Raw genomic sequence first — 56,256 nt, 5'->3', positions numbered from 1 at the left:
CAGTCAATGCGGCCCTCCTTGCTGCACAGATGCTGGGAGCTTTTGACCAAAACATTGCAGGCAGGATAGAGGACTTGAGGCTGCACACAAAACAGGAAGTAATGGAGAGCAGTGATGAACTTGTCTAAACAAACCATTTTGCCTGGACAGACGATAGGAATCATCGGAGGCGGACAGCTGGGGAGAATGATGGCATTGGCGGCAAAGGCTCAGGGATTCAGGATTGCCGTTCTTGATCCGGCACCGGATTCTCCCTGCGGCCAGGTGGCGGACCGGCAGATAGTCGGCGGCTACGATAACCTGCTGTGTATAAAGGAGCTTGCTGAGGCGAGCGATGTGATCACTTATGAATTTGAAAATATCAATGCTGAGGCGCTTGACTGGCTGACCAGCCATGCCTATGTTCCACAGGGGTCTGAACTGCTCCGCATAACGCAGGACCGCCTGACGGAGAAAGAAGCGATCGAACGGGCAGGGGCAAAGGTTGCGCCTTACGCCCGCATCGAAAAGACGGCCGATATTTATGATAATATAGAGAAGCTTGATTTTCCTGCGGTACTAAAGACGGCACGCGGTGGCTATGATGGCAAAGGGCAATATGTGATCCGGTCAAAAGACGATATTCCTGAGGCTGCAGAGCTGCTTGAAAAAGGAATCTGTGTCCTGGAAAAGTGGATCTCTTTTCAAAAGGAAATCTCTGTGATCATTGCTAGAAACCCTGATGGGGAGACAGCTGTTTTTCCAGTAGGAGAGAATATTCATAAGGATAATATCCTGCATGAAACCATTGTACCGGCCGATATCAGCGAGAGTGCTGCACGCAAGGCTGAGGACTTGGCCAAAAAAATCGGCAAAGCGCTTGGGCTGGTTGGTACGCTTGCAGTGGAGATGTTTCTCTCTGACGGCGATGAGATTTACATAAATGAATTGGCCCCAAGGCCGCATAACTCAGGCCATTATACAATCGAGGCCTGTGAAACGTCGCAGTTTGAGCAGCATATCAGGGCAGTGTGCAATTGGCCGCTTGGAAGCACAAGGCTATTAAATCCGGCAGTTATGGTCAACATATTAGGAGAGCACCAGTCAGATGTGATCAGGGCGATACCGGGCCTGAAGGATTGGAAGATCCATCTGTATGGGAAGGATGAACCTAAGCATAAGCGGAAAATGGGGCATGCAACCCTTTTACGGCCGACAGCGGCAGAATCGCTTGCCGAGATAGACCGCAGCGGAATATGGAGCAAAGCAAAAGAAGGTATGGAGGTTTTACGATGATTGGACGTTATACAAGACCTGAAATGGGAGCGATATGGACAGAGGAAAATCGCTTTAAGGCCTGGCTGGAAGTAGAGATCCTTGCTTGTGAAGCATGGGCGGAGCTCGGGGATATCCCAAAAGAAGATGTGCAGAAAATCCGTGAGAATGCTTCATTCGATATCGAACGCATCAATGAAATTGAGCAGGAGACGCGCCATGACGTAGTGGCATTCACCCGTGCGGTTTCAGAAACGCTCGGTGAAGAGCGGAAATGGGTGCATTATGGCCTTACTTCCACTGATGTAGTGGACACAGCTCTTTCCTACCTGATCAAGCAGGCTAACAGCATCCTTCTTCAGGACCTGGAGAACTTCGTTGAAATTTTAAAGAATAAAGCAAAAGAACATAAATACACAGTCATGATGGGACGCACGCACGGTGTTCATGCAGAGCCGACAACTTTCGGGCTGAAGCTGGCTTTATGGTATGAGGAAATGAAGCGGAACCTGGAGCGCTTTAAGCAGGCCGCTTCCGGCGTTGAATTCGGGAAGATGTCCGGTGCTGTAGGAACTTACGCCAATATTAACCCCTTTGTGGAAAGCTATGTATGCGAAAAACTTGGCCTCCAGCCGGCTCCGATTTCGACACAGACACTTCAGCGTGACCGCCATGCCCACTATATGGCCGCCATCTCGCTGATTGCGACTTCCATCGAGAAGTTTGCTGTTGAAATCCGCGGACTGCAAAAGAGTGAAACACGTGAAGTGGAGGAGTTCTTTGCGAAAGGGCAGAAAGGGTCTTCTGCCATGCCGCATAAGCGTAATCCAATCGGATCTGAGAATATGACAGGCCTTGCACGCGTAATCCGCGGCCATATGCTGACTGCCTATGAAAATGTGCCGTTATGGCATGAGCGTGATATTTCACACTCTTCGGCAGAGCGGATTATTCTTCCGGATGCAACGATTGCCCTGAATTATATGCTGAACCGATTTGGGAATATCGTTAAGAATCTCACTGTGTTCCCGGAGAACATGAAGAGAAATATGGACCGAACCCTTGGCCTCATCTATTCTCAGCGCGTGCTGCTTGCTCTAATTGATAAAGGCATGGCCCGCGAAGAGGCATATGACGTTGTCCAGCCGAGGGCGATGGAGGCATGGGAGAAGCAGGTAGCGTTCAAATCGCTGGTGGAAGCTGATGAAACGATTTCTTCCAGGCTGTCTGCTGAGGAAATTGAAGACTGCTTTGATTACAACTATCACATCAAGCATGTGGACACTATTTTTGACCGTCTAGGCTTATAAAATCCGGGGGCTTCGGTCCCCTTTTATCAGGAAGATTCCCAATATTCTTACCAAGGAGGCTCTGCCATGGAAAAGAGAGCGCAACTATATGAAGGCAAGGCGAAAAAGGTATATCTGACCGATGATGAAAATATTGTCTGGCTTGAATATAAAGATTCTGCAACTGCATTCAACGGGGAGAAAAAAGCAGAGATTGCCGGTAAAGGCCGTTTGAATAACGAGATTACAAGTCTGCTGTTTTCAGAGCTTCATAAAAAGGGCATCAGTTCTCATTTTATTGAGAAGGTTTCAGCAACTGAGCAGCTTGTACAAAAAGTCGAGATTATTCCTATTGAAGTGGTTGTAAGGAATGTGGCTGCTGGAAGCATGGCAAAAAGGCTCGGAATGGAAGAAGGGGCTCTTCTGAAAAAAACGCTTGTGGAGTTTTATTTGAAGGATGACAGTCTGGGCGATCCGATCATGACTGATGATCATGTGTTTGAGCTTGAGCTTGCTTCTCCTGAAGAAGCTGCCCTGCTGAAGAGAAAAGCGCTTGAGGTTAATGCATTTTTATCAAGCTTCTTTAAGGAAATGGGCATTCGTCTCATTGACTTTAAGCTTGAGTTCGGAAAAAATGCTGCCGGCGATATTCTGCTGGCAGATGAAATCTCTCCTGATACTTGCCGCCTTTGGGATATGGAGACAAATGCGAAGCTTGATAAGGATGTATTCCGCCGTGATCTGGGAAGCTTAACAGATGCCTATGAAAATATTTTAACGAGATTGGGAGGACGCCAGCATGTATAAAGTAAAGGTGTATATCACATTAAGAGAAAGTGTATTGGATCCACAGGGGACAGTTGTAAAAGGGTCGCTCCATTCTTTGGACTTCAATGAAGTTCAGGACGTCCGGATTGGGAAATATATGGAGCTGACGATCGATAAGACTGATCGTGACATCGATGCGGCTGTAAAAGAAATGTGTGAGCGCCTGCTGGCCAATATAGTGATTGAGGATTACCGCTACGAGATCGAGGAGTGTGTTGCACTGTGAGGTTTGCAGTCATCGTTTTTCCAGGCTCCAATTGTGATATTGATATGTTCCATGCGATCCAGGATGAGCTCGGGGAGCAGGCAGAATACGTATGGCATGATACAGAAAGCCTTGATGACTATGATGCGATCCTTCTGCCTGGAGGTTTCTCTTATGGAGATTATCTCCGTTCCGGCGCGATCGCCCGCTTCAGCAAGGTGATGAAGGCCGTGATCAAAGCAGCAGAGGAAGGAAAACCGGTCCTTGGTGTCTGCAATGGATTCCAGATACTCCTTGAAACCGGCCTGCTGCCAGGAGCGATGCGCAGGAATGAAAGCCTGAAATTTATGTGCCGGCCCGTTCAGCTGCAGGTAGCGAATAATCAAACGATCTTCTCTTCCGCCTATCAACAGGGCGAAGAAATCACTATCCCAATCGCACATGGAGAAGGCAATTATTACTGCGATGAAGCCACACTAAAATCACTTAAAGATAATAATAGGATCGTATTCACATACAGCGGCGAGAATCCGAATGGAAGCCTTGGGAACATCGCCGGAATCATCAATGAAAAAGGTAATGTCCTTGGCATGATGCCGCACCCTGAAAGGGCCGTCGACCAGCTATTGGGCGGTGCCGATGGACTGAAGCTTTTCCAATCAATCGTCAAACAATGGAGGGAATCTTATGCCGTTAATGCTTGAGCCAAGCCCGCAGCAGATTGTAACAGAGAAAGTCTACAAAGAGATGGGATTGACGGATCAGGAATTTGCAATGGTTGAGGACATCCTTGGCAGATTGCCGAATTACACAGAGCTCGGATTGTTTTCCGTCATGTGGTCAGAGCATTGCAGTTACAAAAATTCCAAGCCGGTCCTGAAAAAATTCCCGGTCAAAGGCGAGCGCGTCCTGCAGGGCCCTGGGGAAGGAGCTGGCATCGTTGACATCGGAGACGGCCAGGCAGTTGTATTTAAAATTGAAAGCCATAACCACCCATCTGCAATCGAGCCTTACCAGGGAGCGGCAACGGGTGTGGGCGGCATTATCCGGGATGTATTTTCAATGGGAGCAAGACCGATCGCTCTCCTTAACTCTCTTCGCTTTGGAGAGCTGGATTCTCCTCGCGTTCGGTACCTTTTTAAAGAAGTAGTGGCAGGCATTGCCGGCTACGGAAACTGCATCGGCATTCCGACTGTCGGGGGCGAAGTGCAGTTTGATGCTTCCTATGAAGGCAACCCTCTTGTCAATGCCATGTGCGTCGGGCTGATCGATCATAAAGATATAAAAAAAGGCCAGGCGCATGGAGTCGGAAATACGGTTATGTATGTTGGTGCAAAGACAGGCCGCGATGGTATCCACGGCGCGACCTTTGCTTCAGAGGAACTGACAGAGCAGTCTGAAGAAAAGCGCCCTGCCGTCCAGGTCGGCGATCCGTTCATGGAGAAGCTGCTGCTTGAGGCATGCCTTGAGCTGGTTAAGAACGACGCGCTTGTAGGCATCCAGGACATGGGGGCAGCCGGGCTGACAAGCTCTTCTGCCGAAATGGCCAGCAAAGCAGGCTCCGGCATCGAGATGAATCTTGATCTTGTCCCGCAGAGGGAAACGGGCATGACTGCCTATGAAATGATGCTGTCTGAATCACAGGAGCGTATGCTGATTGTCGTCCAAAAAGGGCGTGAGCAGGAAATCGTTGATCTTTTTTCAAAATATGAACTTGAAGCCGTGGCGATCGGCCGGGTGACAGATGATAAAATGCTGCGCCTCCTACATAAAGGGGAAGTGGTGGCAGACGTTCCGGCTGATGCACTTGCCGAGGAAGCGCCTGTATACCACAAGCCTTCACGCGAGCCTGAGTATTTCCGTGAATTCCAGGCTATGGAGACGGAAATTCCGGCAGCAGGGAATGCAGGGGAAACTCTGATGCGCCTGCTGCAGCAGCCTACCATTGCAAGCAAGGAATGGGTCTATGACCAATATGACTATATGGTTCGCACGAGCACAGTTGTTTCTCCAGGTTCTGATGCGGCGGTCGTAAGAATCCGCGGAACGCGCAAGGCGCTTGCCATGACAACCGACTGCAATTCGCGTTATCTGTATTTGGATCCTGAAACAGGCGGAAAGATTGCCGTGGCTGAAGCAGCAAGGAATATTATTGCATCCGGTGCCGAACCGCTTGCCATTACAGACTGCCTGAACTTCGGCAATCCGGAAAAGCCTGAGATCTTCTGGCAGCTGGAAAAAGCAGCAGACGGCATGAGCAGTGCCTGCCTTGCCCTGAATACGCCGGTTATCGGCGGAAACGTGTCACTATATAACGAAACCAACGGTACAGCCGTCTATCCAACACCAGTAGTCGGGATGGTCGGACTTGTAGAAGATGTTGACCATATTACAACCCAGAGCTTCAAGCAGGCTGGCGATCTAATTTATCTTCTCGGAGAAACAAAGGCCGAGTTTGGCGGCAGCGAGCTGCAAAAGCTTGTTCACGGCGAGATATTCGGAAAAGCACCGGAGCTTGACCTGGAAAAAGAAGCACGGAATCAGGAGCAGGTGCTAAAAGCCATCCGTGCGGGGCTTGTCTCTTCCGCTCATGACCTGGCAGAAGGCGGACTTGCAGTTGCAGCTGCTGAGAGCGTGATAGGCTCTGAGGGACTTGGCGCTTTGATCCGCATTTCAGGAGACGAGACCAGCGCACTATTCAGTGAATCACAGTCCCGCTTCCTCCTCACTGTTAAAAAGGAAGATCAGCAGGCATTTGAAAGCATGACTGATGCGATTCTGGTCGGCGAGGTGACAGACGAGCCTGTACTTGAAGTCCACTCTGACAGCGGTCTGGTTATGAAAGAACAAACTGAAGTTCTGAAATCAGCCTGGAAAGGAGCAATCCCATGCTTGCTGAAATAAGAGGCCTGAACGAAGAATGCGGAATCTTTGGTGTCTGGGGGCATGAAAATGCCGCCCAGATCACCTATTACGGCCTTCACAGCCTGCAGCACCGCGGCCAGGAAGGTACAGGGATGGTCGTGACAGACGGGAAAAAGCTGAAGGGTCTGAAAGGTGAAGGACTTGTTGCGGAAATATTCACCGAGGATGCCATGGAGGCAATGGACGGAAAGTCGGCCATCGGTCATGTCCGCTATGCAACAGCAGGCGGCGGCGGATATGAAAATGTCCAGCCTCTTCTGTTTAACTCACAAAACGGCGGCCTGGCACTTGCTCATAATGGCAATCTGGTAAATGCCACTGCATTGAAAAATCAGCTTGAAGGACAGGGAAGCATCTTCCAGACCAGCTCAGATACAGAGGTGCTGGCCCATCTGATCAAGCGCGGCGGTTTTTCAGCCTTAAAGGACCGGGTTAAAACGGCCCTTTCCATGGTAAAGGGCGCATATGCATTTCTGATCATGACAGAAACCGAATTGATGGTGGCGCTTGACCCGAATGGCATGCGGCCGCTATCGCTCGCCAAGCTTGGCGATGCCTATGTGGTAGCTTCCGAGACCTGTGCATTTGATGTGGTCGGGGCAGAATTCATCAGGGATGTTCTTCCTGGCGAGCTCTTGATCATTGATGATGAAGGCTTCCGTTCCGAGATGTTTGCGGTTGCCTCAACGACAGCCATGTGCACGATGGAATATGTTTATTTTTCAAGGCCTGACAGCAATATCAACGGCATCAATGTCCATACGGCCCGCAAAAACCTTGGGAAGAAGCTGGCTGAAGAGTTTCCTTTTGAAGCAGATGTGGTGACAGGCGTGCCTGATTCAAGCATTTCAGCTGCCATCGGCTATGCAGAAGCATCCGGGATTCCTTATGAAATGGGGCTGATCAAGAATAGATATGTCGGCAGGACATTCATCCAGCCGTCCCAATCATTGAGGGAGCAGGGCGTCAAGATGAAGCTCTCCCCTGTGCGCGGCGTTGTCGAGGGCAAAAGGGTCATCATGGTCGATGATTCCATTGTCCGCGGCACAACAAGCAGAAGGATCGTCACCATGCTCCGCGAAGCAGGCGCGACTGAGGTTCATGTCGTGATCAGTTCACCGCCGATCAAGAACCCTTGCTTCTACGGGATCGATACATCGACACGGGAGGAATTGATTGCCTCCGAGCATTCTGTTGAAGAGATTCGGGAAATCATCGGGGCAGACACCCTTTCCTTTTTAAGCGCGGAAGGGATGATCGAAGCAATCGGCAGGACAGATTCGGGAGCATTGAAAGGCCAGTGCCTGGCATGCTTTACCGGGAACTATCCGACTGAAATCTATCCTTCTACCATTCATCCTTACGAAAAAGTCTAAGAAGCGGCATTCAGCAATGCTGCTTTTCTTTTCAAATAATCATGATAGAGGGGGAACTGTAATGGCTAATGCCTATAAGCAGGCTGGCGTCGATATAGAAGCAGGATATGAGGCGGTATCCAGGATGAAAAAGCATGTGCAGAGGACGCAGAGGGCTGGCGTAATGGGAGGCCTGGGCGGATTCGGCGGCATGTTTGATCTGTCAGTCCTGAACCTGAAGGAGCCGGTGCTGGTTTCAGGGACAGACGGGGTCGGCACAAAGCTTATGCTCGCGTTCATGATGGACCGGCATGATACAATCGGAGTGGATGCTGTTGCCATGTGCGTGAATGATATTGTCGTACAGGGCGCTGAACCGCTGTATTTCCTTGATTATATCGCATGCGGAAAAGCGGATCCGGCAAGGATTGAAGCAATCGTCAAAGGCATTGCAGACGGCTGCGAGCAGGCCGGCTGTGCGCTTGTTGGCGGAGAAACAGCCGAAATGCCCGGCATGTACAAAGAGGAAGAATATGATCTGGCCGGTTTTGCAGCAGGGGCATGTGAGAAGTCAGCGCTGATTGACGGGAGCACGATCAAGGAAGGCGATGTACTTGTCGGCCTTGCATCGAACGGGATCCACAGCAATGGGTATTCTCTTGTCAGAAAGATCCTGCTGGAGGATGCCGGCCTGATGCTGGACAGTTATCAGGAGGAACTTGGCTGCACATTGGGCGAGGAGCTTCTGAAGCCGACGCGGATTTATGTGAAGCCGGTGCTTGATGCGATGAAAAAATTCGACATCAAGGGATTGGCCCATATCACAGGCGGCGGATTCATTGAAAATCTTCCAAGAATGCTTCCAGAGGGGCTTGGAGCTGAAATTGATGAAAGCGGAAGGGAAATCCCGCCGGTATTCGCTCTTATGGAAAAGCTGGGCAATCTGGATCGCATGGAAATGTATAATATTTTTAATATGGGCACGGGAATGGCCGCGGCTGTCAGCCCGGAGCAGGCTGACATGCTCATCAGCCACCTGAATGCTTCAGGAGAAAAAGCCTACAGACTCGGGACGGTTAATAGGAAAGAAGGAATTCAAATTACCGTGTAAAACGGATTTCGGAGGTTCCCATGAAAAAGATAGCAGTATTTGCTTCCGGAAGCGGAACCAACTTTCAGGCTATAATAGATGCTGTAAAAAGCGGCGGACTGGATGCGGATATCCGGCTTTTGGTTTCTGACAGGCCGGGAGCTTATTGCCTGGAGAGGGCAGAAGCAAGTGGAGTGCCGAGCTTTTCCTTCCGTGCAAAAGAGTTTGAAAGCAAGCAGGCATATGAAGAGGAAATTCTCGTCAGGCTCAGGGAGTGCGGAGCTGAATTCATCATTCTGGCAGGATATATGAGGCTGATCGGTGAGGTTCTCCTTGCCGAATATGAGGGAAGGATTGTCAATATCCATCCTTCGCTTCTGCCCTCCTTTCCGGGAAAAGATGCCATCGGACAGGCACTCGCAGCCAGGGTGCCGATGAGCGGTGTAACGGTTCATTATGTGGATGCCGGAATGGACACAGGGCCGATCATTGCCCAGCAGTCTGTGAAGCTTGATGAAGCCGAGACGAGGGAGAGCCTGCAGGAAAAAATTCACCGGATCGAACACAGATTGTATCCTGCTACTTTGAAAAAGATATTTGCAGAAGATGCAGCAAGGATCAGCAGCAGTAAATAAGGACAGTCAACAGGAGGAATTCAAATTGAAAAAGCGAGCGTTAATCAGTGTGTCAGACAAAAACGGAATTGTCGATTTTGCCAAGGAGCTCGCCAGTCTTGGCTATGAGATCATATCAACGGGCGGCACAAAGAAAGCACTCCAGGAAAGCGGCGTTGATGTAATCGGGGTAAGCGACGTCACCGGATTCCCGGAAATTCTTGAAGGCCGCGTTAAGACTTTGAATCCGATGATTCATGGGGGCCTTTTGGCAAAATTCGATCAGCCCGGGCATCATGCCCAGATGGAGGAGCATGGAATTGATCCGATCAGCATCGTCTGTGTTAATCTGTATCCTTTCCAGCAGACTATCGCCAAGAGCGATGCATCAGTCGAAGATGCGATTGAAAACATTGATATCGGCGGACCTGCCATGCTGCGCGCATCTGCAAAAAATCACCAATATGTCACAGTGGTCATCGATCCCTCAGACTATGGAACCGTCCTTTCGGAACTCAATGAAAACGGTGAAACCCAGCCCGCAACACGCCGCAGGCTTGCAGCGAAGGTCTTCCGCCATACAGCTTCCTATGACAGTCTGATTGCTGAATATATGACTAAGCTTGCAGGTGAAGAGAATCCGGAAAAAATGACTGTTACATACGAATTGAAACAAACGCTGCGCTATGGCGAGAATCCTCATCAGAAGGCTGCTTTTTACCGGAAGCCCCTCGGCTCTGAATTTTCAATTGCCAATGCAGAGCAGCTTCATGGGAAAGAGCTTTCCTACAACAATATCAATGATGCAGAAGCTGCACTGCAGATCGTCAGGGAATTCAAGGATCCGGCTGCTGTTGCTGTGAAGCATATGAATCCTTGCGGCGTCGGAACGGGCAAAGATACTTATGATGCATTTACAAAAGCATTTGAAGCAGATCCTGTTTCCATCTTTGGGGGTATCATTGCGCTGAACCGGGAAGTGGATGCTGAAACTGCAAAGAAGCTCCATGAAATTTTCCTTGAAATTGTCATTGCTCCGTCCTATTCGGAAGAGGCGCTAGAAATATTGACAGGCAAAAAGAATATCCGCCTCCTGACCATTCCCTTTGACGTGGAAAAGAAGGAAGAGGCAAGACTGACCAGCATAGAAGGAGGACTTCTCGTTCAGGAATATGACCGCTATTCCCTGGAGGATGCCACCGTTACTGTTGCAACCAGGAGAGAGCCGACAGAGGAAGAATGGGCGGCGTTAAAGCTTGGCTGGAAGGTTGTTAAGCATGTGAAGTCCAATGCGATTGTCGTGAATAACAAAGAGATGACTTTAGGCGTCGGAGCTGGACAGATGAATCGTGTCGGAGCGGCCAAAATCGCTCTGGAGCAAGCAGGTCACCGTGCAGAAGGAGCAGTGCTCGCTTCTGATGCGTTTTTCCCTATGGATGATACTGTTGAAGCGGCAGCCAAGGCAGGCATCACTGCCATCATCCAGCCTGGCGGCTCTATCAAGGATCAGGATTCTGTGAAAAAGGCAGACGAATATGGGATTGCGATGGTATTAACAGGAGTAAGGCATTTCAAACATTAATCAGGGAGCTGATGGATGGTGAACGTATTAGTCATCGGGCGCGGCGGCAGGGAGCACAGCATCTGCCGGAAAATGAGCGAAAGCCCGTCTGTGGATCAAGTGTATGCAGCACCAGGGAATCACGGAATGGCAGATTGTGCCATTCAGGTTCCGATAGATGAAATGAATTTTCCGGAGATAGCAGCCTTTGCAAAGGAAAATGAAATCGGACTGACAGTCATCGGCCCGGAGGCACCGCTTCAGGCAGGGCTGGCAGACTTCCTTGGCAGTCTGGGAATGAAGGTATTCGGCCCGAAAAAAGAGGCAGCTGTCATTGAAGGAAGCAAGTCCTTCGCCAAAGAGCTGATGGAGAAATACGATATCCCTACTGCAGAATATCGGGCATTCACTGATTATGAAAAAGCAAGGAGCTATCTTAATGAAAAAGGGGCTCCCATCGTGATTAAAGCAGATGGGCTTGCGGCAGGCAAAGGAGTCACGGTCGCCATGACCCTCGATGAAGCCCAGCAGGCGCTGGAAGAAATGATGGTAGGTGCCCGGTTCGGGGAAGCCTCTGCGAAGGTAGTCATTGAAGAATTCCTTGAAGGGGAGGAATTCTCCCTGATGGCTTTTGTCAACGGAAGCACGGTGGTGCCGCTTGAAATTGCCCAGGACCATAAGCGGGCATATGATGGTGACCTTGGGCCGAACACAGGCGGGATGGGTGCCTATTCACCAGTCCCTCACATTGGCGATGCTGTGGTGGAGGAGGCCGTACGGACAATCCTTGAGCCGGCGGCAAAGGCGATGGAGCTCGAAGGCCGAAGCTTCTGCGGCGTGCTGTATGCAGGCCTGATCAATACAGGGCAGGGCCCGAAGGTCATCGAATTCAACGCGCGCTTCGGTGATCCGGAAACCCAGGCAGTGCTTCCCAGGATGAAGTCGGACCTGGCTGAAGCCATGCTGGCTGTGATTGATGGCGGGAAGCCGGAAATAGATTGGGATTCCCAATTTGTGCTTGGTGTCGTCGCTGCTTCCAAAGGCTATCCGGAGTCTTACGGAAAGGGAGACGTGCTGAAAGGGCTCAGTGAGCTGGATTCTTCCTTGTTTGTCTTCCATGCCGGCACAAAACAGAATGAAGACGGTGAGTTTGTGACTGATGGAGGACGGGTGCTTCTCGCCGGCGCCAGGGCCGAAAGCCTTTCAGAGGCGCAGGAAAAAGTCTATGCCGGGCTTGAAAAGCTTCAGTGCGACGGTGTTTTCTACCGCAGGGATATAGGCGGCAGGGCTATCGCGCGCCTTTCTTCCCGGACTTCCTTATAAAAGCGTAAAGAATTGCGACGATGCTGCCGATCAGGATGATCAGCACAAACGACATATCGGTAACATACTCAAGAAACATTCATATCATCTCCTTAAGATTCAAAAGCGGCAGGCACCTTTATACAGGTGTCCGCCGCTTTCTTTTTTCTCATTTAAGCGTGTTATTCTGCATCAGGGTCTTTTCAAGCATGGCCAGATCCTGATCGTTCAGGTCCTGTTTGCTCCCGCCAGCCTGGTGTTCATGATGCTTCTGTTCAGAATGATCTTTCCGGCTGCCGCTTTCATTCATCATATCCTGTCCGCGGTCAAGCATGGCTGTCAACGGACAATAGCGGACAATCCCTTCTGCTACCTTCATGGCCCCAAGCATAGCCATTACCAAATAAGAATCACGCCAAGGCATTTTTACCAGCTTCGCGGTGCTCCAGGAAAGGACGGTAAGACCGATGGTGATGCGGATAAGAGCATTCAAGATGCCGATGTTCTGCTTGATCTTCATGACTTTTGCACTCCTTCACAAAATTTTCAATTTCTTTACAATTCTTTAATGCGTTAAACAGTGAAATATGTTAGTATAGATAGAACAGCTCTGAAAGGGCTTTCTTTTTTAGAATCTGATCTTTTAAGATCTTTTTAAAATATAACTAAGCCGTCTCAGCGGCATCGTAAACGGAGGGGACATTGTTGCTCGAACAGCGGTATCGGTGGAAAAACAAACAAATTAGGGAACAGGTCTCCGTTCTGGATGGAAAGCTTGCCCCGACTATGCTTTTGAAAAATGCCACATACTTAAACCAAGTACTGAATAAATGGATTACCGCCAATATCTGGATCTGTGACGACCGGATTGTCTATGTCGGAGAGAAGCTTCCCGCACGGACAGACGGCTGTGAAATCAGGGACTGTCATGGCGAATGGCTTGTTCCAGGCTATATTGAGCCCCATGCCCATCCATTTCAACTTTATAATCCCCATTCTCTGGCGGCCTATGCATCACAACTCGGCACAACGACACTCATCAATGATAATATGTCGCTTGTTTTGCAGATGGATAAAAAGAAAGCGTTTTCTTTTTTGAGGGAGATGCGCAATATTCCTTCTACGATGTATTGGTGGTGCCGGTTTGATGCTCAGACAGAGATTCAAAATGAAGAACAGGCCTTCTCCCATGGAAACATCAAATCCTGGCTTGAACATGACGCCGTCCTGCAGGGCGGGGAACTCACAGGGTGGCCGCGGCTTTTGGACGGCGATGATATGATGCTTCACTGGATACAGGAAGCTAAACGGATGCGCAAGCAGATTGAAGGGCATTTCCCGGGTGCATCGGAAAAAACACTGGCGAAGATGATGCTCTTTGGCGCAGACTGCGACCATGAAGCGATGACAGGAAAAGAGGCTTATGACCGGCTCATGCATGGATATACGGTATCCCTTCGCCATTCCTCCATCAGGCCGGACCTGCCTAAGCTGCTGGAAGAAATTCATGAGCTGGGAATCGATATGTATGACCGGTTTATTTTTACGACGGATGGTTCGTCCGCTTCCTTTTACGAGCAAGGCATGATTGATCATATGATCAGGATTGCCATCGAAAAAGGGGTGCCTGTAATAGACGCTTATAATATGGGGACGATCAATCCCGCCCGCCATTATAACATCGACTATCTTCATGGCAATATCACGACAGGCAGAATTGCCAACATCAACTTCCTTGAAGATGAAAGAAACCCCACACCGGTTTCTGTCCTGGCGAAAGGCAAATGGGTCAAAAAGGACGGCAAAGAAGTGGAAGGTGCTTACGGCTGGAATACCTGGGAGGAACATGGCTTTGAAAAGCTGGACATTGACTGGAGCCTGACGGGTGATGATATGCAATTCTCCATGCCGTTTGGGATCAAAATGGAAAACGCAGTGATTACAAAACCGTATTCCATCTCCATTGATGTTTCCTATGAAGAGCTGTCAGAAGACCATGATGAATGCTTCTTCATGCTTGTTGACAGGAAGGGCAAATGGCGGATCAACACCATGCTGAAGGGCTTTGCCAGCAGGATTGGGGGCATGGCGAGCTCGTTCTCCAATACCGGGGATATCATCCTGATCGGGAAGAACAAACAGGATATGCTGACAGCCTTTGAACGGATCAAAATGCTCGGCGGAGGGATTGCGATTGCCGGAAATGGAACGATTGAATGCGAGGTCGAGCTCCCGCTGAATGGAGGGATGTCCGCAAAGGCCGTTCCAGACTTGATAGAGGATGAAAAGAAGCTGCTGAGGCTGCTCGAAGAAAAAGGGTACAGATTCGAGGACCCGATCTATTCGCTCCTCTTTTTCTCATCGACCCATCTTCCGTACATCCGGATCACTCAGCATGGAATGTATGATGTCATGAATAAAACGGTACTCTTTCCAACGATAATGCGTTAAAATATAAAAGAATAGACTATAAAGATAGATAGGGATCAACAGGGGTGAAAAAGATAAAGAAGTGGATGATGCTTTCAGCAGCAGTGCTGATGCTTATTTCAGGGTGCAGCAAGTCAAATGATGAGGCAGAGCCTGGAAAAGGGAATAATCAGGCTCCGGTTGAACAACCTTCCAAGGAAGACGAAGGACAGGAAACAGTGGCAGAATCGCCGTATGCCTTTCCGCTGACAGGGATTGGCACAGAGAAGGAAGCCGCTGGCCGTGCCGTCGCAGTGATGATCAATAACCATCCGGCTGCAAGACCGCAATCCGGACTTCCGGAAGCTGATATTGTTTATGAGCTTTTAGCGGAAGGGGATGTGACCAGGTTCCTGGCCATATACCAAAGTGAACAGCCGGAGAAGATCGGTCCGGTCAGGAGTGCCCGTGATTATTACATCGAGCTTGCCAAAGCATATGATGGGCTTTATGTCTGCCACGGAAACAGCCCGGACGCGAAGGAGCTTATGGACAACGGCTATATCGACCATCTGAATGGTCTTTATTATGACGGGACCCTTTTTCAAAGGGCCGGTTTCCGCAAGGCGCCGCATAACTCGTATACCTCTTATGAAAATATTCTGAAGGGGGCAGCGGAAAAGGACTATGAAATGGAAGAAGCCCCCGGTCCCCTCAGCTTCATGACAGCTGAAGAAGCAGGGCAGCTCACAGGCGAAGAAGCAGAGAGTGCAAAAGTTTCGTACCTTTCAAACGAAACATTCTCGAGCACCTATGAATACGACAGGAATCTAGATAAATACAAAAGATATTCCAATGGCGAACTGACCGCTGATTATGACAGCGGCGCCCCCGTCCTGATTGACAATATATTCATCATAGAAGCCTCCCACAAAATTGTTGACAGTGCAGGCAGGCGTGAGATTAACTTAACATCTGGGGGAAGAGGCTATCTTCTTCAGAAAGGCCTCCTCAGGGAAGTTGAGTGGAAAAATGAAAAAGGAAGGCTGCTACCTTATATTGATGGAAAGGAAGCACCGCTGGTCCGCGGAAAGACATGGATCAATGTTGTTCCATCAGACCCTGGCCTCGGCCAGGCAGTCAGCTTGAATGAATCTAATTAAACCTTAAAAAATATGGTTTAAATAAAGGAGACCCCATATGCAAATTGAAAAACTTAGAGGCAAAGAACTGGATCAATTGTTCAAATCGGTCCTGTCCCTAAAAGACCTGGAAGAATGCTATCGATTCTTCGACGATCTTTGCACGGTAAATGAAATCCAATCTCTTGCCCAGCGCCTTGAGGTTGCCCGGATGCTGCGCGAAGGAAAGACCTATCATAAGATCGAAACAGAAACAGGAGCAAGCACGGCAACGATTTCCCGTGTAAAACGCTGCCTGAATTATGGCAATGACGCCTATGAAATGGCCCTTGAGCGCATCAAGGACGAAGAAGCACAGGCCGCTGCAGAATAATTGATGAAAAGCCGCAGGATGAAGATCCCGCGGCTTTTTCTTTAGGAAAAGCCAGCATTCCGGTCTGAGCTTTTTGTTTTCGCTGCCGCCCCGCATCCTGCAGGCATGACTTGCCTTCTTCCATCAATATGCAGGAAAAGTCCTCCCTGCTTTCCTTTTTGATTCCAGTGTCTAATGCTATAATGTTGTAATGGAATGATAGAATGGAGGCAAGTATGCATGTATGATGTTCGCGAGTGGCGCCACGCCTTTAAACTCGATCCCAATAAAGAAATTTCTGACCGCGACCTGGAGCGGATCTGCGAATCAGGGACGGATGCTGTAATAGTCGGAGGAACAGACGGCATTACACTTGAAAAGGTGCTGGACCTCATGGCAAGAATACGCCGCTATACGGTGCCCTGCGTGCTCGAAGTTTCGACGATTGAGTCTGTTACTCCGGGCTTTGATTTGTATTTTATCCCGTCTGTCCTGAACAGCGGGGACAGCAAATGGATCACCGGGCTTCATCATCAGGCGGTCAAGGAATACGGCGAGATCATGAGCTGGGAGGAAATCCTTGTCCAGGGCTATTGCATCCTGAACAGCGAATGCAAGGCGGCAAAGCTGACAGGGGCGAAGACGGATCTGGATGCAGAGGATGTTGTTGCATACGCCATGATGGCAGAGAAGATGTTCCATCTCCCAATCTTTTATCTCGAATACAGCGGGACATATGGCGATTCCGGGCTTGCGGCTGAAGTGAAGCGCACACTGGAGGAAACAACCTTTTTCTACGGCGGAGGAATCTCGTCTGAAGCACAGGCAAGGGAAATGGCTGAAGCAGCGGACGTCATTGTTGTCGGCAATATAATATATGAAAATCTAGATGAAGCTCTAAAGACAGTTTTGCCTAAATAAAGTTGCTTGCAGAGGGACTTAAGGATACACTAACTATAAAGAACATATGTTTGTTTGGCGGTGAATAAAAAGATGCAATATTTAACGGATAAACTATTAAACGGATTGAATGCCCAGCAGCAGAATGCTGTAAAGGCAACGGACGGGCCGCTGCTTATCATGGCCGGTGCGGGAAGCGGAAAGACGAGGGTGCTGACCCACAGGATTGGATACCTGATGGTTGAAAAAGGGGTAAACCCTTATAACATCCTTGCCATCACCTTCACTAACAAGGCGGCAAGGGAAATGCGCGAGAGGATCCAGAACATGATGGGGGGAGCAGCCGATGATATTTGGATTTCAACGTTCCACTCAATGTGTGTGCGGATTCTCAGGAGAGATATAGACAGAATCGGCTTTAACCGTAATTTCACGATCCTTGATACAACAGACCAGCAGTCTGTCATCAAGGCGATCCTCAAGGAAAAGAATCTGGATCCCAAAAAATACGACCCGCGTGCGATTCTGGGCAGCATCAGCTCGGCGAAGAACGAACTGATCGACCCGGAGGCATATGCAAAGGCGGCCGGCGGCTACTTCGAGCAGATCGCAAGCGACGTATACACAGAATATCAAAGACGCCTCCGCAAAAATCAGGCGCTGGACTTTGATGACCTGATCATGACAACGATCCAGCTATTCCAGCGGGTGCCTGAGGTGCTGGAATATTATCAGCGCAAATTCCAATATATCCATGTTGATGAGTATCAGGATACAAACAGAGCACAATATATGCTTGTAAAGCTGATGGCAGACAGATTCAAGAATCTTTGCGTGGTCGGGGACTCCGACCAGTCAATCTATCGCTGGCGCGGAGCTGACATTGCCAATATCCTGTCATTTGAAAAAGATTACCAAAATGCCCGCACGATCCTCCTGGAGCAGAATTACCGTTCAACAAAGCGGATCCTGCTGGCTGCCAATGAGGTGATTGCCAAGAACCTCAACAGGAAGGCCAAGAATCTCTGGACAGAAAATGCAGAAGGCAATAAACTGTTCCATTACCGCGCCGACAGCGAGCAGGGTGAAGGGCAGTTTGTCGCTGGGAAAATCAAAGAAATGGTCGACAGCGGCAAACGGAAGTATTCCGAGATCGCCATCCTTTACCGGACCAATGCCCAGTCACGTGTAATGGAGGAAGTGCTGCTTAAATCAAACATCGAGTACTCCATTGTCGGCGGCATCAAGTTCTATGACAGAAAAGAAATCAAGGATATCCTTGCCTATCTGAGGCTGATTGCCAATCCTGATGATGACATCAGCCTGCAGCGCGTGATCAATGTGCCAAAACGCGGCATAGGCTCAGGGTCCGTGGACAAAATCGCCAATTTTGCGCAGATGCATGATATGACGATGTACCAGGCACTCGATGCCCTTGACCTGATTGGCCTGAGCCCGAAAATCACGAAGGCGGCAACCGAGTTCCGCGATCTGATCAGAAGCTACGAACAGATGCAGGAATATTTGTCTGTAACTGAGCTTGTAGAGGAAGTGCTGGAGAAGTCCGGCTACAGGGACATGCTGAAGGCAGAGAAGTCAATTGAAGCCCAAAGCCGCCTGGAGAACATCGACGAGTTCCTGTCTGTAACGAAAAACTTCGAGGACGGCAGCGAAGATAAAACACTCGTCGCTTTCCTGACAGACCTGGCCCTTGTTGCAGACATTGACAAGCTTGAAGACGATGGCACAAAGACCGATAGTGTCGTCCTTATGACGCTTCACTCCGCAAAGGGGCTGGAATTCCCCGTTGTATTCCTGATCGGGCTTGAGGAAGGCGTCTTCCCTCACAGCCGCTCCCTCATGGAAGAGGCGGAAATGGAAGAAGAACGCCGCCTCGCCTATGTGGGAATCACCCGTGCAGAGGAAGAATTATATATAACCAATGCTCAGATGAGGACATTATTCGGACGGACGAATATGAATCCTCCATCACGCTTCATCCAGGAAATCCCGGCAGACCTTATCGAAGGGATCGAGCCGAAGAAGGCATCACCTTCTCCATTTGGCAGCCCGGCAGCAGGAGGACGGCAACCATCATCCTCAGCACCGCGGCAGGCTATGCGCAAGGCTGTGGTCAAGCCGGCTGTTGCCTCGACCGGCGGGGATGCCCTTGGCTGGCAGGTCGGAGACAAAGCCGTCCATGGAAAATGGGGCACCGGAACAGTTGTCAGCGTAAAAGGCCAGGGAGAAGGAACAGAGCTCGATATCGCCTTCCCGAGCCCGACCGGCATCAAACGCCTGCTGGCAAAATTCGCTCCGATTACAAAAGGATGATACAGTACAGAAATATAGGATAAAAAGCATAATTGCTGCGGAGCTGCCTGGCCTAATTGGAGGCGGGCAGCGGCCGAGTTTTTCTAAAGGTAAGAAAGTTTATTTTTTATCTTCGATTACTGTCTAGCTCCAGCGCCTACCCCCTCGAGGTCACAAGCCAATCCTCCCAAAAAGGCAAAGAACGCCTTTTAGGGAGGATCGTCTTGAGGCCCCCAGGATGGGGGTCATGCAGACGTTGCCACAGGACGTGGCGTTCTTAGTCTGCGTTCCTTTAGGGAGCAAGGCGCTTGCGCTTTTCTAATGAAAGGGCTGGAAAATATGGACCTTCAAAATGCCGAAGCAAGAGTAAAAGAACTGCATAATCTGCTGAATCAATATGGCTATGAATATTATGTCCTTGATAAGCCGTCAGTGCCGGATTCTGAGTATGACCGGCTTCTGAAAGAGCTGATGGAGCTTGAAAATGAACATCCTCAGCTGAAAACCGCTGATTCCCCTACCCAGCGGGTCGGCGGCGAAATACTCGATATGTTCGAAAAGGTCGAGCACCAAACACCTATGCTGAGCCTTGGCAATGCCTTCAACGAAGAAGATCTGCGCAGCTTTGACCGCCGGGTGCGGCAGACTGCAGGAGAAAATCTTTCTTATGTGTGCGAGCTGAAAATTGATGGCCTGGCCGTCGCCCTGAAATATGAGGATGGGCTGTTCATCCAGGGTGCGACAAGGGGGGACGGGACGATCGGAGAGGATATCACCGTAAACCTGCGGACAATCCGCTCCATTCCCCTCCGCCTTTCAGAGCCTGTATCCATCGAGGTGCGCGGGGAAGCATTCATGCCTGGCCGTTCCTTTGAAGCATTGAATAAAGGGAAAGAAGAGCGGGGCGAGGAGCCGTTTGCAAATCCGCGCAATGCGGCTGCAGGCTCCCTTCGCCAGCTCGATCCCCGCATCGCCGCTTCCCGAAATCTTGATATCTTTTTATACGGGATATCAAACACTGGCGATACAGGTGTAGAATCCCACAGTGCCGGACTGGATTATCTGGAAACACTCGGATTCAAGACGAACAAAGAGCGCAGAAAATGCGCCAGCATAGAAGAAGTTATTGAATATGTCAGCAGCTGGACCGAGAAGCGGCCTAACCTTGATTACGATATAGACGGAATCGTCATCAAGGTTGACTCGCTTGCACTTCAGGAAGAGCTGGGTGCAACAGCGAAAAGCCCGCGCTGGGCGATTGCTTATAAATTCCCTGCTGAAGAAGTGGTCACCACTTTAAGGGATATTGAGCTGAGCGTCGGACGTACCGGCGTTGTCACTCCTACAGCCCTGCTTGAACCGGTCCGTGTCGCCGGGACAACTGTCCAGCGTGCATCACTTCATAACGAAGACCTGATCCGTGAAAAAGACATCAAGATCGGTGACAAGGTCGTCGTCAAGAAAGCCGGAGATATCATCCCGGAGGTTGTCAATGTGCTGGCTGAGCAGAGGACAGGAGAAGAGCGAGAATTTATAATGCCGACACATTGTCCGGAGTGCGGAAGCGAGCTGGTCCGCCTTGAGGGTGAAGTGGCCCTGCGCTGCATCAATCCGAAATGCCCGGCCCAGATCCGTGAGGGGCTGATCCATTTTGTCTCCCGGAATGCGATGAATATTGACGGACTTGGCGAAAAAGTGGTCAGCCAGCTGTTTGCAAAAGAGCTGATCAAGGATGTCGCTGACCTTTATAAGCTCACTCATGAAGCTTTGATCGGAATGGAGCGCATGGGCGAAAAATCAGTCAATAATCTGGTGCAGGCCATTGAGGCATCAAAGCAGAACTCCCTTGAAAAGCTGCTGTTTGGATTAGGAATCAGGCATGTAGGCGCCAAGGCAGCCAAAACGCTTGCCCAGCATTTTAGCAGCATGGATAACCTGATGGCCGCCTCTGAAGATGATCTGACGGCGATCAATGAAATCGGCGGTAAAATGGCTGGCGCAATTGTCGCATTCTTTGAGCAGGAAGAAGCGAAGGAGCTTATCCGCGAATTAAAAGAATCAGGCGTCAACATGGAATACAAAGGGCCGAAGCCGGTTGCGGCAGAGGACTCCGACTCGTTCTTTGCAGGAAAGACAATCGTGCTGACAGGCAAGCTTTCCATATTGAGCCGAAATGAAGCAAAAGAAAAGATCGAAGCACTGGGCGGAAATGTTTCCGGAAGCGTCAGCAAGAAAACGGACCTCCTGATTGCAGGCGAGGATGCCGGCTCCAAGCTGGCGAAAGCCCAGGACCTGGGAATTGATATTTGGAATGAGGAGCAGCTGGTTGAAGAATTAAATAATTAAGAGGTGTAAAAGCAGTGAGAAGAACATCAATAATCGCCTTGTCCCTTGTCCTTTTGCTGACAGGCTGCGCCCCAAACTTCCAGAAGCAGGAGGAAGTGGTGCAGGAGCAGGATGACTCAAAGGAGAATGCGATTATTCCAAACTATAAGATTTCTGATCAGTATTATCGGGTATTGTCGCCATTTAAGCCTAGTGAAGCGCGCGGCCTAGTAGTCAACAATATTAATACAAGATATGACCTGAATGAATTCGAGACGGGCCTTATGAGGGTGGCCCAAAATTCATTTGATACCGATAAATACTTTTTCCAGGAAGGCCAATTTCTAAAAAGAGACATGGTCAGCAAATGGCTGAGCCGCAAATATACGGCCGCACAGCTGAAGGAAAAGAATCTCGAGGAAAAAGACAATCTTGGCCTGAATCCAGTGGATGACGAGAAAGGCGACATCAAATCGAGGGAAGAAAGAAATCCGATTTACCTGGCCCATATCCTTGAGCATAACTACCACCTGGTAAATGAAGATGGCAAAGCCTATCTCGGAGGAGTCGTCATCGGTCTCGCATTGAACTCTGTTCACTACTACAGAACAGTGGAGTATGGAGACGTTTTTGAGAAAAAAATCGATCATGCCACCCTTGAAAAAGAAGGAAAGCAGATTGCCGATCAGGTATTAAGCAGACTCCGCAGCATGGACGAGCTTAAAAATGTACCGATCACCATCGCCCTTTTCGAGCAGGAAAGCAATAAATCAGTCGTGCCTGGCACTTTCTTTGCCTATGCCCAGGCGGACAAAGGAAGCAGCAAGCTAGGCGGCTGGGAAAACGTAGATGAAGAATATGTGCTATTCCCATCCCCTGGAGCCACCGAAGATCACAGGGAAGACGTCACCTCATTCCTTAACTTCAAGCAGGACGTCGAAAAATACTTCCCGAACTTCAACGGGGTCATCGGGAAAGCCTTCTATGCTCAGGATCAGCTCCAGGAGCTGAACATTGAAATCCCGATTCAATTCTACGGGAAAGCAGAAGGCATAGGCTTTACCCAATATGTGACCGGACTCGTAATGAAGCATTTCCCTGACTATATATCCGTCCAGGTCAGCGTCACCTCCGTCAACGGCCCGGAAGCACTCATCGTCCGGAAAGCCGGAGACCAGGAACCATTTGTGCATATTTATCAGCAGTAGAAGAGACAAGCAGCCGGTTGGGGGGCTGCTTGTTTTTTTTGTGGGGCGGGAGCGGGAGTTGGCAGATAAACGCGTGGATTTGGTAGAAAAGTTAGCTCAATCGGTTAAATGATTGCGCGGTTCGGTAGAAAAAGGCGCCAGTCGGTAGAAAAAGCTGCGGAATGGTGAAAAAGCCCCTCAAAATGAGCTATCAGAGAGCCTTTCAGAGGGCGTGGATTCAGCCCGATAAGAGGACCGTCAGGAGTGATTTGGTAGAAAAATTCGTAAATTAATTAAAAAACAAGCTGAATTAATGAAATTATTCTGCGAATCGGTAGAAAAAAGACCCGATTCGGTAGATTAAGCCTTAAAATGATGAAAAAGCTCTCTTCGACCTCACTTCAAAACGAGCTGATAAGCCAATAGAGAGCTTGGCAAGTCCGCGCTGGCTCATTTATGTAAAAATCGCCTGAAAAATAGGCAATTATAGAAAAAAGCTCATTTAATTTACAAAAAAAGCCCCCGTAATACAAACTGCCCCGCCAGCCGCCCAACCACTCCCGAGAATGACTCATATGCTGCTCCTCCTGGTCGCCTGCCCCCCCCTCTCCAAAAGCTCAAACAAATTTCCCAATAAAAACAGGATTTCCACCCCCAAACCAAGTATATAAATACTAGAAAATAAGAAAGGAGCTTCCTATGATTCTAAAAAAAATAGAAATGCCTTTAAAACTGCAAAAGCTGCAGGCCCTTCACCGGCGACTGCCGCAAAGCCACCCCAAATACCAGCTTATCCAGGAAAAATTGGCGAAGGGGCTTGCCGGTTACAGAGGAGAGCTTTCGGTAGAGTACCAGCTCGGTTTTCTTCCGGAAGATAAGTATTTAATTTTCCATGATATCCGTCTGCAGGAAAAGGAGCATTTTTTCCAAATGGATTTCCTCCTCTTATCCAAAGAGTTCATCGTCACTATTGAAGTTAAGAATATGGCTGGAACCTTGTATTTTGATCCCGTGTTTCAGCAGCTGATCCGGACGCAAAACGAGAAGGAGGAAGCATTTCCTGACCCGCTTATCCAGATTCAGCGACATAAATCCCTCATGGCCAGCTGGCTCAGGAAGCAGAACTATCCCCCCATTCCTATTGAATCCCTCATAGTCATAAGCAGCCCATACACTCTATTGAAGACAAGCCCCAAAAACGAATCGATCTCCAAAATCATTCTTCATAGCGAAGCACTTTCGGCTAAAATAAAGAAGCTTGAATTAAACCAGAGAGAGAGCTGCCTGGATGATAAACAATGGAAGAAGCTAAGCCGCCTGATCCTCAAGAAACATACCCCTCTAAATGCAGATATCCTTGAACAATATGATATTAGGAAAGCTGAGCTTATTACAGGTGTATTTTGTCCATCCTGCCAAGCTCTTCCGATGGGAAGGTCACATGGAACATGGTTATGTCCCCAATGCCATTTCAAAGCTGCGGATTGCCATTTGCCTGCTTTGGATGATTATCGCTTATTAATAGGGCCGGCAATTACAAACGGAGAGGCCAGGCATTTTTTGCAGGTTTCATCCCTGCAGCTGGCAGGGCGGCTGCTCCATCATGTACAGCCAGAAGGAAAAACAAAGGGAAGGATTTATATATTAAAATAACAACCTGCAGAACTTTTGGAAAAATAAACATTTCTCAGAATGTTGGAGATAAATAGAAAGTCATGTTAAAATGGAACCTGGATGTAAACGTTTTAGTACATAGGAGGCGTTATAAATGGTACAACCTTACAAGCATGAACCTTTTACTAATTTTTCTGTTGAAGAAGAGCGCGAGGGCTACCTGCAGGGATTAAAGACTGTTGAGGGCTATCTTGGCCAGGATTATGATCTGCTGATTGGCGGAGAGCGCGTGTCGACTGAAGATAAAATAGTTTCCTATAATCCTTCTAATAAAGAAGAAGTGATCGGCCGTGTATCAAAGGCGACGCAGGAGCATGCCGAGCAGGCAATGCAGGCCGCTGTTGAAGCTTTTAAGACTTGGAGAAAAGTGAAGCCTGAGACGCGTGCTGATGTGCTTTTCAAGGCAGCAGCGATTATCCGCCGCCGCAAGCATGAGTTCTCTGCTTTGCTGACAAAGGAAGCGGGCAAGCCTTGGAATGAGGCTGATGCAGATACAGCGGAAGCAATTGACTTCCTTGAGTACTATGCACGTCAAGCTCTGAAAGTGAAAGACGGCATGCCAGTGAACAGCCGTCCGAATGAATATAACCGCTATGATTATATTCCATTGGGCGTGGGCATCGTTATTTCACCTTGGAACTTCCCGCTTGCCATCATGGCTGGTACGACTGTGGCTGCGATTGTTGCCGGAAACACTGTACTGCTGAAGCCGGCTTCAACTACTCCTGTGGTTGCAGCGAAATTCGTTGAAGTCATGGAACAGGCAGGCCTTCCGAAGGGCGTCCTGAACTTTGTACCTGGAAGCGGTGCAGAAGTGGGCGACTATCTGGTTGACCATAAGGACACTCGCTTTATTTCATTCACAGGATCACGTGATGTTGGTCTGCGCATCAATGAACGTGCATCTAAGTTGAATGATGGCCAGATCTGGCTGAAGCGCGTGATTGCGGAAATGGGCGGAAAAGATACAATTGTTGTTGACAAAGAGGCAGATCTTGAGCTTGCTGCACAGTCAATCGTTGCTTCCGCATTCGGTTTCTCCGGTCAGAAATGCTCAGCCTGCTCACGCGCAGTGGTGGTAGAGGATGTGTACGATCAAGTGCTTAACCGCGTGGTTGAGCTGACAAATGATCTGACACAGGGCAACCCGGAAGACAAGAGCAATTTCATGGGTCCTGTTATCGACCAGAATGCATTTGACAAGATTATGAGCTATGTTGAAATCGGCAAAGAAGAAGGCAAGCTGATGACAGGCGGAGAAGGGGACAGCTCTAAAGGCTACTTCATCAAACCGACTGTGTTCGCTGACCTTGCTCCTGATGCACGTTTGATGCAGGAAGAAATCTTTGGTCCGGTTGTAGGCTTTACAAAGGCTAAAGACTTTGACCATGCATTGGAAATTGCCAATAATACAGAGTACGGCTTAACAGGTGCGGTCATCACTACGAACCGTGAAAACATCCAGAAAGCGCGCGAAGATTTCCATGTCGGGAATCTGTATTTCAACCGCGGCTGTACAGGAGCAATCGTTGGATACCAGCCATTCGGCGGTTTCAACATGTCTGGTACAGATTCAAAAGCTGGAGGACCTGATTATATCCTTCTGCATATGCAGGCGAAGACAACTTCTGAAATGTACTAATCCGGACTGCCGGACATGCCCGCATCCCAATATGGGATGCGGGCTTTTTGTGCTTGTTAAGGAATTTATAAATTGTAATTCTTGTGGATGATTAGTATTTCTTGATCAACGTCCAGCTCCAGCGACTACCCCCTCGAGGTCACAAGACGAACCTCTCAAGAAGGCAAAGAACGCCTTTCCGGGAGGTTCGACTTGAGGCCCCAGGATGCGGGTCATGCAGACGTTGCAGCAGGACGTGGCGTTCTTAGTCTGCGTTCCTAAGGGTGATCAAGGCGCATGCGCTCTTCTAGTAGGATAGTCATGTTTTTATCTTAATATTTATACTATTAAATTAATTGTGTATAATTTTATTAGTTTTACCCTCTTAAAGCCGCTTGGTAGGAGGGTGGAACAGGAATTAATCAATCGTTTGATGAAGAGGCTTTTACTAAAAAAATGGAGGTGACGGGAGATGGGCTTGAGCGGGATGACGATTTTCTGGCTGTTTGTGCCGATGCCGGCATTGATTTTGCTTTCTATCGTTACGTATTTTACGGAGAGGAGAATGGAAAGATGATGTCTACGGCTACATTGGTTACTTTTATTGTCTATTTGGCCGGGATGCTGGCAATTGGCCTGTTTTTTTACCGGATGACCAGCAATCTGTCTGATTATGTTTTAGGCGGGAGGAGCCTGGGGCCGGGTGTAGCAGCGCTAAGCGCCGGGGCCTCTGACATGAGCGGCTGGCTTCTCCTGGGATTGCCGGGCGCGGCCTATGTTTCAGGATTTTCTGCTGTCTGGATCTGCATCGGCCTATCTGCAGGCGCTTATTTGAACTGGCAGTTTGTTGCAAGAAGGCTGAGGGCCTATACAGAGGTTTCACGAAATTCCATTACGATTCCTGATTATCTTGAGAATCGCTTCAGGGACCATTCAAAAGTGCTGAGGGTGATTTCTGCATTTGTTATTTTATTATTTTTTACCTTTTATGCTTCATCAGGAATGGTGGCAGGAGGCAAGCTGTTTGAAAATTCCTTTGGTCTGCAGTATGAAGCAGCCTTGTGGATCGGAGCCATTGTCATCATTTCCTATACTTTCCTTGGCGGCTTTCTCGCAGTAAGCTGGACTGACTTTGTGCAGGGAATCCTGATGTTCATTGCTCTTCTCATTGTCCCGATAGCGGCCATCAGCGAAGTCGGCGGATGGAGTGAGGCTGTTGATAAGGTGGGAAGCATTAAGCCGGACGGCCTGGATGTTTTTGCCGGCACTACTGCAATCGGGATCATATCTTCAATGGCCTGGGGCCTCGGTTACTTTGGGCAGCCGCATATCATCACCCGTTTTATGGCATTGAGATCAACCAGGGATGTTCCGATGGCAAGGCTGATCGGGATGGTATGGATGATTGCAGGGCTGTTTGGTGCTATATTTACTGGTTTTGCAGGCATTGCTTATTTTGCGGATACGCCGTTAAAGGATTCGGAAACCGTCTTTATGGATTTTAGCTCTCTGCTTTTCAATCCTTGGATCTCTGGCATTCTTCTTGCTGCGATCCTTTCAGCGATTATGAGTACAATTGATTCCCAGCTGCTTGTGTCCTCAAGTGCTGTGGCCGAAGATTTCTATAAGGCAGTCTTCAGGAAGGGAGCCGGAGAAAAGGAGCTTGTATGGGTCGGCAGGATCTCGGTCATTGTGATTGCCCTGATTGCCATCATTCTTGCCATGAACCCGGAAAGCTCTGTCCTTGATCTTGTGAGCTATGCGTGGGGCGGATTTGGCGCGGCATTCGGTCCAGTGATTATCCTGTCGCTTTTCTGGAAGCGAATGACAAGGAATGGGGCACTCGCAGGGCTTATTTCCGGAGCTGCCACTGTTGTCATTTGGGAAAAATTGAAGGGCGGCATCTTTGATTTATATGAAATTGTTCCTGGCTTTCTGGTATGTACTGCAGCCATTATTATTTTCAGTCTGGCATCTTCTTCACCGGATAAGGAAATTGAAGAAGAGTTTGAAAAGGCAAAGGCATCCTCTTTTGATTGAAAAAATTCATCTATTGAATGGCAGGCTATTATGGCCTGCTTTTTTATATTCCAGAGAAAATGATGACTTAATTTTATAAATTTAGATGAATAGATACTCGTGTATAACCGTTTTCTTAATTATATATGCAGATTTAGTGAATAAATATAAAAGGCATTACGGAAAACTGAATTTTCTCCCTGTTCTGATTATGTATCTGTGTTAAGCTTATTAACGGCTGTTAAACGGCGGGAGTGAGGATTGTTTTCTTTCAGTATTTTTTCAAATGATGATCCCTGCATAAGGTTGCAGAAATACTGCATAGAAAATGATGCTCGTATTTAAATATCTTAGTTATGGAAAGGAGAATGCTTTAAAACAATGGAAACGGCTACGTTAATTACTTTTATTGTGTATTTAATTGGAATGCTTGCAATTGGACTTATTTCTTATAAACTGACAAGCAATCTGTCTGACTATGTTCTCGGAGGTAGAAGCCTTGGGCCTGGAGTGACGGCCCTTAGTGCTGGTGCTTCTGATATGAGCTCCTGGCTGCTGCTTGGACTCCCGGGCCTTGCTTATACAACAGGACTTGATTCTATTTGGATGTGTGTAGGCTTAATTATTGGTGCTTATCTCAACTGGAAATTTGTTGCTTCCAGGCTGCGTGCCTATACGGAGGTTGCGAATGACTCCATCACAGTCCCCGACTTTTTCGAAAACCGCTTTAAGGATGGATCACGGCTTCTCCGTGTTATATCCGCTCTCGTCATATTAATCTTTTTCACCTTTTATGCTTCATCGGGTCTGGTAGGAGGAGCCCTGCTTTTCCAGGAGACCTTTGGGATGACGTATAATACAGCTCTGCTGATTGGGGCGATTGTCATCATTTCCTATACTTTCCTTGGCGGCTTCCTGGCTGTCAGCTGGACTGACTTTTTCCAGGGCCTTCTGATGTTCCTGGCACTTGTGATTGTACCGATTGTGGCTTTCGCAAAGCTTGGCGGGTGGGGAGAAACGATTGATACAGTCCGGTCCATCGATCCGTCTTATCTGGATCCAATTGATACGATGTCAGGCCTGGGAATCGTTTCTCTGATGGCTTGGGGGCTTGGCTATTTCGGTCAGCCGCATATCATTACCCGATTTATGGCCATCAGATCTACAAAGGAAATTCCTAAAGCACGTTTTTATGGGATGTCCTGGATGACCATTTCCATTATCGGCGCCATTTTGGTCGGTCTTGTAGGAATTCCGTCATTTGCGGAAAACCCCCTGATCCAGGGAGACGTGGATAATAGCGAAAAGGTATTCATTTTCTTCGCCGATATTCTGTTTAATCCATGGGTATCAGGCATCCTGCTGGCTGCAATCCTGTCAGCCATCATGAGTACGATTGATTCCCAGCTGCTTGTATCATCGAGTGCTTTGGCGGAGGACTTTTATAAAGGCATCATCCGCAAAAATGCGAGTGATAAAGAGCTTGTCTGGGTCGGGCGCATCGGTGTCATCGTCATTGCATTGATTGCAATTCTACTGGCTTATACCGGCAATCCGAAAAACGGAGGGGCTTCGATCCTCGATCTGGTCAGCTATGCATGGGGCGGATTCGGCGCTGCATTCGGTCCGGTTGTTCTTTTGTCCCTGTATTGGAAACGTATGACACGCAACGGCGCTCTTGCAGGTATGCTTACCGGTGCCATCACGGTGGTCGTCTGGAAACAGCTGACTGATAAAGAAATCATCCCGTTTGAGCTGTATGAAATTGTCCCTGGCTTCTTCCTCGCTCTTCTGGCCATTATAATCTTCAGCCTTATCGGCAATCAGCCGGACAAGGTGATCAGGGAAGAATTTGAAGAAGCAGTAGAGAGCGATCGGGAATAAACGGGAAAAAAGCTGATGAGATCTCTCATCAGCTTTTTTTTTGCGGAAAGTTTCAGAAAATTTAACAAAAACTCTTTTCAATCTCCCGACAGCTGTTATATAATACAAAATGTAAATAATTATCTGTATTATAACATAAAGGAGGAGTTGGAGTGGTTACTAACACAGCTGCAGCAATTCAGGAGAAGTGGGAAATGGAGGATCGGTGGAAGGGAATTGAGCGTCCTTATTCTGCGGAGGATGTATTAAGGCTCCGAGGGACGGTTCAAATTGAACACACATTGGCCAGAAGGGGCGCCGATAAGCTGTGGAATCTGGTTCATGAGGAAGATTTTGTGAATGCACTGGGAGCACTGACAGGCAATCAGGCGGTCCAGCAGGTAAAAGCGGGTCTGAAGGCGATTTATTTGAGCGGATGGCAGGTGGCGGCAGATGCCAATCTTTCAGGCCATATGTACCCTGATCAAAGCCTTTATCCTGCCAACAGTGTTCCGCAGGTGGTCAAACGGATCAATCAGGCGCTGCAGCGGGCTGATCAGATTACACACAGCGAAGGTGACCATTCTATTGACTGGTTTGCCCCGATTGTTGCCGATGCAGAAGCCGGCTTCGGGGGGCAGCTGAATGTATTTGAGCTGATGAAAGGGATGATTGAGGCAGGAGCGGCTGGTGTCCATTTTGAAGACCAGCTTTCCTCAGAAAAGAAATGCGGCCATCTTGGCGGAAAGGTGCTCCTGCCGACACAGACAGCTGTAAAAAATCTGATCGCTGCCAGGCTGGCGGCAGATGTAATGGATGTCCCGACTGTGCTGGTGGCACGGACAGATGCCAATGCGGCTGATTTGATCACAAGTGATGTTGATCCATATGATCACCCGTTCATCATGGGTGAGAGGACACCGGAAGGCTTTTTCCGGACCAGGGCAGGGCTTGATCAGGCCATCGCCCGCGGGCTTGCCTATGCCCCTTACGCGGATTTGATTTGGTGTGAGACATCCGAACCGGATCTGGAGGAGGCGAGAAGGTTTGCAGAAGCCATCCATGAAAGGTTCCCGGGAAAATTGCTTGCCTACAACTGCTCACCTTCATTCAACTGGAAGAAAAAGCTGGATGATGAAACAATAGCGAAATTCCAAAAAGAGCTCGGCAGCATGGGCTATAAATTCCAATTTGTCACACTGGCAGGATTCCATGCTTTGAACCACAGCATGTTTGAACTGGCACGGGGCTATAAAGACAGGGGGATGGCTGCCTATTCCGAGCTGCAGCAAAGAGAATTCGCCAGCGAGGAATTCGGCTATACGGCCACCCGCCATCAGCGCGAGGTGGGCACAGGCTATTTTGACCAGGTTTCCATGGTTGTTTCCGGAGGCACATCCTCAACAACTGCGCTAAAGGGTTCGACTGAGGAAGATCAGTTTACGGTGTCCCAATAGCATTTTGATTTCCCTCCTTGGGCAAAGGAGGGTTTTTTTTATCCGGGAAAAGGAATAGTAAAAAGAGGAGCATCACAATCTTAGACAAATTTACATACATAATAGTAGGCTCATACTAGAGGAGGTGTGGAGATGCCCCAAAATGTGGATGATTATGTGAAGCAGGGAATGTATGGGCAGAAGCAGACAAAACCGGATGAACGAAGAAAATTCCTCGGAACGATCAGGGAGCGGGTTGTGATTGCACTCACCCAGCCCCAAGTCAGAAGGGAAGGGACGCACCGTGAGGTTGAAGCTGCGCTGAAGGAGAACCCGTCTGCCCATCTATACTTAAACGGGAACATGAATTACTCTTATCTGTCCAAGTATATTAAGCTCGCGTCAAAATTCGGAGTCGAATATACCATTGTTACAAACAAAGAGCACAATACGGAAATCGGTCTTGTCCTTGCTTATGATCATGCGATAGATAAGGAAGAGATTTATATCAGCAGTGACAAGGCTGGAAAGGAAGCTCCTGAGAAAAAGGCAAAAAAGGGAGTGGCTGGTTTTTTGAAGAAATTTTTCAAAGGTAATTAAAGAATGCTGAGGCCGATGGTCCTCAGCATTTTATGTTAAAATTAAGAAGTATTTTCCAAAACTATTTCTTCAGTCAATTGACATCCCCCATATAAACAGGCAGCCCTGTTTCACCATCTGCATGCCTGATGATCAGCTCCCTGATGGGGGCAGGAAATAAAGGGCAGTCTGCCAATTCTTTTAGGGGAAGCCATTCAATTCCAACCTGATTTTTATCCGGGATGCTTCCTGATGCCGGAGAGCCTCCGTCCTGGATGCAGCAGGCAAAAAAGAATTCTACTTGATGCTGTCCTGCGTGGGGTTCATAACCATGATTGCTGCCGATATAATCACGTACAAACAGCAGGCTGCCGATCTCGACAGGTACGCCGATTTCTTCCAGGCATTCGCGCTGCAGATTGGCATGCAGATTTTCACCGTTTTCCTGGCCGCCCCCCGGAAGGACATAGAAATCCTCCCCGCTGTCATGCATCTTGATGGCAAGCAGGCAGCCATTCTGTATAATGATTGCTTTTGAAGCTGTTCTGATCATTTTTATATCCTCCTTGGGAATACATCCTTGAGTCTTTCATGGAATGGAGACATTCATACTCTATTTTTGGTTAAGAAAGTAATAGTTTAGGAGCCTCTGTTTATTGGAGTGGAAGGCACGTAGACTCCTGTGGGATAGCAGCGGCAATGCTGAGACCCCGCAGCGCGCAGCGTGAGGAGGCTCAGCGTCGCCCCGCGGAAAGCGAAGTGCCTGGAACGGAAATGAACAGACCCCATATGAATGCTATCCCTTTTGATTTATTTTTAAGCGAGGTGTCATGGATGAATATTGCCGAATTGCGCCCCAAAAAACGTTCAGACTTAAGAATTAGAGCCGGCACGTGGTTTTACACCTGGAAAAGATATGGCCGCTGGCTGGCAGAAGCCCGTACATACAGCAGCAAAAAAGAAGCAGCCGCTCTGCCATATCCGGTGTTCAGGCACCAGACCCCCCTTCTCAGAAAGCTGAAGGACGTAGACATGGCCTATCAATATAATAAAATCAAAAACCTGAAAATTGCGGTTGAGCGTCTGAACTCGATTGTCATTTATCCCGGGGAAACATTCAGCTACTGGAAGCTTATAGGCAGGCCGACTGCCAGAAAAGGATACCAGCCCGGCATGATTCTTCATTGCGGCAGCTTTAAGATGGGAACGGGGGGAGGTCTCTGCCAGCTTTCCAATCTGATTTATTGGATGACACTGCATACTCCGCTGACAGTGACAGAAAGGCACCGCCACAGCTATGATGTATTCCCGGACTCAAACCGCACCCAGCCGTTTGGGAGCGGCGCCACATGTGCCTATAATTATCTGGACCTGCAAATTACCAATCATACTGAAGAGCCTTATCAGCTGATCCTGTATCTGACGGATGAGTATTTATGCGGCGAGTGGCGGACAGTTTCAGAGCCTTTATACACGTATATGGTGTATGAACGGAGCCATGCCATCACGCCTGCATACTGGGGCGGATATGTCCGCCATAATGAAATCTTCCGCAGGTCCTATAACCGGCAGGGAAGGCTTTATGAAGACGAATATGTAACAGAGAACCATGCCATTATGATGTACGAGCCTCTTCTGGAAGGAACAGCCCGCCCGGATTAACAGAGCGGGCTTCCTTATTGTGCAGGAAATTTAAAAATTGTAAGTCTTGTGGAATATTATCAATCCTTGATCCACGTCCAGCAGCTGCGCCAAGTTCACAAGCTAAACCTCCCAAAAAGGCAAAGAACGCCTTTCCGGGAGGTTCGTCTTAAGGCCCCCAGGAAGCTGGCCATGCAGACGTTGCCACAGGACGCGGCGTTCCTAGTCTGCGTTCCTTAAGGGTGATCAAGGTGCTTGCGCTTTTGTTCTTCAGAGAGGCTGAAGCTGCGAAGAAGGCTCAAGTCCGGGGCCTTCAATAATAAAGGCGGTCATGCCAAGAGCAGAGCCGGATTCATGTTCTTCCCCATCTTCCCAGAAAACAGCCGTTCCAGGACCTACAGCTATTCGCTCTCCATCTGCAATCCTTACCCAGCCCTCCCCCGAAACAATCAAGAAAAGCTGCGGGCAGGCCGCAGGATGCATGCCAAGGACGCTGTCCTCCTTCAGATGCATGCAGCCTACCGTAACCGTGATTTCTCTGGATAAAAGAGAATAATAGCTGTTCAGGCTGCCAAATTTTGAAACCTCTTTGCCGGCTGAATCAAATCGAAATAGCTTCATCTAAAACCTCTCCTTAAATGGATTCACCTTCTATTATAACTGAAAAAAATGAATAGAAGGAATTGTAAAAAAACAGGTGTGCCTTATTGGATTCAGCCCGTATAATAGTTTTATCAGGCAGCAAATGCCAGCATACAAGGAGGAGTTCAATATGACAATCAAGGTGCTTGTTTCCTAGTCTGGGACGGGGAGCTTGTCACGAGATCTCCGTTTCAGACTTTCTTAGTTTTTATTAAGAAGGAGAAGCGGAGGAAGGGCAATGGAGGCAAAAAAAGTATATTATAGGCTGACGGGAATTCGGGCATTTTTATTTCAAGTCATTTTTACCGTAAATGCGATTTATTTTGTTGTGGAGGCTGGGCTTAATCCGCTCCAGCTTGTCCTGATCGGGACGATTATGGAATTGTCCATTGTGCTGTTTGAAGTGCCGACAGGAGTCATAGCCGATCATGTCAGCAGAAAGAAATCCGTTATCATAGGAACGATCCTGCTCGGACTGGCCCATCTTCTGGAGGGGGCAGTGCCTGCATTTTGGGGAATCGCATCAGCTTATGCTGTCTGGGGCCTGGGCTACACATTTCTCAGCGGTGCGGAAGAAGCATGGATTGCCGACGAAGTGGAAGGAAAAGGTCTTGATAAGGTTTTTCTAAAAGGATCGCAGATTGCCTCTATTGGCAAAATTGCCGGTATCATAGCAAGCATGACTATATCCATGCTCTTTTCAGTTCAGGCAGCGATTCTGATTGCGGGCGGTTCTTTCATTATATTGGCTGTCTGGCTCTGGTTTCGGATGCCTGAAGAACGATTTGAAAAGCTGGAGCGTGAAGAATCATCCCAGCTCCGGCAGCTTGCCGGAGCCATACACAAAGGATACAGGACAGTGAAGGGCCATCCGGTTCTTGCCGGCATGGCTGGCATTGCCCTTATGTGGGGGCTCGCAAGCGAAGGTTTCGACAGGCTGTGGGCTGCCCATTTTCTGGAGGATATTCAGCTTGCCGGGAGCTCTGCAGTTCTCTGGTTCGGATTGATCAATGGGATTGCATTGCTTCTGAATATCGGGGTGGTCGAGTGGATCAGCAGGAGGCTGAATGGGGAAGGGGAGCAGACATATGTCCGCCTGCTGCTCCTCGTGAACGGAGCTCTCGCGGCCAGCACACTGATTTTTGCGCTTAGCGGGGAGCTTTGGCTTGCCCTTGCCTCTTATTGGGCCAGTTTTACACTGAGAGGCCTTAACAGCCCGCTTTACAGCATCTGGCTTAATCAAATGCTTGAGCCAAAGGGAAGGGCCACCATGCTTTCACTGTTCGGACAGCTTGATGCAATCGGACAGATTGCAGGGGGGCCGCTTGTTGGCTGGATCGCGTTTTCGATTTCCATCCAGGCCGGATTATTTGCAACAGGTCTGCTTACTGTACCGGTCCTGATTTTTCTTTGCATCGCCGGCCGCTATGCGAGCAGCCGCGGAGTGTCCAAGTCATCCGGACAGGAAGGTACAGGATGAAACCGGATGAATGCAATATTTAGAACAAGGGTAAAGGCGTCTGGGATATCCAGGCGCCTTAGCTTTTCACTGCGGCCGCCATATATTCCACTACTTTCGGCAATTGCTTTAAAGCGCTGGAGTCTGATATGATTCTATCTATACTTATAGCATTTTTAAAATATTTGGAGGTGACAGAGATGTCTAGAATATCAGAAGATCAGGTCAGGCATGTAGCCCACCTGGCACGTTTGGAGATTTCGGATGAGGAAGCAGCGCGGATGCAAAAAGAGCTGGAAAAAATGCTTTCTTTTGCAGAGCAGCTTAGTGAACTTGATACAGAGAAGGTTGAGCCAACTTCCCATGTACTGGATATCAAGAATGTATTCCGGGAAGATATCGCGAAAAAAGGGCTGCCGCAGGAGGAAGTGCTGAAAAACGCGCCGGACCACCAGGATGGGCAAATTAAGGTGCCATCCATACTGGAATAGGGGGAAGACAAATGAGTTTGTTTGATCATAAAGTTTCAGAGCTCCATGAACTTTTACATAAAAAAGAAATTTCCGTATCTGATCTGGTTGAGCAGTCTTTTAAGCGGATTGGGGAAGTAGACAGCCAAGTGGGGGCATTCCTGACCTTGAATGAGGAAGAAGCACGGCGGCAGGCAAAGTGCTTAGACGAAAGGCTGGGCACGGAAGAATCGAAGGGCCTCCTTTTTGGCATGCCGATCGGCATTAAAGATAATATTGTCACGAAGGGACTGAGAACCACCAGTGCCAGCAAGATCCTCGAAGATTTCGACCCGATCTATAATGCGACTGTTATGGATCATTTACATAATGCCGAGACCATCACGATTGGAAAACTGAATATGGATGAATTCGCGATGGGTTCCTCAAACGAGAATTCAGGATTCGGAAATGTCCGCAATCCATGGAATCTTGAGAAAGTGCCAGGCGGCTCTTCAGGCGGCTCGGCTGCAGCGGTCGCAGCAGGGGAAGTGCCTTTTGCCCTTGGGTCAGATACAGGGGGATCCATCAGACAGCCTGCTTCCTATTGCGGAGTGGTTGGGTTAAAGCCTACCTATGGGCGTGTTTCCCGGTTCGGTCTTGTTGCGTTTGCCTCATCCCTTGATCAGATCGGCCCAATAACCAGGAATGTTGAAGATAATGCTTACCTTCTTCAGGCGATTTCCGGTCTGGACCCGAATGACTCTACCTCAGCAGATGTTCCTGTCGATCATTACGCCGGCGCCCTGACCGGAGATGTGAAGGGTCTGCGAATCGCTGTGCCAAAAGAGTACCTTGCTGAAGGTGTGGATGAAGAAGTCCGCCAGTCAGTCCTCGATGCGCTTAAGGTGCTGGAGAATCTGGGAGCTGTATGGGAAGAAGTATCCCTCCCGCATTCCAAGTATGCTCTGGCTGCCTATTATCTGCTTTCATCATCAGAAGCGTCCGCCAACCTTGCCCGCTTTGACGGTGTCAGGTACGGCTACCGCTCTCCGGATGCTGAAACATTGATGGAGCTTTACAAAAAGTCGCGCGCCCAGGGCTTCGGCGATGAGGTGAAAAGAAGGATCATGCTCGGAACCTTCGCCTTAAGCTCAGGCTATTATGACGCTTATTATAAAAAAGCACAAAAGGTCCGCACTTTAATTAAAAAGGATTTCGAAGAGGTATTTCAATCTTATGATGTCATCATCGGGCCTACAGCGCCGACTCCGGCATTCAATATCGGGGAGAATATAGACGATCCGCTGACTATGTATGCCAATGATATATTAACTATCCCTGTTAACCTGGCAGGTGCGCCTGCCATTTCGGTTCCGTGCGGATATTCGAATGGCATGCCGCTCGGACTGCAGATCATCGGCAAGTATTTTGACGAGAGCACGATCTACAGAACAGCCCATGCCTTTGAGCAGGCAACTGACTTCCATAAGCAAAAGCCGGGACTGTAAGGGGGAAACAGACATGAACTATGAAACGGTTATTGGACTTGAGGTCCATGTTGAATTAAAAACAGATTCGAAAATCTTTTCCGCGAGCCCGAACCATTTCGGGGCGGAACCCAATACAAACACAAGCGTTGTGGAACTCGGCTATCCCGGCGTGCTGCCGGTGCTTAACCGGAAAGTGGTCGATTACGGGATGAAAGCGAGCATGGCGCTGAATTGCCAAATTGCTGATGTAACGAAATTTGACCGCAAAAACTATTTTTATCCGGATAATCCAAAGGCCTATCAGATCTCACAGTTTGATAAGCCGATTGGTGAGCATGGCTGGATTGAAATAGAAGTAGACGGATATAAGAAAAAAATCGGAATCACCCGGATCCATCTGGAAGAGGATGCCGGCAAGCTGAATCATGAAAAAGGCTATTCCCTCTGCGATTACAACCGCCAGGGAACCCCGCTGATTGAAATCGTGTCAGAGCCTGATATCAGGACAGCCAATGAAGCCTATGCTTATCTCGAAAAACTGAAAAGCATTATTCAATATACGGGTGTTTCTGATTGTAAAATGGAAGAAGGATCGCTCAGATGTGATGCGAATATTTCCATCAGGCCAGTTGGCCAGGAGGAATTCGGCACCAAGACCGAGCTGAAAAATCTGAACTCTTTCAACTTTGTCAGAAAAGGGATTGAGTATGAAGCAAAGCGCCAGGAGGAGGTGCTTCTTGCCGGAGGTACGATCCAGCAGGAAACCCGCCGTTATGACGAGTCTACTAATACGACCCTGCTTATGCGTGTAAAAGAGGGTTCTGATGATTACCGCTATTTCCCTGAACCTGATCTGACGGATATTTACATTGACCAGGAGTGGAAGGACCGGATCCGTGCCGAGATTCCGGAGCTGCCGGACGCGAGGCAAAAGCGTTATGTAGAAGAGCTTGGCCTCCCTGCTTATGATGCTGCAGTTCTGACGGTAACAAAGGAGACAGCTGACTTCTTCGAGGCAGCGGTCGAAGCAGGAGCGGACGCCAAGCAGGCATCAAATTGGCTGATGGGTGAAGTGTCTGCCTACTTGAATGCGGAGCAGAAAGAGCTGGCTGATGTAAAGCTGACACCGGAGAACCTGGCCGGGATGATCAAGCTGATTGAAAACGGGACAATCTCCAGCAAAATCGCTAAAAAGGTCTTCAAGGAGCTCATCGAAAATGGCGGGACCGCGGAAGCCATCGTCAAGGAGAAGGGCCTCGTCCAGATTTCTGACGAAGGAGCGCTCCTTCAATATGTGACAGATGCACTTGATGCAAATCCGCAATCGATCGATGACTTCAAGGCAGGCAAACAAAAAGCAACCGGGTTCCTGGTCGGGCAGATCATGAAAGCCTCCAAGGGACAGGCTAATCCCCAAATGATCAACAAGCTGCTGATGCAGGAAATAACAAAACGATAGAGAATAAGCCGCTGGGGAAATCCAGCGGTTTCTATTTATTATGGGGAAATTTGCTGGTCTGTTTAGACAAACTTCCTCTTTATTTCCCAGGAAAGGATGAAATGCGGCAAAGTCCGGCAAAAAAAGGATTGTACTGTATTCGCAGGGAATAAATAAGAGATGCAATAGCCAATTAATCAATATTGATAGGAAAGGAAGTGCTTGTATGGAATTGAAAGACTGGTTTGCGAAGGGACTGACCTTCTCTGAATATGTGGAAGGTATGAGTGTTAATAAGCAGGAGATGGAAAGCATAGAAAATAAGTTTTCTCTTACAGAAGAGGAAAAGGCCAAGCTGGGGAATGTGAAGGGAAACGGATTAAAAGTGATTGTCCTGACAGAGGACTGGTGCGGGGATGCGATGCTTAATATTCCGATCCTTATGCATATAGCAAGAGAGACGGATATGGAGACAAGGTTCATTCTGCGGGATGAAAATCTTGAGCTGATGGATCAGTATTTAACCAATGGAACGGCACGTTCAATTCCTATTTTTATCTTCATCGATGGAGACGGACAGGAAAAGGCTGTATGGGGCCCGCGGGCAGAGACCGTTCAGGCCTTTGTCGACAATGAACGGGCCAAGCTTCCATCAGCCGACAGTGAAGACTTCAAAGAAAAACAAGGCATCATGTTTAAAAAGATGAAAGCGGCATACCAGGAAGATGAACAGGTCTGGCATGATGTGGCGGCAAGCATTATAGCTAAACTTCAATAAAGGCAGCAAAGAATAGCCGCCCATATTAAAAGTATAGCAGGCAGCCCGGCTGGCTTCTCAATTACAAATAAAGCTTCCGCATCTCAGCGGCAGCTTTATTTGTATTCTGTTCAAGAGAACAAAAAAGAAAATCCAAGGGAAGCAGCGAGCATAAGCAGGGAGGATGCGAGCAGGGGATTGACTCTGATGTGGAACATTTCTCTGGCTTCCCTGTGCCCTGTATCCCGGTGGTTCATGAATGAACTGGCGATGACTCTGTTGGTCCAAGCATCGCCTGTGCTGGAAAAAAACAAGACGAAAGCAAACCACAGAGCGGAAAATAAGAATGAGAAATCAATCAGGCCATAGCCGGAAAAGAAGAAATGCCAGATGGAGAAAAGCAGCAGGGCCTGGATGGTCAAGGAAGCAGCAAGGATGATGGCAAAACGTTTCATGAATTCATCTCCTTTCCATTATTAGAGGAAGCGGCGTATGGAAGGATGTGTGTTTCAAAGTTGGCCGGCTTGCCCCCATGCTTCTTTTTTTACGATTAAAGAAAGAAAAAGTTCCAAAAAAAGTAAAAATTAAGAGATGGTATGAAAGAAAGAGAGAGGGATATAACTTTGTTTCAGTATAGAGCGGGCTATTTGCTTGATTACACCGGGCTCCCGCAGCCCGTTATCGTCCATGCTGAGAATTTCCTGAGCTGTCATCCATTTATATTCTGTCATCCCATTTTCTAATTTAATAGTGCCGCCGGCAAATTCAGCAAGAAATTGAAAAAGGAGAATAGGGTGGCCTGTCCTGCTGGTAAACTGGAAGATTCCTGCCGATTCCGCAATTTTAATATCCAGCCCTGTTTCTTCTTTTGTTTCCCGCCGGGCGGCCGCAATTATATCTTCCCCGGGCTCCACATGGCCGGAGGGGAAATTCCAGGTGGGACCAGCCGCATTTTTATGTTCCTTAATCATGAGCAGCCGGCCATCCATCAGGACGGCAGTGCTTGCAATCAAGATAGAATTCATTGAGTACCTCCTGTATACTTTTTGGTTCATTATAACATGAGAAATGCCCCCTTCATTCAGGGGGCATGGTGTTAAATGATAGCTTCCTCTTCTTTTTCAAAGTGTTTATCCATCCAGTCTTTCCCTTCCAGCTGTTTAGTTACAAGCATGCTGGAAACGGTATCTCCGGTGACATTGACGGCAGTGGCTGGCGGATCGACCACTACGCCGATTGCTGAAATGATCGGAAGCGCCTCGATTGGCAGGCCGTAAAGTGTGATGATCATCATCTCGCCAATAAAGCCTCCTCCTGGCACACCGCTCATGACTGTCCCTGCAAGCAGCGAGATGCCAATTGCTGTTAAAAAGGTATCCAGGCCAGTGAAATCCATATTGAAAATGCCGAATACAAAAGAAATCTTCAATATGGCCGCCAGGCAGGAGCCATCCATATGAATGGTTGCGCCGAGCGGAAGAACGGTTTCCCTAATATCTTTAGGCACGCCGATTCGTTTGGCGGCCTGCAGGTTAACAGGCAATGAGCCAACGCTGCTTCCAGTGGCAAGAGCGGTGGCAGCAGGGGAAAAGATATTTTTCCAAAAGCGGGCCACTCCCTTGCGACCCCCGGCAATAAAGGCATAAAGCGTAAAGCCGATCAGGAAATAAAGAATGGCAGCAGGGTAATAGACGATTACGGCACGGGCATAATCTCCGAGAAGTTCAGGACCGAATACGCCTATCAGTGACGCAAAGTAAGCGCCAAGTCCAATGGGTGCATAATACATGACAAGATTGATCAGCCTCATAAAGACTTCTGAACCGCTGACCAGAAACTTTGTGAAAGGGCGTCCTTTTTCACCAGAAAGGCCTGAAGCCACCCCAACCAGGACTGAAAAGACTATTAAAGCGAGCATATTCTTGCGGGAGAAGATTTCAATAAAGTCAGGCACAGTAAAGGTTTTGACCAACTGATCGGGCAGGCTCAGCTCTTCTGTATTTTCCGGCTGTGTCAGAGGGATGTCAGTCCCCTGGGCCGGCGGGAAGGCTGTTACCGCAACCAGCATTACAATAGAGGCAATAATGCCTGTAGCAATGAATACAACCATCATGCTGCCCATGATTTTTCCGAGCCGCTTCATGCTGTTCATATTGGCGATAGCCGATGAGATTGTGAAAAAGACGAGCGGTACTACTAACATAAATAAGAGATTTAAGAATAAGTCCCCAAGCGGCTTGATTACTTCCGCTTTTTCTCCGAAAACGAACCCGATAATGCTTCCAATGATAATTGAAGCAAACAGGATAATGGGAAAGCGGTATGCTTTTAATTTTTCCTTCATTTAGGTAACTCCTTTTGCAAAAAAAATTGAGATGATGCCCATAGGATATGGGTGAACCTCTACCATTCTACCCGAAATGGAATGGATATGACAGATTGGGAAATGAACAGGTATTTTTTTCATTCAAAGGATCTGCCATTCAGAAGGCGGACCGGGCTTGTTTATACAACAAAAAAAAGAGAGCCATCACAGCTCTCAAGCCTGCTTCGGCCCTTTTTTCGCAGGTATCCTGTCATTCTTTAAGTTTTTGTCATTGATCTTTGGCTCTTTATTTTGGCGGAAGTTTGAGATATTTGAACGGTGCAGGATGATCAGAAAGATTGTAAAAAAGAAAAATATAAGTTCATGGGTCCAACCGGGCTGAAATAAAGAAAAAATGAAAAGGGCAATTCCGACAGAGATTGAACCGAAAAATACATATTTTGTTGCATAAATGACTCCGACAAACGCTGCATAGGCCGCCAGAAACATCCAGGCATTGGCAACCAGCAGCACCCCTGCGGTTGTTGCAATGGCTTTGCCCCCGCGGAAGCCAGCGAAAATAGGGAAGCAGTGGCCCGCAACCGCAATCAGTCCGGTGTAGAGCGGATCCAGGTCAGTATGAAGAAGGAGAGGCAGACCTGCGGCAAGTGCCCCCTTGCCTGCATCAATGAGAAGAACGGCAATCCCGGCCCGCTTTCCAAGGACCCGGACGGTGTTGGTTGCCCCGGGATTATTGCTGCCATGCTCGCGTATGTCGATTTGGAACAGCCACCTGCCAATCAGAAGGGCGGTTGGAATCGAGCCGATCAAATAGGCGGCTGCAAGAATAGCAAAATTCATAAATCCTCCTTTCTGCCAGCCTTACAGCAGAAATAAAGTGAGAGAAATTGTAATTGCTTTCATTCTACCATATAATGAGCATACCCCGATTTAAATTCCTAATATTTTGAAAAAGGATGTGGCGGAATGGGTATTGTTGATTTTGGAAACAGGGCAAGTGAATATGCACGTTCCCGGAACGATGTTCCAAATAGTCTGTTTGATAGCCTTCATCTAAGAAATATTAATTTTACCGGCAAAAAAGTGGTTGATCTGGGCTGCGGGACAGGAGCGCTGACTAGGAGGCTGATTTTCCGCAAAGCAGACGCTGTCGGAATCGATCCCTCAGAAAAGCTTCTACAGGAAGCCGCCGGGATCAGCCGGGACAAGTATCTTGAAATCCCTTATAAAAAAGGAACTGCAGAAAATACAGGCCTTGACGGGGCTGAGTATGATATGGCGACGGTGCTCCGTGCCTGGCACTGGTTTGACAGGGAAGAAGCCCTCAGGGAAATTACCAGGATTCTTAAGCCGAAGGGTCACCTGATTGTGGCAGATACAGGATTCAAGACAGACCAAAGGCTTGTGGAAATCACTTTTGATTTTTTGAAGAAAGAAGGAGCAGAGCTTAAACCTGCCGGAAGCAAGGCAGAGTCAAGCCAAAGAATCAATGGATTTCCTGTAGAGTGGTTCCGTGAGTGGGAAGAGGCAGGGTTCGGGCTGAAAGATTTGTATGCGCTTCCATATGATGTCCATTTTACCAATGAAGAATGGCTGAACAGAGTTGCTTCTTTATCCTATTTGGCGGACCTCTCAAAAGAGGAAGGAGATGGATTGCTGCAGCGCCTGAAAGAAGAGCTGGAGGCACACTATGGGGCCAGTGCCTCACACGAGATTGCGCATTTCTGCACTATAGCTATTCTTCAGGAGGGAATCCGGTAAAGTGACTGATGGAGGACATTCAGTACAGAGCGCTTTTTCAAACCGAAATGTGCATATGCCATTCTTTTCGCTTATAATAGATTCATATAGTGTTTGAGAGGAGAATGACCATGGCAGGGAACAGCAAAAAGTCTGAATGGATTTCATGGGCCAAATCGATTGCCCTCGCGCTCGTCATTGCGTTTATTTGCCGCCAGTTTATATTTGCGCCGGTGACTGTCCAGGGCGATTCCATGATGCCGACCTTCCAGAATCAGAATAAAGTGATCGTGACCAAGCTCAGCAAGATTGAGCGTTTGGATGTCGTTGTATTTCATTCGCCTGATTCCGAGGATGATTATATAAAAAGGGTGATCGGTCTGCCAGGGGATGAAATTTCTGTGAAGGACGACCAGCTTTTTGTGAATGGGAAAAAAGTGGATGAACCATATCTGGCTGAAAACCGCAAGGAAGCGGCAGAGTTCGGCATTGAGCATCTGACAGAAAATTTTGGACCGCTTGTCGTGCCGGAGCATCAATATTTTGTGATGGGCGATAACCGTTTGAACAGCAATGACAGCAGAAGCTTTGGATTCATTTCTGATGAGTCTGTCGTTGGGGAAGCCAAGTTCCGCTACTTCCCGCTCAATCGGATAGGAAATCCTGAGAAACCATAAAAGAAGGAGCCCGGCTGCTAATTAGCCGGGCTCTTTTCCTGTCACTCGCTTTTTTGATCCTTTAAAGCTCCTTGAACGTGATAAGGATTGAGATCAATGTCCGTATCATGCCCCAATGCCAGCTTTGCAAGCTGCTGTCCAAGAAACGGCCCCATCGTCAGGCCGGAGGCGCCAAGACCGTTGGCAGTGAGCAGGCCTCCCCACCCAGGGACAGCTCCGATGACCGGAAGGAAGCCGGGAGTAAAGGGGCGGAAACCGACCCTGGCTTCTATCAGACTGGCATCCGCCAGGCCGGGAGCTGTAGAGAGGGCTTTTGCAAGGACCTCCTGCATGCCTCCGGCTGTGATTCTCGCATCAAAACCGGATACATCATTTTCATGAGTTGCCCCTGCAACAATCCGTCCGCCGGTAAAGGCAAGCAGATACTGGTCACCGGGGGGCATAAGGACAGGCCAGCTGTCAGTTGCTTCATCCGGAAGCTTTAGGTGGGCAATCTGGGCCTTCTGATAGCTGACATCCATTTCAATGCCGAGCGGCTTGAATATTTCCGCTGCCCATGCGCCGGCACAGACGATGACAGCATCTGCCTCCCATTGTTCTTCACCGGCAAGGATGCCTGTCACCCGGTTTCCTTCATAGATCAGTGAAGCATCCTTCTCGAGAAAGACTGCCCCTTCCTTTTCTGCCGCACGGATCAGGGAATCCCTCAGTGCCCGTCCGTCTACCCGGGCGGCTCCGCTGACCTGCACTGCTGCAAACTCTTTATCAGCCGGAGGGAAAGCCTCAGCTGTCTGTTCCCGGGTAAGAAGAGTGACTTCCCCGATTTCCGGTGCTTCTTCCCTCCGCTTCAATGTCCGCTCTTCCGCTTTTTCAAGCTTATCGGTTTCCTTGTGCAGGATAAGGGCACCAACCCTGCTGTAGCCTGTATCCGGCTCGCCGCGTTCCTCAAGCTCCTTCACGAGCTCCGGATAATAGCGTGCCCCCGCTTTAGCAAGCCGGTACCAATCTTTATTGCGCCTCTGCGATACCCATGGGCAGACAATGCCGGCAGCAGCGGCAGTAGCCTGTCCTTTTTCATTCCGGTCCGCCAAGATCACCCGGTTCCCCGATTTTGCCAGGTGGTAGGCAGCTGAGGCGCCCAATATCCCTGCACCTATCACAATATATTTTTTCATAGCCTGCATCCTTTATAATGGAATTTAGTTATAGTATACCGTCCTGTCGGCTTAATTGTAAAAAGTGCATAGAGCATCTTTGTGGAATCTGGCAGAATATGTATTTTTGTGTGATATAATAAAAGCATCCTTACAAGAAAGCAGTGACAATAGATGAAAAAACTCCTCATGATCGGCCTTGCCGCAAGCCTTCTTGCAGGCTGCCAGAATATGCAGAGCGGAAAACTGGATACAGATAATCTGAAAAAAGTGGAGATGGCCGACGTGGATAAAGAACAGGCCAAAAAAATTCCTGTTACATATGAAGCGCAGACTGTTGAAGAGGGACTCGATGCGCTCCCGTTTGAAATGAAGCTGCCGAAAAAGCTGCCGTTTGATGGGGAGGGGTTTCAGCCGCCGGCTATTATGGATATGAACCATACCGGAAAACAAATCAAGGCGGAATTCAAGGCCATTCCAAAAAGCAAAAAAGAGGATTACTTGCTGATGGTTTTTGCTGATTACCCGGTCGAATCCTCCGAGCAGCCCAATTCCGAACCAGTGGAGCTTGAAGGAGGGGCAGAGGGCATGTATCAGGGAAACACCTTGTCCTTTCTGCGGGATAAGGTTCAGTACACCATTATGTACAATAACAAAGCCATTCCGGAAGATCAACACAAAAAAGAGCTGACTGAAATGGCCAATGAGATGCTGAAGTAGTTCGCTTAGCAGGCTCCTGATATGGTATGCTAATGTTCATGTGCAAGCCTTGCTGCGGACCGTGTGTTGGCAGGAAGAACGCTTCACAGTTACATGGGAGCTGATTATTGATGACCAAAGCAAAAAAAGGAAAAAGCGGCACTGGCAGCGGAACTGGAAAGAAAGGGTGGAACCGCTGGCAGGCGGGTGCCAAAAAAGCAAAAAGCGCCAAGCCATATAAAAGCAAAGGCACAAAAAATCAAGGGAAATCCGGGGATTCCGGCGGGAATGACTAAGGATGGGGATAAGAGCCAGGAAGTTCCTCTGGCTCTATTTTATTTGTTCATAAAGACCACTGCAGTTATTTGTAATCCTGCTGATCCTCTCTTCCGTCATTTCCTTCATCAACGCCCGTTGCCCGGTTGAATGCCTGGGAGATGATATTGAGCCCCTGATCCATCGCGTCCATCGACTTCATTTTTTCCCCGACCTTTTTGTCCTTCTTTTGTTCTTCCATAAAAAGCACCTCCTGTGTTTATAGGATTCGATGCTATCCATGGATTATGCGCCTATTCCAGGAAGAAGCTGTTCACAGGCACCTCCGACAGGGCAATATGGGTGACTGTTCCTGCATAAGGTGTAATTTCATTGATGAATCCTTCAATATCCTCAAGCTTTTTCAGTCTCAGCTTGACGAGATAGCAGGCCTGGCCGGCTATACGGGAGCAGAATTCCGCGTTGGGGACCTCAGCCATTTTTTCCCTGAACTTCTGATAATCTCCTTGCCGCAAGGTGACTTCTACAAAACATTCAATCCCATATCCGAGTTTTTTATAGTCAATGGAAATGGTGTATCCTTTGATGATTTCCTCACTTTCCAGGCGTCTGACGCGTTCTGTGACTGAAGGGGCTGAAAGGTTTACTTTCTTTGCCAGCTCCCTCATTGATTGCCGGCCGTTTCTCTCCAGCTCCTGCAAAATACGCTTGTCTGTCTCATCGATTATCATTTGTAAGCCTCCTTGGTAGAAACATATTTCATTTGAAACGAGTATCGGTATAAACTGGTTTCAGATTTAATTCATTATTATTTTAATTCCTTCTATTATAAAAGCAAAGGAGGAGTTGCAAATGCCAAGAATCAAATTGAATGAAAAACAGGGGGAGACCAATTTTCAAAAAGCGCTGGCTTATGTGCCAGAAGTGGCCGCCCTGTATGATGCCCTGTATGAGCAGCTGTGGAATGAGGAAGGAATCAGCCTGGACGTAAAAGAGAAGGTGCGTTTATATCTGGCTAATAAAAATGGATGTGCGACTTGCATGAGCCTCTCGTATACCGGCGGAATGGAACAGAATGAAGCCATCGCTTATGCTGTGGAGCACAATAATTTCTCGGATTTCTCTCATTGGGACCGGAAGCTGTTTGATTTTCTGGAAACCTACAGATCCAATCCGCGGCTCTTAAAAGACTCGGATTTGGAGTGGCTGAAAAATTCCTATGACGAAAAGGAAATCATGAAGCTGCTGGCACTCATCAATCTTTTTGACGGCTATCATAAAATGATTGTCAGCCTTGATTTATACGATTTTTGTTCTTTAGGGAAGGAGGGTGCCTGATGGCTGTTCTGCTGTTGGTTGATATCCAGAAGGCCTTCGAGGATCTTTCCTGGGGTGAGCGGAATAATCCTGGTGCGGAAAAAGAAGCTGCAAGGCTTTTGAAGCATTGGAGAAACTGCAATCTGCCGGTGATTCACGTCCAGCATACCTCTCAAAGCAGGGAGTCTTTATTTTTCAAAGGAAGCATCGGCCATCAATTCAAGGAAGAGGTGAAGCCTGCAGCTGGGGAAAGCATTATCCAGAAAAGCGTCAACAGTGCGTTTATCGGCACGCCCCTTGAAGATTTGCTTAAAAATCTAAGAAGCAAAGAGCTTGTCATTGCCGGGCTGACCACACCCCATTGCGTTTCAACCACTGTCCGGATGGCAGCTAATCTCGGCTTTTCAGTCTGGCTGCCGGAGGATGCCTGTGCATCCTTTGAACGGAAAGGCCACGACGGCACCGTCTTCTCTCCCGGTCATATTCATCAAACAGAGCTTGCCATCCTCCATGGGGAGTTTGCGGAAGTGTGTACTACTGAAAAAGTATTAAAGGAAATCCCGGCCTGAAGAGCCGGGATTTTTTGATTCCAGTGGGATCCGGAATGGGGGATGATAGAATGAAAAGGACTTTTAATTTTTTTTTTTAAAACCTGTAGGGGTCTTTTATCCCGGTTTCGTCTATTACGTTGGAAGCTGCCAGAAAGGGGGAGAGAGAGAGATTAGCGACCAAGTTCTTATCCAGCAAGCGAAGAGCGGCAAGGAGCATGCCTTCCGGCTCCTGGTTGAAAAATACAGCAATGATTTGTTCCGGACAATCTTTGCAGTATTAAGGGACCGGAAGGAAGCGGAAGATGCCGCTCAGGAAGTGTTTATAAAAATCTATTCCTCTCTCCCCCAATATGAGGACCAGGGCTTTAAAACCTGGATCACCAGAATTGCAGTCAATCATGCTATTGATGTAAAAAGAAAGAGGGACCGGCGCAGGGAGGATTCCCTTGAGTATGCCGGATATGAGCTTCACGGCACCCAAAAAGAGGCTGTAGAGGCCGAAGTTATGAATAAGGAAAGGCGGAAACGGGTGAGGGAAAAGCTTCACCAGCTGCCTGATAATTATCGAGATGTAATCTATGACTTTTATATAGCTGAAAAAAGCTATCAGCAAATAGCGGAAGAACAGAATGTCCAGGTGAAGACTGTGGAGACAAAGCTCTACAGAGCGCGCTTATGGATGAGGAAGCACTGGAAGGAGGATGATTTCTCATGAAGCACTTTACGTATGAAGAGTGGAAGCGGTATGCGAATAATGAACTGGCAGAGGCGGAAAGGGAAGTTTATGAAAATCATCTGTACAGCTGTGATGAGTGCCTCGACGTCTATCTGGAGGCAGTTGCGGTAACAGAGCTGCCGCAAATGGAAAGCGGCTCAGGCTTCACTGATCTGGTGATGGCGCAAATCTCAGCAGAAGCATTAGAGCCTGCCCAGCCTCCGGTTTATGAAGAAAAGAAGCGCAGGCCATTCTACCAGTCGCCGCTGTTCCACTACTCCCTTGCAGCGGCAATGACCATCCTGCTCATGACGACCGGTGTTTTCCAGTCGATCACCCAGTATGCTGGAGCTGTTCAGGATCCGGATTTCCAGGAAAAGAAAACATCTGTGACAGAAGGGCTAGTGGATAAAACCTTTGCCTGGATGGATACGATCGAGAAGAAGAATAAGGAGGCAAATAAATAATGAAGAAAAATCCGATTATCGCTTTTCTTTTAGCTTTTTTCCCTGGGGGAGGCCTGCTTTATCTGGGAAAGACCCTTAGAGGTTTATTTTATACAGCAGCTGTGTTCGGGCTGATGATCTTAACGGTGGCTTTGATCAGCATGTATGTTTACGGGGACGGGGCAATCATATTTGCACTGTTCGGCCTGCTGATCTATTTCGTCAACTTTATTGATACGGCCATCACTGCATCAAAGCTCTACCAGCAGGGCGGCACAGCCTTTACGGATGGCAGCGGGGCTGCCGGATCAGCTAAGCCGGCAGCAAGCCAGGAGTCGGAGCGCTTTTTTACCATCATCTTGTCCTTTGTGCCTGGTCTTGGACACTTTCAGCTGGGCCTGATGAACCGGGGATTAACGCTCCTGACCGCTTTTCTTGGTCTTGGTGTGATGGTGCTGTTTGTGTCGGTGCTGACCCATCGAAGTGAGTTCCTTGTATTCTGGGCGATCCTGCCGGTTATTTGGGTATACGGCTTCTTTGATAGCATCCAGCAGCTGAACCGTAAGCATCGGGGAGAAGAGCTGGTGGACCGTACAATCATGGAGGATTTCGAGTCGAAGCGGGATGAAGGCAAGAAAAGCAAATCTATTGCCACATTCCTGTCCATTTTTCCGGGAGCAGGCCATCTGTATCTCGGACTGCAGCGGCGGGGCATTCAGCTGATGGCTGCCTTCCTGTTCTCCATTTATATCCTGGATGTACTTAGGCTGGGGATCTTCCTGTTCCTGATTCCGATCATCTGGTTCTACAGTTTCTTCGACGGACTCCAGAAATCATCCAGATATGGAAATGAGCCTTTGGAGGATACGCCGATCATTTCGTATTTCATCAATCATCAGAAATGGGTGGGGATCGGCCTGGTCCTTGTAGGGCTGTACTATCTGACAACAAGCATCGTCCTTCCCGCCATTTCTCCAATGCTGTATAACATGATTGATATAGACATCCGCTATTGGTTTGACCGCTACTTCCAGACAGGCATTGTATGCATCCTGCTGATCGGCGGCGGGCTGCGCCTCCTTCTTGGCAGCAAATCTGTAAAAGAAAAGGCGGTTGATTAATTTGGGCATGGATGAGAAAAATGAAGGGCGGAATAAAGGAATGAGGACATGGCGTGTTGGTACATTTTCCATGGGGGCGGCACTGCTTTTCCTTGGGGTTTTCCTGCTGCTTTCGCGTATGCTTGATATGGATTTCGGCTATGCCATGATGTCATGGTGGCCGATCATCCTCGTAATCCTGGGAGCGGAAATCCTGCTTTTCCTGCTTTTTTCCAAACAGGAAAAGCCTTATTTGAAATATGATTTTCTCAGCATTCTCTTTGTCGGCATTCTCGGCACGGCCGGCATCGGATTTGCGGCAGTCAGCTCAACGGGCATTCTGGATAAATTGGATGATGTGGTGAGCAGGGAAGAACGGACTATGGATCTGCCTGAGTTCACCGAAAAGCTGGATGGAAGCATTAAGAGGGTTATTGTCCAGACCGGAAATTCCCCGATTACTATTGAAGGTGCTTCCGGGAAAGACGTTTCCATGTTTGGCACCTACAGGGCAATGACTGGCAAAAACGAAAAACTGGTTTCAAAGCCCTCAGATTATGTCAGTTCCCACCGGAACGGCGACTCGCTCTATATCACGGTCAAAGAGCTCCCGAATGAAACAGCGGGGCCGTTTGAACGATACGCCTCCACAGATGCCACGCTCCTTATTCCTAAAGGTGTGAAGCTTGAAGTGACAGGAAGCGGCAACACGGTGACCATGAAGCCGAGGGAGCTGATGAGCGACTGGAGTGTTGAACAGGTATCCCATGTCTCCCTTTATATCCAGGAAGAAAGCAGCCTGAAGGTAAATGCCTTTGATATAAAGGATCTTCAGGGCAGCGAGGGAGACTGGAAGGTGACAAAAGAAGAAAAGCCCTCTGCTGAAGAGGGATATGCAGATTCCGGCAGCGGCGGAAAGGATGCAACCTACCAGTCTGGCAGCGGAGAGCACCGGATCAGCATTTCCGGCAGCTATAGTGTGAGTTTGAATACAGCTGCAGAATAAGATGCAAGGCCGATTGGGCCCTGCATCTTTTTGTTATCCTTATACTTCTTGTGCGGAACTGCTTTTGATTGTTTCTTCTTTTTTAGCCTTTGCCCTCATGTACATGCCGATATTCAGGATAACAAGGATGCTCGAAACCATTAAAGAGCGGTCTGTCAGCCCGTCGCGGAAAATATAGCTGGACGCAGCCGCCAGAATAATGAGTGCTGCGAGTAATAAATGGTGCATGATCTTATTTCCTCCCATAATGTCTTTTTCCCAAGTATACAGGCCGGAAATTTCAGCGCTGTGAACAGAACCTTACGGGAACCTTAACAAGGCAGGAATTAACAGCAGGGTGAAAATTGGGTATACTGAAAAGACTCATACTCTTACATAACGTTGGTGAAATATGAAGACATTTATTGAAAAAGTCCTGGAGCGGTTATCTTCCGCGCAGCTGATTGTTCTGTTCTACTTATTTGCTGTTATTCTTTCGGCTGTACTGCTGGAGCTGCCGATCACCCTGAAGGAAGGCGTTGAACTGTCCTTTATAGATGCTTTTTTTACTTCAGTCAGCGCCATCAGCGTCACGGGCCTCTCCACTGTGAATGTCAGCGAGATCCTCAGTGTGCCAGGCACTTTTATCTTTGCTTTTATCCTGCAGTTCGGCGGAATAGGGATTATGACGCTTGGCACTTTTTTCTGGCTGCTTGTTGGAAAGAAAATCGGGTTAAGAAAAAGGAAGCTGATCATGACCGATCAGAATCAGTACAATCTTGCTGGACTGGTCGTGCTTATCAGGCGTATTCTTGTTATCTTTATAACCATTGAATTAATTGGCGCCATCATTCTTGGCTTTCATTTCCTGAGGTATTTTCCTACCTGGCAGGAGGCGTTCCTTCAGGGATTCTTTGCCTCTGTCAGTGCAACGACCAATGCGGGTTTCGATATTACAGGGCAGTCCCTGATCCCGTTTGCTGATGATTATTTTGTGCAGCTCATTAACATCATCCTGCTGATCGTCGGGGCCATCGGCTTTCCTGTATTGATTGAGATACGAGAATTTATACGGCATCGCGGTACGATTCCGTATAAGTTCACCCTTTTTACCAAAGTTACGACCGTGACCTTCTTTCTGCTGGTTGTACTGGGTACTGCGTTTATCTGCCTTTTTGAATATAATCATTTCTTTGCTGATAAATCGTGGCATGAATCCTTCTTCTACGCGCTGTTCCAATCTGTATCAACCCGGAATGGGGGGCTCGCAACCATGAATATCAGCGATTTTTCAGAGCCAACCTTGTTCTTTATCTCTATCCTGATGTTTATCGGCGCCTCTCCCAGCAGTGTCGGCGGAGGAATCAGGACAACCACCTTCGCTATCATGGTGCTGAGCATCTACACATATGCCAAGGGCAATACGCATATCAAAGTGTTTAAAAAGGAAATCATGCAGGAGGATGTAATCAAATCTTACATTGTGTTCGCAACCGCTATCCTGATTTGCAGCCTGGCAGTCATCCTGCTCACCTTCACTGATCCGAAGTTCACCTTTCTGCAGATTGCCTTTGAGGTGGCTTCTGCATTCGGGACAACCGGCCTTTCCATGGGAATTACAGCGGATCTGACGGATGCAGGGAAAATCATCATCATCCTGCTGATGTTCATCGGGCGGATCGGCATTCTGTCCTTCCTGTTCCTGATCAGGGGAACCCCGAACAAGGAAAGATATCATTATCCGAAGGAAAAAATCATAATTGGATAACATACAGCAGCCTGCTTCGAAAGCGGGCTGCCTTTTTTTGTTCATGAATGGGATATCTTTTCAATATATAAATATATACACAATGGGGGGGATTGGAATGATTATAAAAGCGATAGATCTTGGGCTGATGTCAGAGCATTTAATGGTGCATAAAGGTGTCCTTGGAAAGCTGGAGCTGTATTTTTGCCTGGCGGAGGATGAGAGGCTCAAACAAATACTGTATGAACAGGCTGTGGTGATGAAAAACCATGTAAATGTGATGATCAAGCTGATGAATCCAGAGACAAATGAAGGAGTGACTGCAGCCGCCCTTCAGGAACTGAAACCATTAGAAATGGTATGCACCGATACGGAGGGAAGGATGAGCGATCAGGAAATCGCCCTGGAAGCGAGAAACACGGCAAAGTCGATGGCCGGCACCAATTTCAGCTCGGCACTTGATATGAAAACCCCGAATGTCCGCCGCATTCACATACAGATGGCACTTCAGCAGACAGGGATACAGGAAAGATACAGTGAACTGATTAAGGAAAAGGGCTGGGAATACGCCCCCGATTCAAACAGAGGGGAGCAGGAAGAGGCTGCCCGCCGATTCAAAGAGCTGTTTAGAGAATAAGGCCTGCTGCTCTTCTAAAATCCACCATCTTACCGCATAATGGCTGTTTGGGAGGTAGGCGATCTTCAGCTTCCTTCCCTCCAGCCGTTCTTCATAATAGCTTCGGCTGATATCCATGGAATACACGTCCACCATCAAATCATCAAAAATAAGCTCCTTTACAAACTCGGTGCCTGTTTCGGGATCATCGTACTCTGCCTCATCTGGAACACCTTCTACAAACAGGAACTCTTTATTTTCATAGGCATCCTTATCCTTGTAGAGCAGATGGGCTTCGTGTATGAAATATCCCCCGGATGCGAGGAATACTATGGTAAAAAGAGAGATAATAATTCCCCCCGACCAGCTTTCTGCAGTCCATACTAAAGCCAGGAAAGCAAGGCCTGCGCAAAGGCATATAGAGACAGCAATAATTAAGCTGAGTACCTCCGACCAGAGGAAATCGTTAATCAATCCGGACACACCCCAAAGAACGAGCGAACAAATCAAAAAGAAAAGGCTTCCAATGCCAGAGATTGCAGTCAGCCATTCCAGGACAGACTGCGGCCTTTTAATTTTTTTGTTTTTGAAGTTCGGCTTCTTTTTCTTCATATAAACCTCCATCTGCCTTTTTCTTTTTATACGTTAAAAAAGGAGAGAAGTTTCGTCAAGAAAAGCAGAAGGCATTCAGGGAGATCCGGAAAGCAAAGAGCGCCAAATCAGGACTCTATGCATTTTAATCAAGTAAAAGATAAAATGTTTGAATTTTTAGATATATATCCTTATAATTAAATAAACTAATTGGTTTATTTAATGGGGAAACAGGGAAACACAATGCGGTTGTTTTAAGAAAAGCGGGTGAGAAAGATGAGCAGAAGAAGAATCTCAAGCGAGATGAAGAAAACGAGCAAGAGCATCCATATGGAAGAATGGATATGGGAGCTTTCCGGGCATATCCAGCCTTGCCGGTCAGGTGCGATTAAGGAGCTGTTCTTAGATAGAATCAGAACAGAACTGGTGAAAGAGGGGCTGATAGGTGAAGATGCTGTTATTACCAAAGAGCATGGGGAACTTTTTGCAGGGCTGATGGAGAAGCGTGCAAAAAGCTGCGGATAGAAAGGATTTTGCGTGATGGAAAACTATTTTACAGGAAACCGGGTCAGTCTGCGGCCTTTTAGAGAAGGAGACAGCATCCATATTTATCAGGCCCTCCTCGATCCTGAGTTCAGGAAGCTTACAGGGACACAGACCTTTTTTACAGAAGACAGCCTTGAAAAAGCCTATAAGAACTTTGCTGAAGCCAAATCACGGATCGATCTTGTCATAACAGACAAAGAGACAGGAGCTGCGATAGGGGATCTGGCTCTGACGGAAATTGATTATATCAATAAAAATGCCAGCCTCAGAATTGCTCTTTATAAAAAAGAGCATTACGGAAAGGGGCTTGGAACGGAGGCTATTTCGCTTCTGCTTCAATATGCCTTTGAAGTACTCAGCCTTTACCGCGTGTATCTCAATGTGTATGAGTATAACAGCCGGGCCATCAGGGCTTATGAAAAACTGGGATTTGTAAAGGAAGGGGCTTTCAGAGGAGAACTGCTTTGGAATGGAGTCCACTACGACAATCTGATCATGGGCATTCTCAGGCATGAGTTCCGTCCTATGAGCACAAACAGGGAGGGGAATTGAGTGCCTCCGATTGTATCAGAGGAGTATAAACGGAATAAGAAGAAGGAGATTTTGGCCAGTGCGCTGAGATGCTTCGCCAGGAAAGGCTTCCAGGCT

At 48.2% G+C, this 56,256-nt stretch carries 59 protein-coding genes (2 of these 59 cut by a window edge); 46 read left to right on the top strand and 13 right to left on the bottom strand.

The features are described from left to right. The 12 genes from purE to purD form a co-directional block, all read left to right on the top strand. Positions 1-128 carry the 3' end of a 5-(carboxyamino)imidazole ribonucleotide mutase gene (purE, locus tag ABU165_RS11510; RefSeq protein WP_009792571.1) on the top strand. It extends 355 nt beyond the left edge of the window, so 128 of the gene's 483 nt are visible here — the last part of the coding sequence; its start codon lies beyond the left edge, outside the window; the stop codon is at positions 126-128. Next, the gene (gene purK, locus ABU165_RS11505) at positions 115-1,275 is read left to right on the top strand and encodes a 5-(carboxyamino)imidazole ribonucleotide synthase (RefSeq protein WP_224952051.1); all 1,161 of its coding nucleotides are present in this window, start codon (positions 115-117) and stop codon (positions 1,273-1,275) included. The genes purE and purK overlap by 14 nt, the downstream gene beginning before the upstream one ends. Beyond that, positions 1,272-2,564, top strand: a complete 1,293-nt coding sequence (gene purB, locus ABU165_RS11500; RefSeq protein WP_009792569.1) for an adenylosuccinate lyase — start codon at positions 1,272-1,274, stop codon at positions 2,562-2,564. The genes purK and purB overlap by 4 nt, the downstream gene beginning before the upstream one ends. A gap of 66 nt (positions 2,565-2,630) precedes the next feature. Continuing rightward, positions 2,631-3,350, top strand: coding sequence for a phosphoribosylaminoimidazolesuccinocarboxamide synthase (purC, locus tag ABU165_RS11495; RefSeq protein WP_094769534.1), 720 nt, complete (start codon positions 2,631-2,633; stop codon positions 3,348-3,350). Then, entirely contained in the window at positions 3,343-3,597 is a 255-nt protein-coding gene (gene purS / locus ABU165_RS11490; protein ID WP_009792567.1) for a phosphoribosylformylglycinamidine synthase subunit PurS, read from the top strand. The genes purC and purS overlap by 8 nt, the downstream gene beginning before the upstream one ends. Next, positions 3,594-4,280, top strand: a complete 687-nt coding sequence (gene purQ / locus ABU165_RS11485; RefSeq protein WP_101552124.1) for a phosphoribosylformylglycinamidine synthase subunit PurQ — start codon at positions 3,594-3,596, stop codon at positions 4,278-4,280. The genes purS and purQ overlap by 4 nt, the downstream gene beginning before the upstream one ends. Then, the gene (gene purL, locus ABU165_RS11480) at positions 4,264-6,480 is read left to right on the top strand and encodes a phosphoribosylformylglycinamidine synthase subunit PurL (protein WP_009792565.1); all 2,217 of its coding nucleotides are present in this window, start codon (positions 4,264-4,266) and stop codon (positions 6,478-6,480) included. The genes purQ and purL overlap by 17 nt, the downstream gene beginning before the upstream one ends. Continuing rightward, positions 6,465-7,877 (top strand): amidophosphoribosyltransferase, encoded by a 1,413-nt coding sequence (gene purF / locus ABU165_RS11475; protein WP_009792564.1) that lies wholly within the window; start codon positions 6,465-6,467, stop codon positions 7,875-7,877. The genes purL and purF overlap by 16 nt, the downstream gene beginning before the upstream one ends. Positions 7,878-7,938: 61 nt before the next feature. Further along, positions 7,939-8,967 (top strand): phosphoribosylformylglycinamidine cyclo-ligase, encoded by a 1,029-nt coding sequence (gene purM, locus ABU165_RS11470; protein WP_022543256.1) that lies wholly within the window; start codon positions 7,939-7,941, stop codon positions 8,965-8,967. Positions 8,968-8,987: 20 nt separating this feature from the next. Beyond that, the gene (gene purN, locus ABU165_RS11465) at positions 8,988-9,581 is read left to right on the top strand and encodes a phosphoribosylglycinamide formyltransferase (protein ID WP_009792560.1); all 594 of its coding nucleotides are present in this window, start codon (positions 8,988-8,990) and stop codon (positions 9,579-9,581) included. A gap of 25 nt (positions 9,582-9,606) precedes the next feature. After that, a complete protein-coding gene (purH, locus tag ABU165_RS11460) occupies positions 9,607-11,142 on the top strand; it encodes a bifunctional phosphoribosylaminoimidazolecarboxamide formyltransferase/IMP cyclohydrolase (protein WP_009792559.1) in 1,536 nt (511 codons plus the stop codon). Positions 11,143-11,160: 18 nt separating this feature from the next. Further along, on the top strand, positions 11,161-12,444 hold the full coding sequence (gene purD, locus ABU165_RS11455) for a phosphoribosylamine--glycine ligase (protein ID WP_306009563.1): 1,284 nt from the start codon (positions 11,161-11,163) through the stop codon (positions 12,442-12,444). Here purD and ABU165_RS11450 read toward each other — a convergent pair. Both ABU165_RS11450 and ABU165_RS11445 read right to left on the bottom strand, forming a co-directional pair. Beyond that, positions 12,410-12,523 carry an EYxxD motif small membrane protein gene (locus tag ABU165_RS11450; RefSeq protein WP_323131897.1) on the bottom strand — a complete coding sequence of 38 codons (114 nt, stop codon included), beginning with the start codon at positions 12,521-12,523 and terminating at the stop codon, positions 12,410-12,412. The two genes, purD and ABU165_RS11450, sit on opposite strands and share 35 nt — an antisense overlap. 69 nt (positions 12,524-12,592) lie before the next feature. Beyond that, a complete protein-coding gene (locus ABU165_RS11445) occupies positions 12,593-12,943 on the bottom strand; it encodes a YgaP family membrane protein (RefSeq protein ID WP_318060667.1) in 351 nt (116 codons plus the stop codon). 185 nt (positions 12,944-13,128) lie between these two features. Here ABU165_RS11445 and ABU165_RS11440 point away from each other — a divergent pair, with 185 nt between their 5' ends. The 13 genes from ABU165_RS11440 (at position 13,129) to ABU165_RS11380 (ending at position 32,264) form a co-directional block, all read left to right on the top strand. Next, complete coding sequence (locus ABU165_RS11440; RefSeq protein WP_205651857.1) at positions 13,129-14,874, top strand: adenine deaminase C-terminal domain-containing protein; 1,746 nt, start codon at positions 13,129-13,131, stop codon at positions 14,872-14,874. Positions 14,875-14,927: 53 nt separating this feature from the next. Continuing rightward, the gene (locus ABU165_RS11435) at positions 14,928-15,995 is read left to right on the top strand and encodes a DUF3048 domain-containing protein (protein ID WP_455423558.1); all 1,068 of its coding nucleotides are present in this window, start codon (positions 14,928-14,930) and stop codon (positions 15,993-15,995) included. Positions 15,996-16,032: 37 nt separating this feature from the next. Then, positions 16,033-16,347, top strand: a complete 315-nt coding sequence (locus ABU165_RS11430; protein ID WP_009792553.1) for a YerC/YecD family TrpR-related protein — start codon at positions 16,033-16,035, stop codon at positions 16,345-16,347. Positions 16,348-16,566: 219 nt separating this feature from the next. Continuing rightward, complete coding sequence (gene pcrB / locus ABU165_RS11425; RefSeq protein ID WP_224952053.1) at positions 16,567-17,247, top strand: heptaprenylglyceryl phosphate synthase; 681 nt, start codon at positions 16,567-16,569, stop codon at positions 17,245-17,247. A 72-nt stretch (positions 17,248-17,319) separates the two neighbouring features. Further along, the gene (pcrA, locus tag ABU165_RS11420) at positions 17,320-19,560 is read left to right on the top strand and encodes a DNA helicase PcrA (protein WP_253616053.1); all 2,241 of its coding nucleotides are present in this window, start codon (positions 17,320-17,322) and stop codon (positions 19,558-19,560) included. Between the two features lie 318 nt (positions 19,561-19,878). Beyond that, entirely contained in the window at positions 19,879-21,885 is a 2,007-nt protein-coding gene (gene ligA, locus ABU165_RS11415; RefSeq protein ID WP_009792549.1) for an NAD-dependent DNA ligase LigA, read from the top strand. A 14-nt stretch (positions 21,886-21,899) separates the two neighbouring features. Continuing rightward, entirely contained in the window at positions 21,900-23,072 is a 1,173-nt protein-coding gene (locus ABU165_RS11410; RefSeq protein ID WP_101552119.1) for a CamS family sex pheromone protein, read from the top strand. Between the two features lie 678 nt (positions 23,073-23,750). After that, on the top strand, positions 23,751-24,704 hold the full coding sequence (locus tag ABU165_RS11405) for a nuclease-related domain-containing protein (protein ID WP_318060666.1): 954 nt from the start codon (positions 23,751-23,753) through the stop codon (positions 24,702-24,704). Positions 24,705-24,819: 115 nt separating this feature from the next. After that, positions 24,820-26,367, top strand: coding sequence for an L-glutamate gamma-semialdehyde dehydrogenase (pruA, locus tag ABU165_RS11400; protein ID WP_009792546.1), 1,548 nt, complete (start codon positions 24,820-24,822; stop codon positions 26,365-26,367). A gap of 555 nt (positions 26,368-26,922) precedes the next feature. Further along, positions 26,923-28,386, top strand: coding sequence for a sodium/proline symporter PutP (gene putP, locus ABU165_RS11395; protein ID WP_094769571.1), 1,464 nt, complete (start codon positions 26,923-26,925; stop codon positions 28,384-28,386). A gap of 360 nt (positions 28,387-28,746) precedes the next feature. Then, positions 28,747-30,249, top strand: coding sequence for a sodium/proline symporter PutP (putP, locus tag ABU165_RS11390; RefSeq protein ID WP_318060665.1), 1,503 nt, complete (start codon positions 28,747-28,749; stop codon positions 30,247-30,249). A gap of 152 nt (positions 30,250-30,401) precedes the next feature. Continuing rightward, entirely contained in the window at positions 30,402-31,685 is a 1,284-nt protein-coding gene (aceA, locus tag ABU165_RS11385) for an isocitrate lyase (protein ID WP_094769547.1), read from the top strand. A gap of 132 nt (positions 31,686-31,817) precedes the next feature. Continuing rightward, complete coding sequence (locus ABU165_RS11380; RefSeq protein ID WP_094769548.1) at positions 31,818-32,264, top strand: YueI family protein; 447 nt, start codon at positions 31,818-31,820, stop codon at positions 32,262-32,264. A 73-nt stretch (positions 32,265-32,337) separates the two neighbouring features. Here the strand turns inward: ABU165_RS11380 and ABU165_RS11375 are convergent, their stop codons facing one another. Further along, a complete protein-coding gene (locus tag ABU165_RS11375; protein ID WP_009792541.1) occupies positions 32,338-32,796 on the bottom strand; it encodes an NUDIX domain-containing protein in 459 nt (152 codons plus the stop codon). Positions 32,797-33,077: 281 nt separating this feature from the next. On the opposite strand from ABU165_RS11375, the gene ABU165_RS11370 reads away from it, so the two are divergent. Further along, the gene (locus ABU165_RS11370) at positions 33,078-33,905 is read left to right on the top strand and encodes a VanW family protein (RefSeq protein ID WP_224952058.1); all 828 of its coding nucleotides are present in this window, start codon (positions 33,078-33,080) and stop codon (positions 33,903-33,905) included. Between the two features lie 249 nt (positions 33,906-34,154). Here ABU165_RS11370 and ABU165_RS11365 read toward each other — a convergent pair whose 3' ends face one another. Continuing rightward, positions 34,155-34,505 (bottom strand): cupin domain-containing protein, encoded by a 351-nt coding sequence (locus ABU165_RS11365; protein WP_318060664.1) that lies wholly within the window; start codon positions 34,503-34,505, stop codon positions 34,155-34,157. 259 nt (positions 34,506-34,764) lie between these two features. On the opposite strand from ABU165_RS11365, the gene ABU165_RS11360 reads away from it, so the two are divergent. The 5 genes from ABU165_RS11360 to ABU165_RS11340 all read left to right on the top strand — a co-directional run bounded on the left by ABU165_RS11360 (position 34,765) and on the right by ABU165_RS11340 (position 40,143). Continuing rightward, positions 34,765-36,006 carry an MFS transporter gene (locus tag ABU165_RS11360; RefSeq protein WP_318060663.1) on the top strand — a complete coding sequence of 414 codons (1,242 nt, stop codon included), beginning with the start codon at positions 34,765-34,767 and terminating at the stop codon, positions 36,004-36,006. A gap of 179 nt (positions 36,007-36,185) precedes the next feature. Continuing rightward, positions 36,186-36,476: an Asp-tRNA(Asn)/Glu-tRNA(Gln) amidotransferase subunit GatC gene (gene gatC / locus ABU165_RS11355; protein ID WP_094769552.1), complete on the top strand. Its 291-nt coding sequence runs from the start codon at positions 36,186-36,188 to the stop codon at positions 36,474-36,476. 11 nt (positions 36,477-36,487) lie between these two features. Further along, positions 36,488-37,945 carry an Asp-tRNA(Asn)/Glu-tRNA(Gln) amidotransferase subunit GatA gene (gene gatA / locus ABU165_RS11350; RefSeq protein WP_318060662.1) on the top strand — a complete coding sequence of 486 codons (1,458 nt, stop codon included), beginning with the start codon at positions 36,488-36,490 and terminating at the stop codon, positions 37,943-37,945. Between the two features lie 13 nt (positions 37,946-37,958). After that, positions 37,959-39,386 (top strand): Asp-tRNA(Asn)/Glu-tRNA(Gln) amidotransferase subunit GatB, encoded by a 1,428-nt coding sequence (gene gatB, locus ABU165_RS11345; protein WP_009792534.1) that lies wholly within the window; start codon positions 37,959-37,961, stop codon positions 39,384-39,386. 205 nt (positions 39,387-39,591) lie between these two features. Beyond that, on the top strand, positions 39,592-40,143 hold the full coding sequence (locus ABU165_RS11340) for a thioredoxin family protein (RefSeq protein ID WP_318060661.1): 552 nt from the start codon (positions 39,592-39,594) through the stop codon (positions 40,141-40,143). A gap of 110 nt (positions 40,144-40,253) precedes the next feature. On the opposite strand, the gene ABU165_RS11335 is transcribed toward ABU165_RS11340, so the two are convergent. The 4 genes from ABU165_RS11335 to plsY all read right to left on the bottom strand — a co-directional run bounded on the left by ABU165_RS11335 (position 40,254) and on the right by plsY (position 43,288). Further along, entirely contained in the window at positions 40,254-40,577 is a 324-nt protein-coding gene (locus ABU165_RS11335; RefSeq protein ID WP_311225127.1) for a hypothetical protein, read from the bottom strand. A gap of 129 nt (positions 40,578-40,706) precedes the next feature. Then, complete coding sequence (locus tag ABU165_RS11330) at positions 40,707-41,147, bottom strand: NUDIX hydrolase (RefSeq protein ID WP_165352688.1); 441 nt, start codon at positions 41,145-41,147, stop codon at positions 40,707-40,709. Between the two features lie 71 nt (positions 41,148-41,218). Further along, positions 41,219-42,466, bottom strand: coding sequence for a dicarboxylate/amino acid:cation symporter (locus ABU165_RS11325; protein ID WP_129613840.1), 1,248 nt, complete (start codon positions 42,464-42,466; stop codon positions 41,219-41,221). 195 nt (positions 42,467-42,661) lie between these two features. Then, complete coding sequence (gene plsY, locus ABU165_RS11320) at positions 42,662-43,288, bottom strand: glycerol-3-phosphate 1-O-acyltransferase PlsY (RefSeq protein ID WP_022543262.1); 627 nt, start codon at positions 43,286-43,288, stop codon at positions 42,662-42,664. A 126-nt stretch (positions 43,289-43,414) separates the two neighbouring features. Between plsY and ABU165_RS11315 the strand changes: the two genes are divergently transcribed. Beyond that, positions 43,415-44,209, top strand: coding sequence for a class I SAM-dependent methyltransferase (locus ABU165_RS11315; RefSeq protein ID WP_129613841.1), 795 nt, complete (start codon positions 43,415-43,417; stop codon positions 44,207-44,209). Positions 44,210-44,313: 104 nt separating this feature from the next. Next, a complete protein-coding gene (gene lepB / locus ABU165_RS11310; protein WP_009792527.1) occupies positions 44,314-44,865 on the top strand; it encodes a signal peptidase I in 552 nt (183 codons plus the stop codon). Between the two features lie 41 nt (positions 44,866-44,906). On the opposite strand, the gene ABU165_RS11305 is transcribed toward lepB, so the two are convergent. After that, positions 44,907-46,040: an NAD(P)/FAD-dependent oxidoreductase gene (locus ABU165_RS11305; protein ID WP_311225126.1), complete on the bottom strand. Its 1,134-nt coding sequence runs from the start codon at positions 46,038-46,040 to the stop codon at positions 44,907-44,909. Positions 46,041-46,193: 153 nt separating this feature from the next. Between ABU165_RS11305 and ABU165_RS11300 the strand changes: the two genes are divergently transcribed. Continuing rightward, on the top strand, positions 46,194-46,739 hold the full coding sequence (locus ABU165_RS11300; protein WP_009792525.1) for a putative periplasmic lipoprotein: 546 nt from the start codon (positions 46,194-46,196) through the stop codon (positions 46,737-46,739). A gap of 110 nt (positions 46,740-46,849) precedes the next feature. After that, on the top strand, positions 46,850-47,014 hold the full coding sequence (locus ABU165_RS11295; protein WP_009792524.1) for a DUF3934 family protein: 165 nt from the start codon (positions 46,850-46,852) through the stop codon (positions 47,012-47,014). Between the two features lie 65 nt (positions 47,015-47,079). On the opposite strand, the gene ABU165_RS11290 is transcribed toward ABU165_RS11295, so the two are convergent. Next, complete coding sequence (locus ABU165_RS11290) at positions 47,080-47,235, bottom strand: hypothetical protein (protein WP_009792523.1); 156 nt, start codon at positions 47,233-47,235, stop codon at positions 47,080-47,082. Positions 47,236-47,287: 52 nt separating this feature from the next. Beyond that, positions 47,288-47,725: an Lrp/AsnC family transcriptional regulator gene (locus tag ABU165_RS11285; RefSeq protein WP_129613844.1), complete on the bottom strand. Its 438-nt coding sequence runs from the start codon at positions 47,723-47,725 to the stop codon at positions 47,288-47,290. A gap of 121 nt (positions 47,726-47,846) precedes the next feature. Between ABU165_RS11285 and ABU165_RS11280 the strand changes: the two genes are divergently transcribed. The 6 genes from ABU165_RS11280 to ABU165_RS11255 all read left to right on the top strand — a co-directional run bounded on the left by ABU165_RS11280 (position 47,847) and on the right by ABU165_RS11255 (position 52,129). After that, positions 47,847-48,332, top strand: coding sequence for a carboxymuconolactone decarboxylase family protein (locus tag ABU165_RS11280; protein WP_009792521.1), 486 nt, complete (start codon positions 47,847-47,849; stop codon positions 48,330-48,332). After that, a complete protein-coding gene (locus ABU165_RS11275) occupies positions 48,332-48,880 on the top strand; it encodes a cysteine hydrolase family protein (protein ID WP_148950656.1) in 549 nt (182 codons plus the stop codon). Before ABU165_RS11280 ends, ABU165_RS11275 begins: the two co-directional genes overlap by 1 nt. Positions 48,881-49,115: 235 nt before the next feature. Beyond that, positions 49,116-49,577, top strand: coding sequence for a sigma-70 family RNA polymerase sigma factor (locus tag ABU165_RS11270; protein WP_396349988.1), 462 nt, complete (start codon positions 49,116-49,118; stop codon positions 49,575-49,577). Further along, the gene (locus ABU165_RS11265) at positions 49,574-50,044 is read left to right on the top strand and encodes a hypothetical protein (protein WP_148950655.1); all 471 of its coding nucleotides are present in this window, start codon (positions 49,574-49,576) and stop codon (positions 50,042-50,044) included. The genes ABU165_RS11270 and ABU165_RS11265 overlap by 4 nt, the downstream gene beginning before the upstream one ends. After that, on the top strand, positions 50,044-51,144 hold the full coding sequence (locus tag ABU165_RS11260) for a hypothetical protein (RefSeq protein WP_009792517.1): 1,101 nt from the start codon (positions 50,044-50,046) through the stop codon (positions 51,142-51,144). The genes ABU165_RS11265 and ABU165_RS11260 overlap by 1 nt, the downstream gene beginning before the upstream one ends. A gap of 40 nt (positions 51,145-51,184) precedes the next feature. After that, positions 51,185-52,129, top strand: a complete 945-nt coding sequence (locus ABU165_RS11255) for a LiaI-LiaF-like domain-containing protein (protein ID WP_101552163.1) — start codon at positions 51,185-51,187, stop codon at positions 52,127-52,129. Between the two features lie 39 nt (positions 52,130-52,168). On the opposite strand, the gene ABU165_RS11250 is transcribed toward ABU165_RS11255, so the two are convergent. Continuing rightward, complete coding sequence (locus ABU165_RS11250; RefSeq protein WP_156916983.1) at positions 52,169-52,357, bottom strand: hypothetical protein; 189 nt, start codon at positions 52,355-52,357, stop codon at positions 52,169-52,171. Positions 52,358-52,520: 163 nt separating this feature from the next. On the opposite strand from ABU165_RS11250, the gene ABU165_RS11245 reads away from it, so the two are divergent. Beyond that, positions 52,521-53,876: a TrkH family potassium uptake protein gene (locus ABU165_RS11245; protein WP_009792514.1), complete on the top strand. Its 1,356-nt coding sequence runs from the start codon at positions 52,521-52,523 to the stop codon at positions 53,874-53,876. A 97-nt stretch (positions 53,877-53,973) separates the two neighbouring features. Then, the gene (locus ABU165_RS11240; RefSeq protein WP_318060660.1) at positions 53,974-54,492 is read left to right on the top strand and encodes a spore coat protein; all 519 of its coding nucleotides are present in this window, start codon (positions 53,974-53,976) and stop codon (positions 54,490-54,492) included. Here the strand turns inward: ABU165_RS11240 and ABU165_RS11235 are convergent. Further along, on the bottom strand, positions 54,433-55,083 hold the full coding sequence (locus ABU165_RS11235; protein ID WP_318060659.1) for a hypothetical protein: 651 nt from the start codon (positions 55,081-55,083) through the stop codon (positions 54,433-54,435). The two genes, ABU165_RS11240 and ABU165_RS11235, sit on opposite strands and share 60 nt — an antisense overlap. Before the next feature lie 255 nt (positions 55,084-55,338). On the opposite strand from ABU165_RS11235, the gene ABU165_RS11230 reads away from it, so the two are divergent. The 3 genes in view from ABU165_RS11230 to ABU165_RS11220 are tightly spaced (at most 15 nt apart) and all read left to right on the top strand, a layout consistent with a single transcriptional unit that may run on beyond the window. Beyond that, complete coding sequence (locus ABU165_RS11230) at positions 55,339-55,587, top strand: hypothetical protein (RefSeq protein ID WP_318060658.1); 249 nt, start codon at positions 55,339-55,341, stop codon at positions 55,585-55,587. A gap of 15 nt (positions 55,588-55,602) precedes the next feature. Continuing rightward, entirely contained in the window at positions 55,603-56,160 is a 558-nt protein-coding gene (locus tag ABU165_RS11225; RefSeq protein WP_306009453.1) for a GNAT family N-acetyltransferase, read from the top strand. Next, positions 56,161-56,256 carry the beginning of a TetR/AcrR family transcriptional regulator gene (locus ABU165_RS11220; RefSeq protein ID WP_009792509.1) on the top strand. The gene runs 519 nt beyond the window's last position, so the window shows 96 of its 615 coding nt (coding positions 1-96); the start codon lies at positions 56,161-56,163; the stop codon falls past the right edge of the window.

Source organism: Cytobacillus sp. T106 (genome assembly GCF_040492155.1).
Lineage (GTDB): Bacteria > Bacillota > Bacilli > Bacillales > Cytobacillaceae > Bacillus_AB > Bacillus_AB infantis.
The sequence above is the reverse complement of the archived record's forward strand: the minus strand, read 5'-3'. Positions and strand labels throughout refer to the sequence as shown.

Excerpts from the sequence above, each read along its gene's own strand:
- ABU165_RS11315 (WP_129613841.1), top strand. The coding sequence starts at position 43,415 with ATGGGTATTGTTGATTTTGGAAACAGGGCAAGTGAATATGCACGTTCC.
- purM (WP_022543256.1), top strand. The coding sequence starts at position 7,939 with ATGGCTAATGCCTATAAGCAGGCTGGCGTCGATATAGAAGCAGGATAT.
- putP (WP_318060665.1), top strand. The coding sequence starts at position 28,747 with ATGGAAACGGCTACGTTAATTACTTTTATTGTGTATTTAATTGGAATG.
- ABU165_RS11360 (WP_318060663.1), top strand. The coding sequence starts at position 34,765 with ATGGAGGCAAAAAAAGTATATTATAGGCTGACGGGAATTCGGGCATTT.
- ABU165_RS11335 (WP_311225127.1), bottom strand. The coding sequence starts at position 40,577 with ATGAAACGTTTTGCCATCATCCTTGCTGCTTCCTTGACCATCCAGGCC.
- ABU165_RS11305 (WP_311225126.1), bottom strand. The coding sequence starts at position 46,040 with ATGAAAAAATATATTGTGATAGGTGCAGGGATATTGGGCGCCTCAGCT.
- ABU165_RS11300 (WP_009792525.1), top strand. The coding sequence starts at position 46,194 with ATGAAAAAACTCCTCATGATCGGCCTTGCCGCAAGCCTTCTTGCAGGC.
- lepB (WP_009792527.1), top strand. The coding sequence starts at position 44,314 with ATGACCATGGCAGGGAACAGCAAAAAGTCTGAATGGATTTCATGGGCC.
- ABU165_RS11370 (WP_224952058.1), top strand. The coding sequence starts at position 33,078 with ATGAATATTGCCGAATTGCGCCCCAAAAAACGTTCAGACTTAAGAATT.
- ABU165_RS11290 (WP_009792523.1), bottom strand. The coding sequence starts at position 47,235 with ATGGAAGAACAAAAGAAGGACAAAAAGGTCGGGGAAAAAATGAAGTCG.
- purF (WP_009792564.1), top strand. The coding sequence starts at position 6,465 with ATGCTTGCTGAAATAAGAGGCCTGAACGAAGAATGCGGAATCTTTGGT.
- gatB (WP_009792534.1), top strand. The coding sequence starts at position 37,959 with ATGAACTATGAAACGGTTATTGGACTTGAGGTCCATGTTGAATTAAAA.
- ABU165_RS11365 (WP_318060664.1), bottom strand. The coding sequence starts at position 34,505 with ATGAAGCTATTTCGATTTGATTCAGCCGGCAAAGAGGTTTCAAAATTT.
- ABU165_RS11450 (WP_323131897.1), bottom strand. The coding sequence starts at position 12,523 with ATGTTTCTTGAGTATGTTACCGATATGTCGTTTGTGCTGATCATCCTG.
- ABU165_RS11225 (WP_306009453.1), top strand. The coding sequence starts at position 55,603 with ATGGAAAACTATTTTACAGGAAACCGGGTCAGTCTGCGGCCTTTTAGA.
- purS (WP_009792567.1), top strand. The coding sequence starts at position 3,343 with ATGTATAAAGTAAAGGTGTATATCACATTAAGAGAAAGTGTATTGGAT.
- pcrB (WP_224952053.1), top strand. The coding sequence starts at position 16,567 with ATGTATGATGTTCGCGAGTGGCGCCACGCCTTTAAACTCGATCCCAAT.
- putP (WP_094769571.1), top strand. The coding sequence starts at position 26,923 with ATGTCTACGGCTACATTGGTTACTTTTATTGTCTATTTGGCCGGGATG.
- purL (WP_009792565.1), top strand. The coding sequence starts at position 4,264 with ATGCCGTTAATGCTTGAGCCAAGCCCGCAGCAGATTGTAACAGAGAAA.
- ABU165_RS11255 (WP_101552163.1), top strand. The coding sequence starts at position 51,185 with ATGAGGACATGGCGTGTTGGTACATTTTCCATGGGGGCGGCACTGCTT.
- ABU165_RS11340 (WP_318060661.1), top strand. The coding sequence starts at position 39,592 with ATGGAATTGAAAGACTGGTTTGCGAAGGGACTGACCTTCTCTGAATAT.
- ABU165_RS11235 (WP_318060659.1), bottom strand. The coding sequence starts at position 55,083 with ATGAAGAAAAAGAAGCCGAACTTCAAAAACAAAAAAATTAAAAGGCCG.
- ABU165_RS11375 (WP_009792541.1), bottom strand. The coding sequence starts at position 32,796 with ATGATCAGAACAGCTTCAAAAGCAATCATTATACAGAATGGCTGCCTG.
- purC (WP_094769534.1), top strand. The coding sequence starts at position 2,631 with ATGGAAAAGAGAGCGCAACTATATGAAGGCAAGGCGAAAAAGGTATAT.
- ABU165_RS11445 (WP_318060667.1), bottom strand. The coding sequence starts at position 12,943 with ATGAAGATCAAGCAGAACATCGGCATCTTGAATGCTCTTATCCGCATC.
- ABU165_RS11295 (WP_009792524.1), top strand. The coding sequence starts at position 46,850 with ATGACCAAAGCAAAAAAAGGAAAAAGCGGCACTGGCAGCGGAACTGGA.
- ABU165_RS11260 (WP_009792517.1), top strand. The coding sequence starts at position 50,044 with ATGAAGAAAAATCCGATTATCGCTTTTCTTTTAGCTTTTTTCCCTGGG.
- ABU165_RS11230 (WP_318060658.1), top strand. The coding sequence starts at position 55,339 with ATGAGCAGAAGAAGAATCTCAAGCGAGATGAAGAAAACGAGCAAGAGC.
- plsY (WP_022543262.1), bottom strand. The coding sequence starts at position 43,288 with ATGAATTTTGCTATTCTTGCAGCCGCCTATTTGATCGGCTCGATTCCA.
- ABU165_RS11430 (WP_009792553.1), top strand. The coding sequence starts at position 16,033 with ATGCAAATTGAAAAACTTAGAGGCAAAGAACTGGATCAATTGTTCAAA.
- ABU165_RS11275 (WP_148950656.1), top strand. The coding sequence starts at position 48,332 with ATGGCTGTTCTGCTGTTGGTTGATATCCAGAAGGCCTTCGAGGATCTT.
- ABU165_RS11330 (WP_165352688.1), bottom strand. The coding sequence starts at position 41,147 with ATGAATTCTATCTTGATTGCAAGCACTGCCGTCCTGATGGATGGCCGG.
- ABU165_RS11285 (WP_129613844.1), bottom strand. The coding sequence starts at position 47,725 with ATGATAATCGATGAGACAGACAAGCGTATTTTGCAGGAGCTGGAGAGA.
- ABU165_RS11280 (WP_009792521.1), top strand. The coding sequence starts at position 47,847 with ATGCCAAGAATCAAATTGAATGAAAAACAGGGGGAGACCAATTTTCAA.
- ABU165_RS11240 (WP_318060660.1), top strand. The coding sequence starts at position 53,974 with ATGATTATAAAAGCGATAGATCTTGGGCTGATGTCAGAGCATTTAATG.
- ligA (WP_009792549.1), top strand. The coding sequence starts at position 19,879 with ATGGACCTTCAAAATGCCGAAGCAAGAGTAAAAGAACTGCATAATCTG.
- pcrA (WP_253616053.1), top strand. The coding sequence starts at position 17,320 with ATGCAATATTTAACGGATAAACTATTAAACGGATTGAATGCCCAGCAG.
- purK (WP_224952051.1), top strand. The coding sequence starts at position 115 with ATGAACTTGTCTAAACAAACCATTTTGCCTGGACAGACGATAGGAATC.
- ABU165_RS11250 (WP_156916983.1), bottom strand. The coding sequence starts at position 52,357 with ATGCACCATTTATTACTCGCAGCACTCATTATTCTGGCGGCTGCGTCC.
- pruA (WP_009792546.1), top strand. The coding sequence starts at position 24,820 with ATGGTACAACCTTACAAGCATGAACCTTTTACTAATTTTTCTGTTGAA.
- gatC (WP_094769552.1), top strand. The coding sequence starts at position 36,186 with ATGTCTAGAATATCAGAAGATCAGGTCAGGCATGTAGCCCACCTGGCA.
- ABU165_RS11405 (WP_318060666.1), top strand. The coding sequence starts at position 23,751 with ATGATTCTAAAAAAAATAGAAATGCCTTTAAAACTGCAAAAGCTGCAG.
- ABU165_RS11245 (WP_009792514.1), top strand. The coding sequence starts at position 52,521 with ATGAAGACATTTATTGAAAAAGTCCTGGAGCGGTTATCTTCCGCGCAG.
- ABU165_RS11265 (WP_148950655.1), top strand. The coding sequence starts at position 49,574 with ATGAAGCACTTTACGTATGAAGAGTGGAAGCGGTATGCGAATAATGAA.
- purB (WP_009792569.1), top strand. The coding sequence starts at position 1,272 with ATGATTGGACGTTATACAAGACCTGAAATGGGAGCGATATGGACAGAG.
- ABU165_RS11380 (WP_094769548.1), top strand. The coding sequence starts at position 31,818 with ATGCCCCAAAATGTGGATGATTATGTGAAGCAGGGAATGTATGGGCAG.
- purN (WP_009792560.1), top strand. The coding sequence starts at position 8,988 with ATGAAAAAGATAGCAGTATTTGCTTCCGGAAGCGGAACCAACTTTCAG.
- gatA (WP_318060662.1), top strand. The coding sequence starts at position 36,488 with ATGAGTTTGTTTGATCATAAAGTTTCAGAGCTCCATGAACTTTTACAT.
- ABU165_RS11325 (WP_129613840.1), bottom strand. The coding sequence starts at position 42,466 with ATGAAGGAAAAATTAAAAGCATACCGCTTTCCCATTATCCTGTTTGCT.